Genomic DNA, 56,809 nt, shown 5'->3' with positions numbered 1-56,809 from the left:
GACTGGAAGAGATAGCGGACCGTCACCCCGCAGCCGGGCCTCGCCTGCGGCGTGCCGCACTTGAGCACCTCTCGGGCGCGAGCCTCGAAACGGTCGGTGTCGGCGATCACCGCGGGGACGAGCTTCTCCAGCCCTGCCTCGGTCAGGGCCGCGCGCGTGGCGGCGATGTCGCCCTTCCAGCCCACGCGGGCGCCAAGGCCCCGCGCCGCCGCGCCCTGGGGCGTGACCATCAGCTCGATGTACCAGGTGTTCTGCCGGGCCAGGGTCTCCATGGCCTCGGCCAGGGCGTCGCCCGCACGCTTCGGCGTCGTGGCCCTGCGGCTGAAGGCGGTGAAGAACTGGTCGTGGCCCGAGCGGTCGCGGAAGCCGGGATGGCGGGTGGTCAGGCTGTCGGTGAGAGCCGAGCGCAGCGCCTCGTCGGCCACGACCTCCGCCGCCGGCTTCATGTTCTCGCCCGCACAGGTGTGCCGGATGGCAAGCTCGGTCATGTCGATGCAGAGCCCGTCCTCGACGGCCCAGTCGATCAGGTCCTCGGTCGGCGTGCTGCCGCCCAGGTGGTTGTGCAGTTCCCCGCCCTTGGGGAACGGCTTCAGGAAGGCCGTGAGTTCGGCGGCGCCCATCTTCGAGAGGTCGGGCGCGGCGGCGGCGGGCGTCGCGATGGCGAGCGCGGCGGCGAGGCTTGCGAGGATTCGTCCCATGCCCGCAGCCCGCCGCACCCGGCGGCTCCGGTCAAGCTCGGGGTGGCGGAACATCGCGGATCGGACTTCACTGCGCCCATGACCGCCGAGCAGATGATCGCGACCCTGGGCCTCGAACCACACCCGGAGGGTGGCTGGTATCGCGAGACCTGGCGCGCGGCCGCGAGCCTGCCCGACGGCCGGGCGACGGCGACGGCGATCCTCTTCCTGCTGGAGGCGGGCGGCCGTTCGCACTGGCACCGCGTCGACGCCGAGGAGGTGTGGATCTTCCAGGCCGGCGCGCCGCTCACGCTCCGGACCGGCTTCGAGGGCGGACCGATCAGCACGACCCGGCTGGGGATCGTCGATGGGAGCCCGCAGCACGTCGTCAGGGCCCATGAGTGGCAATCGGCGGAGGCGGACGGCGGCGGCTGGACGCTGGTGGCCTGCACGGTCTCGCCAGGCTTCCGCTTCGAGGGGTTCGAACTGGCCCCGCCGGGCTGGTCGCCTAACTGAACGCCGCGACGGCGAACGGCGCGATGAAGGTGAGGAAGCTGGCCACGAGACCGGCCAGCAGGATGCGATAGGCGTATCCGAGGTAGCGGTACTTCTTGAACGCGAGCACCCGGCCGTTCTGGTAGATGTCGTGGGCGAAGGCCTCGTAGATCGCCCGCTGGTCCGCCGCCACGCCCGTCAGCATGTTCACGAACTCGGCCTCCGGAAGCTGGGTGAAGGATCCGAAGAACAGCACGTTGGCCGGGCCGCCGGCGCGGGGCGGCGTCTTCACGGAGGGCAGGACGGCCAGGATCGCCAGCAGCGCCGCCATGAACGCCGCGCCGCCGAGGATCAGCAGCGGGGCCGCCATGGCGCTGCCCTCGCGCACCTGGGCGACGGTGATGGTGAAGATCACGAATGTCGCGGCCAGCACCATGTTGGCCTTCTGATCGGCCATCTGGCTCAGCTGGTACTGGACTGTCATCGCGGTGCGCAGCAAGTGAACGCCATCGGGCGTGCTCGCCGGCTTCGTCTCGGCCACGATATCCTTCGCCATTGCCCCTGCCCCTGACGCCAGCCCCGGCGCAGCCCCCCACAGGCCACGAGCTTCGCCAACACCTGGAAGCGAAGCAATGGACAGGATAACGCCGGCCAGCGCCTGTGCACGAACGATTTGCGACAGCCCCCCGCCGGAGGATTTACGGATCGCTCGGATCGGGGTCCCAGTCCGGCGCGCCATGCGGCTTCAAGCCGGCGTCCAGCAGGCATTGCCAGACCTGTTCGGCGGTTTCGGCGAAGCGGAAATACTCCAGGTCCGACCTCGCGATCATGCCGTGCTCGATCAGCGCTTCGAAGTTGATGATCGAGCGCCAGTAGGCCTCGTCGAACAGCACGATGGGTATCGGCGGCGACTTGTCGGTCTGGCGCAGGGTCAGCAGCTCGAACAGCTCGTCCAGCGTCCCGAAGCCACCCGGGAACACCACCAGCGCATAGGCTCGCATCGCCAGATGCATCTTGCGCATGGCGAAGTAGTGAAAGCGGAAGGTCAGCTCCGGCGTCGAATAGCTGTTGGGGAACTGCTCGTGCGGCAGGGTGATGTTGAGGCCGATCGACGGCGCGCCAACATCGAAGGCGCCGCGGTTGGCGGCCTCCATGATGCCTGGCCCGCCACCCGTGCAGATCACGTTGTGCCGCTCATGGCTGGCCGAGAGATAGGCTCCGCCCTCCTTCGAGGCGAGAGCGCCGAAGGCCCGCGCGGCCGCATACCACCGCGGATGCGGGTCGGGGCCATCCTCGCGGATGCGGGCGCTGCCGAACACCACGATGGTCGAGCGCACGCCCCAGGCGCGCAGAGCCTCGTCGGCCTTGGCGAACTCCAGCAGGAAGCGGACGCCCCGCATGGAGTGTCCGAGAATGAAGTCGTGATCGAGCGAGGCCAGCCGGTAGGTCGGTGACGCCAACTGGCGGGCGCTGGGATGGGATTGATCGTCCATCCCATCCTTGTAGGCCCGTTCGCGCCCCTACGTCAGCGGCGCCAGCGCACCCGCCGCATCCAGCATCGGCGTCAGGCGGGACCGGGCGTCGGCCGGCAACTCCGCAAACGCCTTCCGGAGATTTTCAAGGCACCGGGCCTGATACCTAAACGCGCCTTGCGTGTACGGCCGGCCCAGCAGGTTCACGGTGAAGGTCTCGGCGCCCGCCGCCACCGCCTTGGCGTTGGCCTCCAGGAACGGGAAGTAGACCTCGCCGGCGAAGGCCAGCAGGCGCTCGACCGCCGGGGCCAGCGGCTGGCCGGACGTGCGCCATTCCCCTTCGACGCCCGAAGCGTCGTCCAGGTGCATGAGCCACCGGACGGTAAAGGGGGCGATCTCGCGCATCAGGTCGTTCGGTGTGGGGTCGACGATGAGCTGCGAGAACTGGCCGTACCAGCCGAACTCCGCCAGCGAGGGCCGCGAGCCGAAGAAGTAGAACCGGTCCAGGACATGGTCTTCGAAGATGGCCGCAAGGGTGCGCGTGGTGTCTTCGATGATCGGGGCGTTCTCGGGCGTGCAGCCCACCAGAGCCATGCGTCCCACCTGACGATCCCGGAAGGCGTCGGCGAACCGCTTCACTCCCGCATAGCCGCCGCCCTGCGCGCGGTCGAAGGCCAGCCACTCGCTCATCCGCACCTGATCCCGCTCGCGGAACCAGCGGTAGTGGAACATCAGCTTGGTGCCCCACTCGTCGGCCATATCTTCCAGCAGGTAGGCCAGGAAGGCGTCACCGGCGTCGGGGGGCACGATGCTCCGCATGCCGGGATGGCGCGCCTCCAGCTCGTAGAGCATCGGGGTGGAGTCGTTGTGGTAGGTCCCGTCCGGGTACTGGATCACCGGGATCACCGGGACCTTCACGTTGGCTCGTTCGGCGTCGTGTTGCGGCGTGATCTGGATCCAGGTGTAGGGCAGCCGGCGATACCGCAGGATCGCCCGCATCTTCATCGAATAGGGCGACCCCAGGCCGCCCAAAATCCGGTAGTGCTCGGTCATCTGGCTTCCCCCGCTTTTCGTTGGGCCCGAGCCTAGCGCGGACGACGGGGTGAAGCCCAGCCTCAGCCCACCAGCGCCTTGGTGACAACCGCCTTGAAGGCCTCCGCCACCGGCGGGACCAGGGCCGGAGACACGCAGCGCAGGTCGTCGCTACGGGCGTGGTGGAACCGGTGGGCGCCGAAGATGCCCATGGCAGGGTCGTAACCGGCGCTCACGATGCTGGCGAGTTCACCGGCCACCTGCTTCGGATCGACCGGATAGGCCTGCTCCAGGCCCGGCTGGCCGGCGAAGGCGGTCCGGCAGGCCTGCACGAGCGGCGAACTGGCCAGCAGAAAGCGCTGCGGATCCGCGCTGGGCAGCGGCGCCAGGGACTGGCCGCGTTCGTGCCAGTCGCGCGCAGCGACGTTGGCGCCGAGATGGACCCACAGCGCCGTTTGAGCCGGCTTTGGGGCAAGGTGGGCGATGAAGTGCTCGCCGCCCGCATACTCGTATTCATGGCCGCTGGTCGCGACGACCGCCACATCGACCGGCAGCTTCGCCTTGGCCGCCCAGGCCACCAGCATGCGCCAGGCGGCGAGGCCCGACCCGCGCTCGCCGGCGCAGCCGAACCAGCCCGAGCGCGGGGTGGAGATCACCAGCCAACGGCCGGCGCCGCGATCGAGCCTCGCCGTCACGTTGAAGGCCGGGCGTCGGAACGACCGACCGGTCATCCGGAACGTCGCCATGGCGCCCCTGCCCGCGCCCTCCACGAAGGGTCGGGAGTCGCGCGGCGCCAGGACCGCGGCCGGCAGGTCGAACAGCGGCTTGTCCACCGGCGTATTGAGCGCGAGGGCCTCGCCCGTCGGACCCGTCGTGACAAGGATCGCCGCCTTGGCGCCGGCCTCAGCCGCCGCCCGGACGCGCCGCTCCACCTCGCCCTTGGCGGTGGACCAGCGCGCATGGGGCAGGACGATCAGCGCGAGGTCGCCCTCGCCGCGGCCCGGAACATACAGCCTGCCTGCAAGGCCGGCGGCCGGCGTCGGCTGGACGATCGCCTGCGGAATGAGCGTCGCGGCGGCGCCCTCCATCGAGAGCGTCGGCGCCTCGCCCTCATAGGCGGGAACGTCGAACGGTTGCCGGGCGCAGGCGTAGCCGAGGCCCTTCAACTCGCCCTCCAGCCACTCGCCGCAGGCGATGTCGCCCCGTCCGCCCGAGGCCTTGTCGCCGAAGGCCTGGTAGCGCTCGAGGATGGCCTGCGCCTCTGCCTCGGCGGACGCCGCCGGTGCGGCCACGGCGAGCGAGGGGCCCGCCGCCATGGCGGCGCCGAGCCCCAAGACGGTTCTGCGGGAGGCTGAAAGGTGTCGGGACATGGCTGGAACGCTACCGCAGGCCGTCCACCGGCGCGATGGGCGTCGGCGGGCCGCAACGGGGCGCCTTCACATAGGCGTCGCCGTCAGGATCGATGCGCGTAGGCAGGCTGCAGAGGGCCTGAAGCGCCGCCGGGTCGTTGCCGAGATAAGCCTTCCAGAAGCGGACGGTCTCGGCCTTGATGATCTCCATCTGCGCCGGATCGCCCGGCTTCAGTCGGCCCATCAGGGCGCGGCGCCCCCCGAAGACGCCATGGTCGGCGCCGTCCAGAACGACCAGGTACTGATCGGCGCCCTGGATCGCCTGATAAGGCGTCGTCCGCTCGAAGGCGTTCTTCTCAAGGTCGAACGGGGTTACGTCCTCCGTTCCGGTGAAGTGCAGCATCGGCGTCCTGACCCGGGCGAAGGCGAGCCTCGCATCGTCGCCCCGCGGCTTGTTCGGACTGTAGGCGATGGCCGCCTTGATGCGCGGCTCGGCGAACCCGGTGTAGTCCGGCATGGCCGGCAGGCGCTGACCCACAGCCGTCAGGGTCGACAGGGCGCCGTAGGAGTGGCCCGACATGCCGACGCGGCCGAGGTCGACCTTGTCCCTCAGCGTCGGGTCCCTCGCGATCTGATCCAGGGCGAACGGCACGTCGCCATAGCGGCCGCGGGCCGCGTCGCTGGTCATGCCGGCTCGCCCCGCGGCCACCACCGCCGCTTCGTCCACCGAGGGGCCGGCGCCCCGGAGCAGGCCGGTGTCCGAGCCGGCGTGCTGGAGCGCCACGACGACGAAGCCAGCCTCGGCCACCGCCTGGAGGATGTAGGTCGAGGCTTCGCGATTGCCGCCCAGGCCGTGCGAGTGGATCACCACCGGGAAAGGCCCCGGGCCGGTCGGCATGTAGAGCTTGTAGGGCGTGACCCGGCCGCCGCGGGCCGGGTCGGTCCACGCGCCGTAGCGCACCTCCACGCCCTGGGCGGCCGCAGCGGCCGGCTGCGCCAGAGCAGGCGCCGCGGTCGCCAGGAGAAGGAAGACGGCGAGCGCGACGAGGCGGTGCGATGCGGATCGACGGATCATGGGTTCACCAGGCGTAGCGGATCTGGGCGCCGTAGGTGCGCGGGATGTTCCAGCGCCGCGTGGTCGGCGCATCGAACACGATGTAGGACTCGTCGCCGACGTTGTTCGAGTAGACGGACAGCTCCAGTCCCCCCTTCCGCACGCCCGCGCGGACGTCCAGGAGCTGGTAGTCATAGAGCTCCGGCGTCTGGGCGATCTCCTGCACGCCTCCCCAGCGGCCGTTGCCCTTGAGGTTGAAGAAGCCGTCCCACTCGTCAGTGATCGGCCGCAGGTAGTTGAGCGAGAACGTGGCGGTCCAGTCGGGACGCTGCGGTCCCTTCTTGCCCTTGTCCGGGCCGGACTTGATTTCGCCGCCCTGGCGCGAACCGCCCAGGGTGACCCGCGCCGTGCCGCCCAGGAGTTCGGCCACCGCGTTCAGCTCGGCCTCAAAGCCCCACAGCTCGGCCTTGCCCGCGTTGAAGACGAAGGCCGTCGCCTGAACCGGGCACTGGGGCAGGCCCACGCGGCAGCCGTTGTCGGTCTGGACCAGGAGGTCGTCGACATCGGTCCTGTAGGCGGCAAGGCTCAGGAAGACCCGCGGGACGATGGCGCCCTTCAGCCCCACCTCGTACGAGGTCGCCTTCTCGTCGTTGAACGTCGGCGGGATGGGGGTCGGCTGGCGCGGATCGCCAAGGGCCAGGTTGAACCCGCCGGCGCGATAGGCTGCGCCGACCTTGCCGTAGGCGAGCCAGCCGTCGACCTTGTAGGAGGCCGTGACGTTGTACGAGAAGTCGTCTGTCTCGCGGCCGGTGTCGATATTGAACCCCGTACCCGTCGACCGCCCCGTGCCGAAGTCCAGGCGCGTGGAGATCAGATCCTTGTCGTCGCGGGTGTAGCGACCCTCCGCCGTGACGTTGAACGTCTCGGTGAAATCGTAACCGATGGAGCCGTAGGCGGCCCAGGACACGAAATCGAGACGGCTCACGCCCACCGTTCCGAACGACCGGCCGTTCGCCGCGGTCGGCGGGCCGGCCAGGGTGTTCTGGTACTTGTCGTTGAGGTCGTAGTACTCGAAGCCCGCCAGCCAGCTCAGGCCCCCGACCTTCTCGCCGACGATGTGGACGTCCTGGAAGAGGATGCGAGCGTAGTCGTTCTGCGAGCCGCCCAGATCGGGGCTGCCCTGCACGGCGCCGGGCGCGACCAGGCCGGCCGCGGCCGTCCGCGCCAGGAACTCGGCCGAAGTCGCGTCGCGGTCGTAGGCGTTCTGTGACCGCCGCTCCCGCAGCGAGGTGGTCGAGGTCAGGGCGGCGAATCCAAGGTCGTACTCAAGGACCAGCTCGGCGTAGTTCACCTGCTGCTTGGCCGACGACGGGTGGTTCCACTCGACGCGATACTTGTCCTGGAAGACGCCCCGCGGATAGGTCGCGTTCGTGCCCGCCGGGATCATGAGCTGGTACATCAGGCCGGGAAGCTGGTCGCGCCCATGCTCCAGCAGGAGATTGGCGCTGAACGGCCCGTTCTCGTAGCGGACCTGGGCGCGATAGACCTCGCTCTCCTGACGATCGAAATACTCGTCGCGGATCGGGTTGTAGTAGAAGCCCTCGCTCTGCTTCATCAGGTTGGCGCCCAGGCGGATCGCCCAGTTCTCGTTGATCGGCTGGTTGACCACCAGCTGGCCTTCAAAGCGCTTGTTGTTGGCGGCCTCGACGAGCGCGAAGCCCTCCTGACGCTGGCTCGGACGCGCCGACACCACATTGACCGCCCCGCCCACGGCGTTGCGCCCGTTCAGCGCGCCCTGCACGCCCCGCAGCACCTCGATCCGGCCAACGTCGAAGAAGTCGGGCTTGGAGAAGGTGCGCCCGCCCACATAGCCGCCGCCGATGTAGACGCCGTTCCGGTAGAGGCCCACCGCCGCGTCGGCCGCCGTCGCGCGGCTGGTGCCCGAACCCCGGATCGACACTTCCGACGTCACTGGGTTCGAGGTGTTGGCGAAGTTCACCGCCGGTACGTTCGACAGCAGCGCCTGGGTGTTGGCGATGCCGCCCATGGCCTGGATCTGCTCTGCGCCCAGCGCCGTGCCGGCGGCGGGAATCTCGCGGAGGCTCTCCTCGCGCTTGCGGGCGGTGACCAGCACCTCTTCCAGTTCGGGCGCCGCCTGTGCGGCGGCGGGGCCGGCGATGGCGCAGCACAGCGCCGCCAGCGATACGTCTCTCAAGGTCCTGCGCGCGTTCATGATCCCCCTCGCGGTCATTCGCCAATCCATGGGCGCCGCTTAATTCCTATTTTGCCGATCGACTAATTAGGATTCTGCGGCGTCGTGTTCAGAAATGCTGAAGGCCGCCGACAAGGCGTCCCCTCTCCCGTCCCGCCTCTTGCATGCCGTTACTGGGCGGTAACAGTGATGGCCAAGCTACCGCAGGGCGAGCGGTGTTCGCCAATGCCCCGGGGGACTGGAGCCATAGCGCGCTGTCCCCTTGACGCCCGACGGAGGCGGCCGGAGCGTGGACGAATGAACACTGTCGACCGCCGGCGCTGGCTTTCCGGGGCCGCCGCGTCCCTGCTGCTGCCCGCGGCCGCGCGCGCCAGGGGGACGCCCATGTACGACTACCTGTTCCTGGACCTGGACGCAGTCCCTGCGGGACCGGCGCTGACAGCGCGGCTCAAGGCTGAGGCCGCCGCCATCGCGGCGGGAGGCGGCGAGGTGCTGGGCGCGTTCACATCCCAACTCGGCTGGCATGCCCGCCAGGCGGCGATCCTGCTGCGCTGGTCAGGCGCGACCAGTGCGCGGGAGTCCGTGGTCGCCGCGCTCGGCGGGCAGCGTGACCGCCTGACGCCGACCGCCCGCCCCGGCGCCAGCGATCGTCCTCGCCCCGGCGGGATCTACGTCCACCGCTGGTTCGTCATCGACACGCCGGCGCTGGACGAATTCGTCGCCCTCTCGACCGAGGGCTGGAAGGATTTCGAGGCGCGTTTCGACACCAACATCTTCGGCCTGTTCACGGCCGCACAGACCGAGGCCGATCTGAAGGCGGGACAGACCCGACTGCTGCTGCTGACGCGGTATGGCGATCACGGGGTCTGGGAGACCTCGCGCGATCCCTCGACCGCCGCGATGGCCGCGTTCATGCGCCGCCAGAAGCTGACCCGCGACACCTGGGCCGCCAGCACCCTGCTGGCGCCCCCGCCCTGAACGTCAGGGCGCGAAGCTCGACCGCCCCTGGATGCCCCACCGGCCGTCCTGGCGGGTCACGATGTAGATGGAATCGAAGCCGCCGATGACGCTGCCGTCCTTGCGGTAGCGGGCGAAGCGCGTGTCGATGTGCACCTTGTCGGCCCCGGCATGGATCACGTCCCGCCGCTGCCAGGCCGAATGGTCCCAGTCGCTCAGCGCGCCCGTCGTGAACATCTCGGGCTTGTGGAAGCCAGGATTGATCACCGTGACCTTGCCCGACGCAAAACGCACGTGCGGGAAGTTGAAGGTCGCCTCATAGGCGGCGATGTCCCGCGCGTTGAACGCCGTCATGAAGGCGTCGAGGCACGCCTGGGCGGCGGCGATCTCAGCGGCGTACTTCGCATGCTCCGGCTTGACCGCCGGCGCGGCGACGGACTGCCCGAGGGCGGGCCCCGCGGCCATGGCGGCCCCGGCGGCGATGAGGGTCTGACGGCGGCTGACCATGGGTTTCCTTCCTTCGTTGTCCTCGCTCACGGCAGCAGGCCTTCGGTGTCGAAGGGCCATTCCTGTTCGGGCGAGTCGAGATTGAGCAGTTCGGCGGCGTTGTGCCGCCAGGCGCGGATCATCTGGCCGCACCAGCGGACGAAGAGCTCGTCCCTGGCCGGATCACCCTTCTCCACCCAGTAGGCCAGGGCGTCGTTGCAGAACGAGATCATGGGCTCCAGGGAGAGCTCCAGCAGGGGGGGACGTTCGGCCTCCGGGGGCGGCTTGTCGGGGTACCAGAGCAGCGAGCGCAGGCGCATACCCGTCCGCCGGCGCAACTGCGCATGCGATGCGCGATAGGCCGGGTGCTGATCGCCGTGGCGGACCAGCAGGATGAAGCCGTCCTCGAACGAGCGCGCGGCCGCCAGGGCCCCTCGCATTCCGCCGCCATAGCCGCGCCAGGGCCGGGCGTCCTGGGCCTTCATCCGCCGGATCGCCTCGGCGAAGATCGCCAGGATCAGGGCGTCCTTCGAGGGGAACCGCCGGTAGAGCACCACCTTGGTCACGCCGGCCGCGGCGGCGACCTGCTCCATCGTGGCGCCAGCCAGGCCGTGCTCGCGGAACACGCCGGCGGCGACGCGCATGAACGCCTCGCGCCGCTCGGCCTCGCGGGCGCTGGGGACTTGCTCATCGTTCGCGGCGGCCAGGGCCTTGGGCATCGGACATCCGGGGTCTGGAGAGGCGGAACCCTCGCACGGCGGCGCGCCGGCGGCCACGCCATCGCCGGATAGCCGCCGGCTATGCGGGGTCAGTCGTAGATCTTGAGGAGCTGGCCATCCTGACGCTTCACCGACTGACGCATGCTGGTCCACTGCGGCGGGACGTTGGCCTTGTCCCACTGTTCGATGCGGACCTTCAGGGACTGCACGATGCCGGGATTGGCGGCGGCCACATTGGTCGTCTCCTGGGGATCCTTCGACAGGTCGTAGAGCATCACATGCTGGCCGAGCGGCGAGACCGTAGCATGGGTTCCGTCGGGCGTGATCGTGGCGGCGCTGGAAGCGGCTTCCGACGGGTCGGCCTTGTTGGCGATCCACATCTTCCAGGGGCCGCCGCGGATGGCGAAGTTGGGCCCGGCGCGCCAGTAGAGGTTCGGATTGGGCGTGCGCTGATTGCCCCCGGCCAGGTAGGGCATCAGGTCCACGCCGTCGCCGCCCTTCGGCAGCTTCGCGCCGGCCAGCGCCGCGGCCGTCGGCGCGATGTCCAGGCTGGAGACGAGACGCCCGTCGACGCGTCCCGCCGGGATGCGGCCAGGCCAGGCGACGATGAACGGCACCCGCACGCCGCCCTCCAGGTGCGTCCCCTTGTGGCCGGAGAGCGGCGCGTTCGAGCAGGCGCCGCCGACATAGGCCGCGCAGCCGTTGTCGGAGAGGAAGACGATGAGGGTGTTGTTCTCCAGGCCCTCGGCCCTCAGCTTGGCGCGGATCGCGCCCACGCTGTCGTCCAGCGACGAGACCATGGCGGCATAGACGCGCTGGCCCTTGTCCGGGATGTGGCTGTAGCGGTCGACGTACTTCTTGGTCGCCTGCAACGGCGTATGTGGCGCGGTGTGGGCCACGTAGAGAAAGAAGGGGCGGTCCTTGTTGGCGCCGATGAACCGCACCGCCTCGTCGGTGAAGGCGTCGGTCAGGTACTCCTTCACCTGCACCACCTGCCGGCCCCGACGCACCGGCGCACGCTCGCGGACATAGGCCATCCGGTCCTGTTCGGTGGCGGTGGGCGGCAGCGGGTCGTTGACCGTCGTCCGGTACGAGCCCTCCGACCCGCGCGGCGTATGCATCTCGTCGCCCGGCTGAGCGTCGACGATGAAGGCCGTGGCGCCGGCGGTGACGCCGAAGAATTCGTCGAAGCCGCGGTCCAGAGGCTGGTAGCCGGCCGCCTCGCCCAGGTGCCACTTGCCCACCATGCCGGTCCGGTAGCCCGCGCTCTTCATGACATCGCCGATGAAGGTCTCCGTCCGGGCGACGCCGCCCGTCCGATCGCGGCCGACGGGATTGAACTCCCAGCCGAACCGCTGCTGGTAGCGGCCGGTCAGAATCGCGGCCCGCGAGGGCGCGCAGACCGGATGGGTCACGTAGCCCTGGGTGAAGCGCACGCCGTCCGCGGCGAGGGCGTCGATGTTCGGCGTCTTCACGATCGTGCTGCCGTAAACGCCCGTGTCGCCATAGCCCAGGTCGTCGGCGAGGATGACGATGACGTTCGGGCGCCGCGTCGGCACGCGGTCGGCGCCCACGGAACTCAGCGGCGTCAGGGCCAGGCCGACGAGGACGGCGGCCGTCAGGATCTTGCGCTTCATCTCGCCTCCCCGGTTTCGGGCGACCCTAGCCGCAACGGGCGCGGCGATCTGCACAATCCGGATTCGCGATGCTATAGCCTGGGGGCATGGAGCTTCGGCATCTCGAACAGATCCTGGAAATCTGCCGCGCGGGCGGCTTCTCCGGCGCGGCGCGCAAGCTGCAGATCTCGCAGCCGACGCTGTCGAAGAGCATCGCGCGGCTGGAAGACCAGCTCTCGCTGAAGCTGTTCGAGCGCAGCAATGGCGCCGCCCGGCCGACCGCCTATGGAACCTTCGTCGCCCAGCGGGCCGAGACGCTCCTGCAGGGTGTCGCCGCCCTCACCCGCGACCTGGAGCAGCTGGCCCGCGGCGAGGAGGGGCGCGTGCGGATCGCGGTCGGACCCGCATCCCGCCTGAAGCCGCTGCCGGAGTTGATGCGACGCGTCGCGGCGCGCTTTCCGAGGCTGCACGTGGAGACCCTCCAGGAGACCGGGCCGGGGGTGATGACCGCGCTCCAGGAGGGCCGTGTCGACATGGCCTTCGGCTACGCCGAGCACGCCGCCCGCTATGGCGACCTGATCCGCAAGAAACTGTTCGAGGACCAGATCATCGCCGTCGCGCGTCCGGGCCATCCGGCCCTGGAGTTGCGTGACGCCGGGCCGCGGGAGCTGCTGCAGCATGCCATCGCCCTCCCCAACGTGGTCCCCGGCGTCGCCCGTTGGGCCGGCGATCTGACCCGGGAGGAGGCGGACAACCTCCGCGCCTTCGTGAGCGACGACTACGGCCTGATCGTCCAGCGGGCGCTTGAGACGGATACCGTGGCGCTGGGCGCCTCGTTCATTTTCGCCGAGCATCTGGCCGCCGGCCGGCTCGTCCAGGTCTCCACGACCCTCGACGTGCCCTACGACTGCTGGATGCTCACCACGGCCGAGCGATGGCGGTCGCCGCTCATCAAGGCCATGGCGGAGCTTTCCAAGGCCGCTGTCACCGAACGCGCCGCCTGCGCCGCGGCCTGATAGCCCCCAGCTATGGCGCCGGAGGGACGCCTACTCGGCGGCGTAGGCCATGGCCCCGGCGCGACACCACAGGTGCGAGCGATAGGCCTCGAAGCACTGCTCGCCGCACATCAGCCGCATGACGGCGCCCTCGGCGATGTGGCGGGCGCAGGCCGGATCGGCCTCCACGAGCGGCACGAGCGCCTCGGCGTTCCAGGCCCGGGAATGCTCGATGTCGAGCTGGGCGTGGAGGACGAAATACTTGCGCGCCTCGGTGGGGCAGCCCAGGCGTTTCAGCCCGTCGGCGACCAGCCCCACGCGCGTGGGGGCGGTCAGTTCCACCACGCCCAGGGCGCCGATCGACTGGTAGACATAGCGCCGCGTGGTGGCGAGCGCGGTCATGGTGTTGGCCAGGCACAGCGACTGCCAGAGCGTGCCGTCGATCGTCGGCTTGAGGTCGAGAGCGATGACCGCGCGGTCCAGCATCGGCCCGTGCATCCCGCCCATGTTCCCGCGGCCCATCTCGTCCCAGTAGTTCCGGGCCAGCTCCAGCTTCGGCCGCGCGGGGAGCTTGACCTGGGTGTAGGCCACGAGATCGTCGAAGCCGGCCTCGCCCGCGGCTTCCTGGGTCAGGAACCACTTCAGGTCGTCCAGGCTCGCATCGGCCGCCAGCCACGGGAACAGCGGGTCCCATTGGCCGGGACCACTGTCCTTCAGCCCTTCGAACCACGCCACGAATGCCGCCGGGTCGCCGGGAACCTCGGCCACGAGCGGCGCCACACGGGCGCGGAACGCCTCGATGAACGCGCCCTCCAGCCGCAGCATGCGGAAATCGGCATTGAGGTCGCCCAGCCAGTCGCCACCGGGGGTTTGCACGGCCAGCCGCCGGTGGTTCCAGTGCGCAAGCGCGCGGTGGAAGGCCTCGGGGTCTCGGCTTCCGGCGGCGATGGGCGTCAGGCTGGCCAGGGTCTCGTCGGTGCGCACGTCTGTCTCCTCGTCGAGGCGGCAGAGCGTTCGGGACGGGGCATTGGTTCCTAAGGCCGAGCCTGCCCCCTAGAGCCTTTCCCGTTCAAACGGAATCGTTTGAACGGGATGAAAAGGCTCTAAATCAAAGGTTTGAGCGCGTTCTGACCGCAAAACCGGTTCCCACTTTTGCGGAACGCGCTCTAGCCGAGTTCAGCCTTGAGGACGCGACGGAGAAGCTTGCCCGTATCGTTGTAGGGAAGCTCCTCGCGGAAGACCCAGGTCTCGGGCGTCTTGGTGGACCGCAGCTTCGCCCTGACCCAGTCGGCCAGCTCGGCTTCCGGCGGCGCGGCGCCGCGCGGCACCACGACCGCCGCGACCCGCTCGCCCCACTGCTCGTCTGGTGCGCCGACCACAGCCACGTCGGCCACCGCCGGATGGGTGCGGAGCACGTCCTCGATCTCGCCGGGAGAGATGTTCTCGCCCCCGCGCACGATCACATCGTCGAGGCGGCCTTCCAGGAAAAGGTAGCCCTCCGCGTCGATCCAGCCGGAGTCCTTGGTGGCGAACCAGCCGTCGTCGTCGGTGACCTTCCGACCCAGGTACTCGCCCGAGACCTGCTCGCCACGAACGTAGACCTCGCCGGCCTCGCCGGGCCCCAGCACCTCGCCCGCCGGACCACGGATCTGGATCTCGACGCTGGGCAGCGGCCGCCCCACCGATCCCAGGCGCGCCTGCACCTGCGGATCATCCATGGTGATCGCCAGCCGGTGGTCGTCAGGTCCCAGCACCGAGATTGTCGAGCTGGTCTCGGTCAGGCCGTAGGCGTTGACGAAGTCCACATGCGGCAGCAGGTCGAGCGCGCGCCGGATCACCGTCACCGGCATCCGCCCGCCGCCATAGGACAGGGCCCGTAGCGCCGGCAGCCGCTCGCCCGTGGCCTCCAGCACGTCCAGCACCCGGCCCAGCATCGTCGGGACCAGCATGGCGTGGGTGATCTCCTCCGCCGCCGCGGCCTCGACCCAGGCTTCGGGCGTGAAGGCCTCCAGGTGCACGATCCGCCGGCCGCCATAGATGCCGGTGAGCACCGCCGAGACGCCGGCGATGTGATAGGGCGGCACGCTGACCAGCGCCGCCTCGCCCTCCTCCGCGCCCATGAACTCCACGGTCGAGATCACATAGGAGGCGAGGTTGGCGTGGCGGAGCACCGCCGCCTTCGGCTCCCCCGTCGTGCCGCTCGTGAAGAGCAGCACCGCCACGTCGGGATCGAGCGGATCGTGGGCGGCGTCGCGCAGGGCGGGATCGCGGCAGGCGGCCTCGAAAGCGCTGCGAGCGACCAGCGCCACCCCGTCCACGCCCTCGACGCGCCCCAGCATGTCGTCGTCGACGACGGCCACGGACGGCGCCGTTCGGGCCAGCAGGCGCCGCAGGTCCGCATCCGGCAGGCGGTAGTTCAGCGGCGCGAACGGCCGCGCCAGCAGGCCGGCGGCGAACACGGCCGTCGGCAGCGCCGGCCCGTTCAGGCCCAGGAATACGATGCTGCCGTCGCCCTGCGCGGCCAGGAACGCCGCGCCGGCCCGCGCCCGCGCCGACAGTTCCTCGAAGGTGATCCCCTCGGCCCGCGGGCCCAGCGCCAGGCGATCGGGAAAGGCGCCGGCGGCCATCTCAAGCAAGAGTGCGGTGTGCATTGTGTTCTTATGTGACCTCCCAGGGTCGCGGACCATACTCAGGTTTCAGACCTGTGTCGGCCCCTCTCGCGCCCCGTCGCGGGCTGGGATAACAGCGCGGCATGAGCGAGCGGTTCGAGGTGCAGACGTCGCTGGGGCCGGTGTGGCTTCTGGGCCGAGACACCGGCCGGCCGATCCTGCTCGTGATCACCGGGGCCTTCGCCGCCGCCGACCTGTTCTGGCGGATGCAGGACCACTTCCCGGACGCCGACGTCCTGCGGGTCCATCTCCCCGGGAACCACTGCCCCGAGCTGGCGGAAACCTCGATCCGAGCGTTCGCCGCCGCCGTGGATGAGGCCCTGGCCTTGCGCTGGCCTGACCGTCCGGCGATGGCGGTCGGCCTGTCGGTCGGCGGCCTTGTCGCCCTGGGCCTTCGAAACCCGCTCGTTCGGCGGCTGGTCGTCGTCGAGCCGGTGCTGCTGACCGAGGGCGTCTGGCCGCTCGAGCTCTTCAGGACCCAGGCGCCGGCGGGCGCCCAGACTTTCGTCCGCAACATGTTCGGCATAGGGCCGGACGCGACCGAGGCGGTGGACCACGCGTGGGTGCTAGATGGCCTCATGGTTCCTGCGCTCGTGCTCATTGGCGACGATCCGCTCGGCGCGCCGCGCAGTTTCGAGCGCATGCCGACCCTGGTGAGCGCCCAGGCGATCGCGCGGCTGTCCGAGCATCCCCTGGTCGAGATCGAGCGAGTCCCCGGCGCGGGCCACAACATCCCGCGAGACGCCGGCGCGCAGCTTCACCGCGCGATCGTCCGGTCCTGGCAGGCAGCGTTTCCCGACGGTTCGTAGGCGTCGGCCACCGCGGCCTTGTCACCCTGGCGACGCATCGGCCATACAGCCTGACCACACCTGCAACGCCCTGCAGCCACCGGTAGGTCATGACCGAATCCCTCGCGAAATTCATCGACCTGCCCGTGGTCCACGATCTGCGCGGAAACCTCTGCGTCGCCGAATCCAACCGGGACGTGCCGTTCGCGATCGAGCGGGTCTACTACCTCTACGACGTGCCCAGCCAGTCGGCCCGCGCCGGGCACGCCCACCGGGCGCTCCATCAGATCCTGATCGCCGTTTCGGGCAGTTTCGATGTCCGCCTGCACGATGGCCGGACCGAGGAGCGGGTGACGCTGAACCGACCCAATCGCGGCCTGCATATCGGCCCGATGTTCTGGCGCGACATCGACAACTTCTCGTCCGGCTCCGTCTGTCTCGTGCTCGCCTCCGCCCACTACGACGAAGCGGACTACATCCGCGACTTCGACGACTTCCTGGCCAGCGTCTCGTGAAATTCTTCGACCTCGGCCTCGGCGAGCCGAAGCGGCGGGCCGAGCTGGAAGCCGCCTTCCGGCGGGTGCTCGACAGCGGCTGGATGATCCTCGGTCCCGAGCTCGAAGCGTTCGAATCCGAGTTCGCCGCCTATTGCGGCGTGCCTCACGCCATCGGCGTCGGCAACGGCCTCGACGCCCTCACCCTCGCCCTGCGCGCGGCGGGCGTGGGACCGGGCGACGAGGTGATCGTCCCGGCGCATACGTTCGCGGCGACCTGGATGGCCGTCGACGCGGTCGGCGCGCGCCCCGTGGCCATCGAGTGCGACCCGGCCACCTTTACCGTCGACGCTGCGTCGGTGGGCGCCGCGATCACGCCGCGGACCAAGGCGGTGATCCCGGTCTCCCTCTACGGGCACCCGGTCGACATGGCGCCGATCATGTCGCTGGCCGAGCGCCACGGCCTGTTCGTGCTGGAAGATGCGGCCCAGAGCCATGGCGCCCTGGACCACGGCCGGCGGACGGGCAGCCTGGCGCACGCGACCGCGTTCAGCTTCTATCCGACCAAGAACCTGGGCGCCCTCGGCGACGCCGGCGCCGTGACGACCGCGGACCCGGCGTTGGCGGAGCGTCTCCGGATGCTGCGGAATTATGGATCGCGGGAGAAATACGTTCACGAAGAACCCGGCGTGAACTCCAGACTCGACGAACTCCAGGCCGCGTTCCTGCGGGTCGGCCTGGCGGGTCTTGACGCCGCCACCGAGGCGCGGCGGGAACGGGCCGATCGCTATCGCCGTGGCCTCGAGGGCGTCCCGTCGGTCCGGGTTCCGGGCGAGGCCGAGTGGGCGCGTCACGTCTACCACCTGTACGTGGTCCGCGCGGCCGAACGCGACGACCTCCAGGCCCGGCTCCAGGCCGCGGGCGTTCCCACGCTCATCCACTACCCGAACCCCTGCCACCTCCAGCCGGCGTTCGCGCGTCATGGCTACCGGGCCGGCCAACTGCCCGTAGCCGAGCGCCTGGCCCAAGAAGTCCTGTCTCTTCCCCTGTGGCCCACGATGCCGCTGACCGATATCGACAGGGTCATCGAAGCGGTTCGCAGCGCCTGAGTCGCCGCGACCAAGGGAGAGCTTCTTGCATCTCGACCATCAGACGCCCGAGATCGAGCAGGCCCTGGCCCGCGCCCGCACGCCGGAGCAGCTCGAGGAGGCCCTGCTGCAGATCAGCCGCATGGTGCCAAGCCTCATGGCGCCCGAGGTCCGGGGACACAGGCTGTTCTGCTCAGGTCTCGACAAGGCGGTCTCGGAACTGCCGCGGCGCCTGGGCCTGCACGAGACGCCGCTGACGAAGGGGCAGGACAACGTCGTCATCCTCGCCACCCAGCTCTTCGCGACCGGCGGACACAGCAAAGTCGCGACGGATATCACCCAGATACTTGGCGCCGAGAAGGTGACCATCATCTGCACCGACATCTACAGAAAGATGCGGTACAAGTTCCTGATCAATCACATCAACCCGACGGCGTATCCACTCAAGCGGCGCGCCGACGTGATCCTCAGCGCGCCCACGCTCGTGGAGAAGGTCGTCGAGCTCTACTGCATCCTGTCGGCGATCCGGCCAAGCCGGATCTTCCTGATGAACAACCACATGGACGCGGTCGCCGTGGCCGGCGCCTGGCCGTTCCGGAACGTCGTCGACTATGTGCACCACGCCAACTTCATGCCGGCCATCGGATCGAGCCTGAAGTTCTCGGCGCATGCGGACCTGACCTATCCCTGCCACCTCGCCTGCCGCGACGCCGGGCTGGACCCTGTCTATGCGGCGATGATGGCCAATGCCGAATCCGTCGCCCCCGCCGCCATTGCGGCGGCGGACAAGACCCGGCTGCGGATCGCCACCTGCGGCAGCCAGCACAAGTACCGTCATCCGGCCCGCCATCGGTGGGCGGACTTCGTGGTCGCGGCGCTGTCGGCCGCCGACGCCGAGATCGTGCACATCGGCGCGTACGACGACGACTTCGCGGCCGAGATGGTCGAGGCGCTGACCGCGGCCGGCCTGAACCCCGACCGCTATCGCTTCGTCGGCCGATGCGACAACCTCATGGTCGAACTGGCTCGCCAGCAGGCGGACATCTATCTCGCCAGCTATCCGGAGGGCGGAGGACGCGCCGCCGTCGAGGCGGTCGCGGCCGGACTGCCGCTGATCATCCCCGAGGAGACCGGACATGGGCCCCTGATGGCGGATCACTGGCCCCTGCCGCAGGCGCAGGCGGTCACGACGCCCGAGGAACTGGCGGCGGCCATCCGGGACCGCGATCGGCTCATCGCGGCCGCCAAGGATCCGGCCAACATCGCCAGAGTTCGCGACCTGATGGGCCGGTTCACGAGCTATGTCTCAGGGGTTCCCATACCCGCTGTGGATCCCGACGTCCGCTTCGCGGAGTTCGGCGCCTGAACTCGCCACCTGCTCCTCGAATCGTCTTCATCCTGGCGTATGGGCGGATTAAGAAGCGCGTTCCGCGCGGAACCGGTTCGAATTGATGGCGACGATCTACGTAGGCGGCGCCGGAGGCGCGCCCGCAAACAACTTCATCAGTTCCCTGCGCGCGAGCGACCGCGGCTACGACGTCATCGGCGGATGCTCGAGCCCCACCGACCTGTTCCTGGCCGACGTGTCGCGGGGCCACCTGCTGCCCGGCGCCCGGGCCCCGGGCTATGCCGAGCGCCTGCTCAAGATCCTGCGCGATGAGCGCCCGGACTTCCTGCACGTGCAGCACGACTACGAGGTCCTCGCCATCTCGGAGCTTCGGGACGAGATCCATGCCCTGGGCGTGAAGACCTTTCTCCCGGCGCCGCAGACCGTCCGCGACTGCGTGGACAAGTTCGCGTCCTACGCCATCTGGGAGAAGGCGGGGGTGCCGGTTCCGCGGACAATCCGCGTCGATGACGAGTCCGACCTGGTCAGCGCCTTCGCCGAACTCGGTCCCAGCCTCTGGCTCCGGGCCACGACCGGAGGCGGCGGCCGCGGCGCCGTGCCGACCGACGACATCGATTTCGCGCGGATGTGGATCAGCCGGTTCGACGGCTGGGGCGCGTTCACGGCCGCCGAGCAGCTGACGGCGGACACGGTGACCTGGTCATCGCTCTGGCTGGACGGGGACCTCGTGGTGGCGCAGACCCGTCGTCGGCGAAGCTGGAGCTTCGGGGACCGGACGCTCTCGGGCGTCACCGGCGTCACGGCCGTCGGCGAGACCGACGCCGATCCGAGGGTGGACGAGACCGCCCTCGCGGCCATCCGCGCGATCGACCCCCGTCCGAACGGCATCTTCAGCGTGGACATGACGCTCGATCGGGACGGCTTGCCGCGACCGACCGAAATCAACATCGCGCGCTTCTTCACGACCATCGGCTTCTTCACCGCCGCCGGCCTGAACATGCCCGAGATCTACTGCGAGCTCGGACTGCAGGGCCGCTCGATCTGGACCGGCGCGACGATCAATCCGCTGCCGAAGGGGCTGGTCTGGATCCGCGGCATGGACGTGCCGCCGCAGCTCCACCGGCGAGAGGAACTCGACGAGCTGGTGCGCACAGGAATGCTCAGGAGGGCGCCATGACCACGGAAACCGCGCGCGTGGAACAGTCCGCGACCTGGTACACGACGAAGCAGCTCGACTTCGACCGGCGGCTTGTGGGCTTCCGCTTCCGCGCGATGCTGCCGCACGTCACGGCTCGCCACGTCCTGGAGTTGGGCAGCGGCGACGGGGTCATGACCGCCATGCTCGCGGACCACTTCGAGCATGTGACGGTCGTCGAGGGCTCGCGCCATCTGCTCGACGCGATCCCGGATCGGCCGAACCTGACCAAGGTGCACAGCCTGTTCGAGGAGTTCCAGCCGGGACGCCCGTTCGACGCGATCATCATGGAGCACGTGCTCGAACACGTGGAGGATCCCGTCGGAATCCTGCGCCTCGCGACGCCCTGGCTGGCGCCCGAGGGCGTGATCGTCGTCGGCGTCCCCAATGCGCACTCGTTCCACCGGCTCGCCGCGGTCAAGATGGGCCTGCTGCCGGACGTCCATGCGCTGAACGAACGCGATCACGAGGTGGGCCACCGTCGGGTCTACGACTGGGACAGTCTACGCGCCGACGTCGAGGCCGCGGGTCTGGAGATCGCCTGCATGGAGGGCGTGTTCTTCAAGCCACTCTCCAATGGCCAGATCGACCAGCATTGGTCCGAGGAAATGATCGAAGGCTTCTTCGAACTCGGAAAGGATTTTCCGAGGAACGCGGCGGAGATCACCGCCATCTGCCGCCGACCCTGACGCCTTGGCTGGCGGTCGCGTCATCGTCGATCTGGACGGCACGCTGCTCGATACGCGCCGGCGCCACCACGCCGTCTACTCCGAGGCCGTCGGCGCTCTTGGGCAGGCGCCCCTGCCCCTGCGCGACCTCTGGCGCGCCAAGCGGCGGGGCGTTGGCTGGGACCTCCTGCTGGGCGATCCACGCCAGCTCGGCGCGTTTTTCGAAGTTTGGAAGCGGCGCATCGAGGCGCCCGACATGCTGGCCCTGGACCAGCTTCACCCGGGGGCCGCGCGAGCGCTTCGGCGCCTTCGTGATCATGGCGTGCAGGCCGTGCTGCTGACGGCCCGACGCGACCCGGCCGCGCTGGAGGATCAACTGCGCGACCTCGGCGTTCGCGACAGCCTTTCAGAGGTCGTCGCCGTGGGATCCGGATCAAAGGCGCCGCCCCCTGGTCCGCCGATCCTCCGCTGGATCGGTGACACCGAAGCCGACATCGAGGGCGCCCGCGCCGCCGGCGTTCCCGTGACGGCGGTGACCAACGGCATCCGCACGCCCGGCCTGTTGGCGAAGGCGCATCCTGACGATCTCGCGCCGTCGTTCAGCGCGGCGGTGACGCGGATGCTGTCGCCCCCGGGACCTGGCCCAACCTAACTCTCGGCCACTGTCGCCAGGAACCGCTCGGCGCTCTCCCAGACGACGACCTGCGCTTCGCGGGCCTGCACCTGAGCCCAGTCGATGGACTTGGACCAGACCATGATCACCTCAGCGAAAAGCTCGCCGAGCGCGAAGGCGACGCCCATGTCGTGGGCGTAGCTGTCGCCGAAGATCATGACCCGCCGCGGATCGGGGGCGTCGGGGTTCCGCAGGCCGAAGCTGGCGCCGGTGTTGCGCCCCGGCTCAGGTCCGGCGGACGCGAAGAATGGCGCCTCGCGGGCCTCGAGCAGACCGACGGCTTCTTCCGGAGCGGGATCGAAGAGGTGAACGGTCAGGTCGTGGGCGACGTCACGGACCCGGTACGAGAACCGGATGTCATCCCAGTCGACCTGGAGACCCAGGCGCTCGGCCAGCGCCTCCATCGCAAGGCAGCAGCCCGTCGCTGTCCAATGGGAGTTGTGGCGGAAGAAGACGGCGAGGTCGTGCTTTCGCGCGATGAGGGCATCGGCCGCGTACAGGAGGTTCACCTCCGGGCCCAACCGAGGGATCAACTGCATCAGCGGCCGCTCCGCCCCGCTCACGTCCCCGGCCGGCCATCGCATCTCGGGCAGCACGGCCTGCTTCTCGGGGATCACGAGGTTCCACAGAGTGACGCCCAGGGCCGCGGCGATGGTGGCGCGGGCGCCCAGGACCCGGGTCCAGCTCTCGAACCAAGCGTCCGGAATCTTCAGGTCGCCGCGAAACTGCTGCTCCCAGCGGCTCGCGCCGTCGGCGACGAACAGGCGCCCGTCCTGACCGGTGATCGTCACCTTGTTCGGCGACACGACGCCAGGCCTCAGCCGGCTCACCACATGGCCGGCGCTTTCCGCGTCCAGGGCCAGGTCCTCGGCGAAGATCTCTCGCGCCGTGAGGCGTCTGGCGTCCCGACGGGACGGCGCGAGGGGCTCGTCGCTCACTGGTCGAGGGTCCGGATTTCGAAGCTGATGAAGCGGGCGTAGACGCGTCCGTTCAAGGTTCCGCTCCCAGGGGTTCAGTGTCCCGGTATCCGGCGCCCAGGCCCACGCCGCAAGGGCGGTCGCCTCACCGAGATCACCGGCGCGCTTGATCTCGGACAATCCAAAACGGAGGGGCGTGGGTTAGAGCCTCGGCATGTCCATCGCACCTGTCCTTGCGGGCGACCCGCCTTCGGCGTCGTCCGTCGCTTCCGTCCGCGTGCTGTTCTTCGGGAAGGTGTCCGATCGCCTCGGCCGCGAGCTGACCCTTGGGATTCCGGCCGCCGGCTGCCCGCTGTCGAGGCTCCGCGCCGAACTCTGCGCCCGCCTTCCCGGAGCCGCCGAAGCCCTGGCCGAGCCCGGCGTTCGCGCCGCGGTGGCCCAGCAGATGGTCGTGGGCGACACGGCCTGGGTCCGGCCCGGCGACGAGGTCGCCTTCTTCTCCCCGTTTTCAGGAGGCTGATCATGCAGATCGCCACGACCGACCGGCCCGCCTCGAAGGCCCGGATCGACCCCAACCTGCCCTTCTACCCTTTGCGCATAGCCGTGCTGACCGTGTCGGACACGCGGACGATGGAGACGGATACGTCCGGCGGACTGCTGGCCGATCGCGTGGCGGCCGCGGGGCATGAGTTGGCCGGCCGCGCGATCGTGACCGACGATGTCGAGGCGATCCAGGCCCAGGTGAAGGCCTGGGCGGACAATCCGGCCGTCGACGTGATCGTCGCCACCGGCGGCACGGGATTCGCCCCCCGCGATGTGACGCCCGAGGCGGTGCGACCTCTGTTGCGGCGGGAGATGGATGGCTTCGCGGTCGTTTTCCACCAGGCCAGCTACGGGACGGTCGGCGTCTCGACGCTGCAGTCGCGCGCCCTGGCCGGCCAGATCGGCGACACCTTCGTCTTCTGCGTGCCCGGCTCCACCGGCGCCTGCCGCGACGCCTGGGATCTCGTCCTGGCCGAAGAGTTCGACAGCCGATTCAAGCCCTGTTCCCTCGTCGGCCAAATACCCCGCTACCGCGGCGTCTGCTCCTGACGGCCCGCGCTCTGCCGATGAAGTGACGCCGGCGGCGGGCTTGCGGCCTGCCGCCGGCGTGGCGTCCGGTGTCTCACCGAGCGCGCCGAGACTTCCCCTCCGGCGCGGCTCCCGGGCGCCTTAGTCGAGGAAGTGCTGGAACAGCACTTCGTTCTCGAGCCGCATATGTTCGGTCAGGTCCACGTCCAGCTTGCGGCAGGCCCGGACAAGCGCCTGCCAGGTGTGGCACGCGCCCGGCGGCGCCGCGTGGTCGTGGGTCAGGGCCCTGAGCCGGGCCAGTTGATCCTCCACGTCACGGTGCTCGGCCATCATCCGCCCGATCGGCATACCGATCATCGGCGAGCCGCCGCGCAGCATCATCGGGAACAGGACCAGTTCCTCGCGCTGCTGATGGCCTTCGAGGTCGTCCGCCATGAAAGCCAGGTGATCCGCCAGGCCCCGTGGGCATTCCGCCTCGGCCGCGTGCACAGCCTCGACCTTCCTCGCGAGGCGGATCGCTTCGGGAAATTCCCGCCGATGGGTCTCGTGAAATCGGGTGAGGATGAGCTCTATCAGGCCGGGCACGTCCAGGGACCGGTCGTTGGCCGCCGCCAGCGACAAGGCCTCCGGGTGGCATGGCGCTGCGTGCGCCACGTGGACGTCTTCGAGCATGGCAAATCTCCTTTGCGGCAAGCCTAGGAGACGCGCGTCGGCCCTGCATTGAAGCCGGGCGGGACCGACCTTGATCTTCGACAAGGCGCTGCGCGGCCGCTCCTGCGACCTCTGGCAGGCGAGGAATCGGTCAGCGTTACGCCCCCGATTTCTTCAAGGAGTGACGGCCATGGCGTTCGACAACCCGCTGGCGAGCGAGATCTGGTCCAGCAAGTATCGGTTCCGGACCGACGACGACGCCGGCGACGCGACGATCGAGGCCACCTGGGACCGCGTGGCGACCGCCCTCGCCGAGGCCGAGGCGCCGGAGCGCCGCGCCGAGATGCGGGCGCGGTTCATGGACGCTCTGCGCGACTTCCGCTTCCTGCCCGCCGGCCGGATCCTCGCCGGGGCGGGTACGGCGCGCCGGGTCACGCTGTTCAACTGCTTCGTCATGGGGCGCATCCCCGACGACCTGGGCGGCATCTTCGAGCACGTGCGCGAGGCGGCCGTCACGCTCCAGCAGGGCGGCGGCGTGGGCATGGATTTCTCGTCCATCCGACCGGCCGGCGCGGCGGTCAGAGGTGTCGCCGCCGACGCCTCGGGCCCGCTGAGCTTCATGGACGTCTGGGACTCCATGTGCCGCACCATCCTGTCGGCGGGCCAGCGGCGCGGGGCGATGATGGGATGCCTGCGCATCGATCATCCGGACATCGAGGCGTTCATCGACGCCAAGCGCGAACCGGGCCGGCTCCGGAACTTCAACCTCTCGGTCCTGGTCACCGACGCCTTCATGGCGGCGCTGGAGGCCGGGGCCGACTGGCCGCTGGTGTTCGAGGGCCAGGTCTTCCGCACCGTTCCCGCGGCCGACCTCTGGGGGCGGCTCATGCAGGCGACCTACGACGCGGCCGAGCCGGGCGTGATCTTCATCGACCGCGTCAATGCGAGGAACAACCTCGGCTATTGCGAGACCATCCTGGCCAGCAATCCCTGCGGCGAGCAGATGCTGCCGGCCTACGGCGCCTGCCTGCTGGGCTCCATCAACCTGGCGCGCCTCGTCCCCGAGCCCTTCCAGCGCGACGCCCGGCTGGACGAGGCCGAACTGGCCAAGCTGACGCACACCGCCGTGCGGATGCTGGACAATGTCATCGACCTCTCGCGCTATCCGCTGGAAGCGCAGGAGGCGGAGGCCAAGAGCAAGCGGCGGATCGGCCTGGGGGTCACGGGCCTTGCCGACGCCCTGGTCTTCTGCGGCGTGCCGTACGGCAGCGATCGCGCCGTCGAACTGACCGGACAGTGGCTGTCCGTCATCCAGCGGGAGGCCTATCGCGCCTCGGCCGAGCTGGCCGCCGAGAGGGGTCCGTTCCCGCTCTATGACCCCGCGATCCTCGACCGCCCCAACCTGCTGGCGCTGGACGACGACACGCGGGCGCTGGTGGCGCGCCACGGCCTGCGCAACGGCTGCCTGACCTCCATCGCGCCCACGGGGACGACCTCGCTGCTGGCCGGCAACGTCTCCTCCGGCGTCGAGCCGGTGTTCGCCTACGCCTACACCCGCAAGGTCCGCCAGCCCGATGGCTCCACCCACGAGGAGCCGGTCGAAGACTACGCTCTCGCCGTCTGGAAGCGCCTGCACGGAGAGACGCCGCCGCCGGCCGACGTCTTCGTCAGCGCCCAGACCCTGACACCCGCCGAGCACGTGCGCATGCAGGCCGCCGCCCAGGCCCATGTGGACAGCTCGATCTCCAAGACCATCAACTGCCCGGAGGACATCCCGTTCGAGGCGTTCCAGAACGTCTACCGCGACGGCTATGCCCAGGGCTGCAAGGGCCTGACCACCTACCGACCCAACCCGATCACCGGCTCGGTGCTGTCGGTCGGCCCCTCGCCCGAACCCGAGCCTAAGCTCCTACCCCGTCCAGAGGCCCTGGAGGGCGCCACCTACAAGATCGCGTGGCCCGAGAGCGCCCACGCCGTCTACGTGACCCTCAACGACCTGAACGAGGGGGGCGTGCGGCGGCCGTTCGAGATCTTCATCAACTCCAAGAACATGGAGCACTACGCCTGGACGGTCGGGCTGACCCGGATGATCTCGGCGGTGTTCCGCCGCGGCGGCGACGTGAGCTTCGTGGCCGAGGAGCTGAAGGCGGTGTTCGACCCGCGCGGCGGGGCCTGGCTGGGCGGCCGCTACTTGCCCTCGCTGCTGGCCGCGATCGGCGGCGTCATCGAGCGGCACCTCGGCGCGAGCCCGGCGCCCACGGAACCCGCGGCGCAGGCGCTGCCCACCCGCCCGTTCGCCGGCGTCGCCTGCCCCCGCTGCGGCGGCTTCGACCTGCAGCGAAAGGAAGGCTGCGACACCTGCCTCTCCTGCGGATACTCGAAATGCGGCTAGCCCCTGGTTGATGGCCATCAAGCGACGCGCGACCAAGGTGGCGTAGAAGGCGGGCATGCCTACCGCAGCCGCCCGCCGCGCCTATCAGGGACCGGCCCTGTTCAGCTTCGGCTTCCGGCCGTTCTTCCTGTTCGGCGCCGTCTGGAGCGCGCTCGTGGTCCCGCTCTGGGTCTGGAGCTACCTCGGGAGCGGCGCCCTCGATCGCGATTGGCACGTCCACGAGATGCTGTTCGGCTTCCTGGCGGCGGTCGTGGCCGGCTTCCTCACCACCGCCATCCCGAACTGGACCGGCCGGATGCCGGTGATCGGCGCGCCGCTGGGGGGCCTCGTCGGCCTCTGGGTGGCCGGCCGCCTGGCCATGCTGTTCGAGACCACGCTGGGACTGGCCGCCGCGGCCATCGACTCCCTATTCCTGGTCGCCTTCGCCACGGTTGTCTGGCGCGAGGTGCTCGCCGGGCGGAACTGGCGAAACCTGCCTGTCTGCGGCCTGGTGACCATGCTCGCCGCCGGCAACATCGCCTTCCACCTTGACCCCGCCCTGGCCTATTCGGGCGTCGGCGAGCGGCTGGCCCTCGGGGCGATGATCGTGCTGATCGCGCTCATCGGCGGGCGCATCACGCCCAGCTTCACCCGCAACTGGATGCGCCAGCGCCGCCTGACGCCTGAGCCCGCGGTCGCCTCGCGCCTCGACAATACAGTGCTCGCCATCACCGCCCTCGCCGCCCTCGCCTGGGTGGCCGGACCGCAGGAGCCGCTGACCGGGATCGTGCTGGGCACGGCGGGCTGCGCCAACGTCATCCGCCTTGCGCGCTGGCGCGGCTGGGCGGCCGCGTCCGAACCGCTCGTGTGGATCCTGCACCTGGGGTACGCCTGGCTCGCCACAGGCCTGCTGCTCCTGGGCGCCACGCGCCTCGATCCCACCATCCCCGCCACCGCCGGCGTGCATGCCCTGACGGCGGGCGCCGTGGGCGTCATGACCCTGGCCGTGATGACCCGCGCCAGCCGCGGCCATACGGGCCGCCCGCTCGCCGCCGACAGCGCCACCCTGGCGATCTATGTCGCCGTCAACCTCGCCGCCGCCATCCGCACGGCCGCGCCACTCTGGCCCCAGGCGCAGCCGGCCCTGCTGATGCTCTCGGCGGGCCTGTGGGTCATGGCGTTCGGAGGCTACGCCGTGGCCTACGGCCGCATGCTGCTGCTGCCCCGGCCGGCCGCCGCTTGACGTCCATCAAGCGCCCCCAGGGGCGGCGTCATGGCGCGGAGGCGAGCCGATCCGTACGGTGAACTCATCTGCTCCGAGCGGTCCTGCCTAAAGCGCCTTCCCGCGCCACGGCGTGTCCGCCGCGCCGGCCCACCCGGCAAGGGTCGCGGGGGAAACCCCGCCGCCTCCCGCGCTTGGAAAGGAGCCCGCGTTGGGACGTCTCGTCGACGGCTTCGGCCGCCGTTTCCGCTATCTGCGGCTCTCGCTCACCGAGGTCTGCAACTTCCGCTGCACCTACTGCCTGCCGGACGGCTTCCGGAAGACAGGACCGCTCGACTTCATCTCGCCGCTGGAGGCCGAGCGCGTCGTGCGCGCGTTCGCCGATATGGGCGTGGGGAAGGTCCGGCTGACCGGCGGCGAGCCCAGCGTCCGCCGCGACCTGACGCACATCATCGCGCGGACCAGCGCCGTGCCCGGCGTGGACAAGGTCTGCATCACCACGAATGGCTGGAACCTCCAACGCCAGATCGACGGGTGGCATGAGGCGGGCCTCACCAACCTGAACGTCAGCATCGACTCGCTCGACCCGGAGGGCTTCCGCCGGATCACCGGTCATGATCGGCTGGGCTCGGTGATCGCAGGTCTCGACCGCGCGCTGGAGCGCGGCATGCCGGCGGTGAAGGTCAACGGCGTGCTGCTGCGCGACACCGCCGCGTCCGGGTTCGACGCCTTCGCCGAGTTCGTCCGCGAGCGGCCGGTGGCGGTGCGGTTCATCGAGCTGATGCGGACCGGCGACAATGCCGAGTTCTTCGCCGACCAGCACGTGCCCGGCGCCGTGCTCACCGACTGGTTGGCGACCCGGGGATGGACCCGGCGCGAGCGGGAGCTGGACGACGGACCGGCCGTGGAGTTCGTGCATCCGGACTACGCCGGCCGTATCGGCCTCATCGCGCCCTACGCGCCCGGCTTCTGCGACAGCTGCAACCGGCTACGGGTGACCGCGCGCGGCCAGCTCCGCCTTTGCCTGTTCGGCGAGCTGGGCGTGAACCTGAAGGACCTGCTGGAGAAGGACGAGCCGGAGGCGCTGCGCGCCCGGATCGTGGCCGCGCTCGCGGGAAAGCCGGCCGGTCACCGCCTGCACGAGGCCAACAGCGGCGACACCCGCCAGCTTGCCCAGTTCGGAGGCTGAGGGTCAGGCCACCTTGGAGGAGGCGGGGCGCGGCCAGCGTTCGCGTTGCGCCTTGCCCGTCGGGCCGCCGCTCACCGGCTGGTGGTTGTCGATCAGCGGATCCGGCTTGGCGAGACGCTCGAGCACCACCGGACGGGCAATGGTCACCTGCGGCCCATTCACCTCCACCCCGTAGTCGGCAAGGGTCGCGAAGGCGCGCGAGAGGTTCTCGGGTGTCATGCCCAGGAGCGAGGCCAGCACCCGCTTTTCATGCGGCAGGGTGAAGGTTGGATCCCCGCCAAGCCGGAGCCGCTGGGTGATGAGGTAGTTGGCCAGCCGCTCGAGGCCGCCGCGCAGCTTCTGGTTCTTCAGGGTGCGTACGAGGCCGCGGTAGCAGCCGGCAAGCTCCTGGGCGACGGCGATACCGAACGAGGCGTCCTCACGCATCGCGCGGCGGATCGCCTCGCCCGACAGCATGAGGATGTCGGACCGCTCGATCGTCCGGGCGCTCATCAGCCCGTCGGCGTCCAGCACCACGGCCGCGAGGATGAAGGTGGAGACCGGCCGGAGGACGGAGAGCGTGGTCTCCTTGTCGTTCCAGGTGCCCTCGAGTTCCACGAGGCCATCCAGCAGCACGTAGAGGAAATCGACCTGGTCGCCCTCGAGCAGCAGGGTGGTGCCGGCGGGGAAGCGCTGCAGGAAGGCGCCTCCCGTGACGTTGCGAAACGTCTCGTCCGAACACTCGGCGAACAGCGGCAGCGCCCGAACCCGCTCCAGTTCAGTGTCTCGCATCGGCATCCGGCGGGACCCTCCCAATCTGGCCAACTCGTGGTGTGTGCCCCGACCGACCGCATCCATCCTTGATTTTCGTCAATCAGGCCCGCTGCGGGTGGATTTCCCACTTGCTTTTCATCAAGCCGCGAAATGACGTCGATCTATTATCAATCGTTACTTGAGCAAGCTTGACTTGAACAAATGACATTTCAGAGTCAATTCTTGCACTTGCCGACCAATCGATTGATGTCGGTCAAATCTAGTGACGCGTCTCTGCTGCAAACGAACCAGCGACAGCGGGGGCAAAGGGCCCTCGCAGGACTTCGAGGGTCATCGTGACCGCCAAAGCCGCACCATCCCCGCCAGGCGCCGGCATTGCGCTCGGCATGAGCACCTTCGCCTTCACCGCGTGCTTTGCGGTGTGGACGATCTTCTCGATCATCGGCGTGCAGATCAAACAGGAGCTGGGGCTCAGCGAGTTCCAGTTCGGACTGCTGGTCGGCACCCCGATCCTGACGGGCTCGCTGATCCGGGTGGTCCTGGGGGTCTGGACCGACCAGTACGGTGGCCGCCTGGTGAACCTGGTGGTCATGCTGTCGGCTGCGGCTGCGACCTATGCCTTGTCCTATGCCGAGACCTACCTCCAGTTCCTGATCGCCGCCCTGGGCGTCGGTATCGCCGGCGGCTCGTTCGCGGTCGGCGTCGCCTACGTCTCGAAGTTCTTCCCGAAGGAGAGGCAGGGCACCGCGCTCGGCATCTTCGGCGCGGGGAACGTCGGCTCGGCGGTCACCAAGTTCGGCGCGCCGTTCGTGATGGTGGCGTTCGGCTGGGAGACAGTCGCCCAGGTCTGGGCCGGTCTGCTGGCGCTCATCGCCGTGATCAGTTTCCTGGTCACCCGGGACGATCCTGACCTCATCCGCCGGCGCGCAACGGGGGAGAAGGCCGAGGCCACGTGGCTCCAGCTCTCGCCGCTGAAGAAGCTGCAGGTCTGGCGCTTCTCGCTCTACTACTTCTTCGTCTTCGGAGCCTTCGTGGCGCTGGCGCTCTGGCTGCCGCGCTACCTGGTCGGGGTCTACGGCCTCGACATCAAGACCGCCGGCATGATCGCCGCAGCCTACTCGATCCCCGGCTCGCTGTTCCGCGTGTTCGGCGGCTGGCTGTCGGACAAGATCGGCGCGCGGAAGGTCATGTACGTCACCTTCAGCGTCAGCCTGGTCTGCACCTTCCTGCTCTCGTACCCGGCCACCAGCTACGTGGTCGACGGCATCCGCGGACCAATCGAGTTCCGCCTGGCCACCGACCTCGTCACCTTCACCGTCATCGCCTTCGTCCTCGGGTTCGCCATGAGCCTCGGCAAGGCGGCGGTGTTCAAGCACATCCCCGTCTACTACCCGGCCCACATCGGCTCGGTCGGCGGCCTGGTCGGCATGATCGGCGGCCTGGGCGGCTTCATCCTGCCCATCGCCTTCGGCGCCCTGAACGACCTGACCGGCGTCTGGACCAGCTGCTTCATGCTGCTGTTCGTCCTCGTCGCGACCGCGCTTGCCTGGATGCACTTCGCGATCCGCCGGATGGAGCGCCGCGCCGCGCCGCAGCTCGGGACCCTGCCCGAGCTGCCGGAGATGGCCGGCATGCCGACGCAACCCAACCCGCCGCAACCTGCGCGCCCCGCCGTCGGCGGCGGCTTGCAGCCGGCCGAATGACAAGAGGCACGACTCAGATGTCCGCAGAACGGTCCGGCCGCCACGTCCTCACCGACTGGCGCCCCGAGGATCCCGGGTTCTGGCAGGCCAGCGGCAAGCGCGTGGCCACCCGCAACCTCTGGATCAGCGTCCCCAACCTGACCCTGGCCTTCGCCATCTGGATGGTGTGGTCGATGGTCGTGGCGAAGCTGAAGCTGATCGGCTTCAAGTTCACCACCGAGCAGCTCTTCTGGCTGACGGCCCTGCCCGCGCTGTCCGGCGCGACGCTGCGGATCTTCTACAGCTTCCTGGTGCCGATCCTGGGCGGGCGGCTCTGGACCCTGGTCTCGACGCTGTCGCTGCTGATCCCGGCCATCGGCATCGGCATCGCCGTCCAGAACCCCGCCACGCCCTACTGGGTGTTCGTGGCCCTGGCCCTGGCCTGCGGCCTCGGCGGAGGGAACTTCGCCTCGTCGATGTCGAACATCTCGTTCTTCTATCCGAAGGCCGAGAAGGGCAACGCGCTGGCGGTCAACGCCGGCTTCGGGAACCTGGGTGTCAGCCTGATGCAGTTCCTGGTGCCGGTCGTCATCACCCTGGGCGCGTTCGCCCCGGTGGTCGGCGCGCCGCAGATCGCCGTCGAGAAGGGCGTCGAGAGCCAGGTCTGGCTGCAGAACGCCGGCTTCGTCTGGGTCCCGTTCATCGTCGCCGCGGCGGTCGCCGCGTGGGTCGGCATGAACGATATCGCCTCGGCCAAGGCCTCCTTCGCGGCCCAGTCCGTGGTCTTCAAGCGCACCCACAACTGGGTCATGTGCTACCTCTACCTCGGCACATTCGGCTCGTTCATCGGCTTCTCGGCGGCCTTCCCGCTGCTGACCAAGACGCTGTTCCCGGACGTGAACGCCCTGCAGTTCGCCTTCCTGGGGCCGTTGGTGGGGGCCGCCTCGCGCGCGCTGACTGGCTGGGTCTCGGACAAGTTCGGCGGCGAGTACGTCACCACCTGGGTGTTCCTGGCCATGTCGCTGGGCGTGGGCGCGGTGCTCTACAGCGTCGGCGCCACCGGCGCGGCGCCGTCCTTCGCCTTCTTCTTCGCCGCCTTCATCTGGCTGTTCTTCTGGACGGGCGTCGGCAACGCCTCGACCTTCCAGATGATCCCCGCGATCATGCGCTCGGACATGCCGCGGCTGATGCCGGCGGCCGATCCGGCCACCCGCCTCAAGGCCGCCGAGATGGAATCGGCCGCCATCGTCGGCTTCTCGTCGGCCATCGGCGCCTTCGGCGGCTTCTTCATCCCCAAGGCGTTCGGGGACTCCCTGAAGGCCACCGGCGGCCCTGAGACCGCCCTCCTCGTCTTCCTCGGCTTCTACCTGAGCTGCGTCGTCGTGAACTGGGCCTTCTACGCCCGGCGGAACTCGATGCTCCACGCGCCCCAGCAGCCCGCGATCAAGGTCCCCGCATAATGAGCCACACCCTCGACCGCCTCGCGTTCTTCACGCGCAAGACCGAGCTGTTCTCCAACGGCCACGGTGTCACCAACGACGAGGACCGCGCCTGGGAGGAGGCCTATAGGTCCCGCTGGCGCCACGACAAGATCGTGCGCTCCACCCACGGTGTGAACTGCACCGGCTCGTGCTCCTGGAAGATCTACGTCAAGGGCGGGATCGTCACCTGGGAGACCCAGCAGACCGACTATCCGCGCACCCGGCCCGAACTGCCCAACCATGAGCCGCGCGGCTGCGCCCGGGGCGCCAGCTATAGCTGGTACCTCTACTCGGCCAATCGGGTGAAATACCCGCTGGTCCGCTCCCGCCTGCTGAAGCTGTGGCGCGAGGCGCGGGCCAGCCGCTCGCCGGTGGCCGCCTGGGCCTCGATCCAGAACGATCCGGCGAAGCGCAAGTCCTACACCTCGATGCGCGGGTCGGGTGGTTTCGTCCGCGCGACGTGGGACGAGGTCACCGAGATCGTCGCCGCGGCCAACGCCTACACCGTGAAGCAGTGGGGCCCCGACCGGGTGTTCGGCTTCTCGCCGATCCCCGCCATGTCGATGGTCTCGTACGCCGCCGGCGCACGTTACCTGCAGCTGCTCGGCGGCGTCTGCGGCTCGTTCTACGACTGGTACTGCGACCTGCCCCCGGCTTCCCCCCAGACCTGGGGCGAGCAGACCGACGTGGCCGAGAGCGCCGACTGGTACAATTCGGGCTTCCTGATGCTGTGGGGCTCCAACGTCCCCCAGACCCGCACGCCCGACGCCCACTTCTACACCGAGGCCCGCTACCGCGGCGCCAAGTCGGTGGTGATCTGCCCCGACTACTCCGAGGCCTCGAAGTTCTCGGACCTGTGGCTGCCCGTGAAGCAGGGCACGGACGCGGCGCTGGCCATGGCGTTCGGCCACGTGATCCTCAAGGAATTCCACGTCGACCGGCAGGTCCCCTACTTCCGCGACTACGTCCGCAAGTATTCGGACCTGCCCATGCTGGTCCGGCTGGTCCCGCAGGAGGGCGGCTACGTTTCCGAGCGCCTGCTGCGCGCCTCGGACTTCGTCGGCGACCTCGACCAGGCGAACAATCCGGAATGGAAGACCGTCTCCGTTGACGACGCGACAGGCCAGATCGTCGTGCCCAACGGCTCCATCGGCTTCCGCTGGGGCGAGGACGGGAAGTGGAACCTGGAGGAGAAGGACGCGGCCGGTCAGGACACGGTCCTGCGCCTGGGCCTGAAGGGCGTCCACGATGAGGTGGCCGGGGTCCGCTTCCCCTACTTCGCCAATACGGCGTCGAACGGTTTCGCCTCGACCGAGCACCCGGACGTCCTGGTCCGCAACGTGCCGGTCAAGCGCCTGCAGCTGAAGGACGGCGAGACCCTAGTCGCCTCGGTCTACGACCTGTTCCTCGCCAACTACGGCGTCGACCAGGGCTTCGGCGGCGAGCACATGCCCGACAGCTTCGAGAGCCTGGAGCCCTATTCGCCGGGCTGGGCCGAGGCGATCACAACGGTGCCTGCCGAGCAGATCATCGCCGTGGCCCGCGGCTTCGCCACCAATGCCGAAAAGACCAACGGCAGGTCGATGGTGATCATCGGCGCGGCGATGAACCACTGGTTCCACATGGACATGAACTACCGCGGCGTCATCAACATGCTGGTGATGTGCGGGTGCGTCGGCCAGTCGGGCGGCGGCTGGAGCCACTACGTCGGGCAGGAGAAGCTGCGCCCGCAGACCGGCTGGGCCCCCCTGGCCTTCGCCCTCGACTGGGCGCGGCCGCCGCGGCAGCAGAACTCCACCTCGTTCTTCTATGCCCACACCGACCAGTTCCGGTACGAGACGGTCAGCGCCTCCGAGATCCTGTCGCCGACGGCGCCGCAGGGGCCGTGGGACGCCTCGCTGATCGACTTCAACGCCCGCGCCGAGCGCATGGGCTGGCTGCCGTCGGCCCCGGCCCTGAAGACCAACCCGCTGGACGTCGCCCGCGCGGCGGACGCGGAAGGCGTCGATCCCAAGGTCTATGCCGTGCGCGAGCTGAAGGCCAAGAGCCTCGAGCTCTCCTGCATGGACCCGGACGACCCGGCCAATTGGCCGCGCAACATGTTCGTCTGGCGCTCGAACCTGCTGGGCTCGTCGGGCAAGGGCCACGAGTACTTCCTGAAGCACCTGCTGGGCGCCGCCCACGGCGTGCAGGGCAAGGACCTCGGCGAGGACGGCCGGCAGAAGCCGCGGGACGTGGCCTGGCATGACCAGGCGCCGGAAGGAAAGCTGGACCTGCTGGTCACCCTCGACTTCCGGATGTCGACCACGGCGGTCTACTCCGACATCGTCCTGCCGACGGCCACCTGGTACGAGAAGAACGACCTCAACACCTCCGACATGCACCCCTTCATCCACCCGCTCAGCGCGGCCGTGGACCCGGCGTGGGAGTCGAAGTCGGACTGGGAGATCTTCAAGGCCATCGCCCGGAAGTTCTCGGACGTGGCGCCCGAGGTGCTGGGCGTCGAGAAGGACGTCGTACTAACCCCGATCCAGCACGACAGCGCCGCCGAGCTGGCCCAGCCCTTCGACGTGAAGGACTGGTACCTCGGCGAATGCGAGGCGATCCCGGGCAAGACCATGCCCCAGATCACCGTGGTCGAGCGGGACTACCCCAACCTCTACAAGCGCTTCACTTCCCTCGGCCCGCTGATGACCAAGGTCGGCAACGGCGGCAAGGGCCTGGCCTGGAACACCGAGCACGAGGTCGCCCTGCTGGGCGCCCTGAACGGCGAGGTCACCGAGCCGGGCGCGACCCAGGGTCTGCCCCGGATCGAGACCGACATCGACGCCTGCGAGACGGTGCTGATGCTGGCGCCGGAGACCAATGGCGAGGTCGCGGTCAAGGCCTGGGCGGCGCTGGAGAAGCAGACGGGGCGCGAGCACACGCACCTGGCGATCCCCAAGGAGGACGAGAAGATCCGCTTCCGGGACCTGCTCGCCCAGCCGCGGAAGATCATCTCCTCGCCGATCTGGTCGGGGCTGGAGAGCGAGAAGGTCTGCTACAACGCCGGCTACACCAACGTCCACGAGCTGATCCCGTGGCGGACCCTCACCGGCCGCCAGCAGCTCTACCAGGACCACCTGTGGATGCGGGCGTTCGGCGAAGCGCTGTGCGTCTACAAGCCGCCGATCGACCTCAAGACGACCCACGTCCAGGGCCAGAAGCCCAACGGCGAGAAGGAGATCGTCCTCAACTTCATCACCCCGCACCAGAAGTGGGGCATCCACTCCACCTACTCCGACAACCTCCTGATGCTGACGCTGAACCGCGGCGGCCCGGTGGTGTGGATTTCCGAGGACGACGCCCGCGCCGCGGGGATCGAGGACAACGACTGGATCGAGGTCTTCAACGCCAACGGTGCGCTCACCGCCCGCGCGGTGGTGTCCCAGCGCATCCGGCCGGGCACCACCTTCATGTACCACGCGCAGGAAAAGATCGTGAACACGCCCGGATCCGAGATCACCGGCCAGCGGGGTGGGATCCACAACTCGGTCACCCGCGCGGTGCTCAAGCCCACGCACATGATCGGCGGCTACGCCCAGCTCGCCTACGGCTTCAACTACTACGGAACCGTGGGCTCGAACCGGGACGAGTTCGTCGTCCTCCGCAAGATGAAGAAGGTCGATTGGCTCGAGCAGCCGCGTTCGACCGTGGAGCCCGCATAATGAAAGTCCGCGCCCAGATCGGCATGGTGCTGAACCTCGACAAGTGCATCGGGTGTCACACCTGCTCCGTGACCTGCAAGAACGTGTGGACCAACCGCCAGGGCGTCGAATACGCCTGGTTCAACAACGTCGAGACCAAGCCCGGCGTCGGCTATCCCAAGGAGTGGGAGAACCAGAAGCGCTGGAACGGCGGCTGGGTCCGCAAGCCCAACGGCAAGATCGAGCCCAAGATGGGGGCCAAGTGGCGGATCCTCGCCAAGATCTTCGCGAACCCCGACCTGCCCGAGATCGACGACTACTACGAGCCTTTCGACTTCGACTACGGCCACCTGCAGACCGCGCCGGAGATGAAGGCGTTCCCCACCGCCCGGCCGCGCTCCAAGATCAGCGGGGAGCGGATGGAGAAGATCGAGTGGGGGCCGAACTGGGAGGAGATCCTGGGCGGCGAGTTCGCCAAACGGCGGGCCGACTACAACTTCGAGGGCGTCGAGGCCGACATCTACGGCCAGTTCGAGAACACCTTCATGATGTACCTGCCGAGGCTGTGCGAGCACTGCCTCAACCCCGCGTGCGTGGCCGCCTGCCCGTCGGGCGCGATCTACAAGCGCGAGGAGGACGGCATCGTCCTGATCGACCAGGACAAGTGCCGCGGCTGGCGGATGTGCGTCTCGGCCTGCCCCTACAAGAAGATCTACTACAACTGGGAGAGCGGTAAGTCCGAGAAGTGCACTTTCTGCTTCCCGCGCATCGAGGTGGGCCAGCCGACGGTCTGCTCCGAGACCTGCGTGGGCCGGATCCGCTACCTCGGCGTCCTGCTCTATGACGCCGACCGGATCGAGGCGGCGGCCGCCGAGCCCGACGAGAAGAACCTCTACCAGGCCCAGCTCGACGTCTTCCTCGACCCCTTCGACCCGAAGGTGATCGCTCAGGCCCGCGCCGACGGCGTGCCGGAGGCCTGGCTCGAGGCGGCGCGTCACAGCCCCGTCTACAAGATGGCCATCGACTGGAAGGTCGCCTTCCCGCTGCACCCGGAATACCGGACCCTGCCGATGGTCTGGTACGTGCCGCCGCTGTCGCCGATCCAGTCGGCCGCCTCGGCCGGCGCGCTGGAGATGGACGGCGAGATGCCCGACGTGAAGTCGCTGCGCATCCCGGTGAAGTACCTCGCCAACCTGCTCACGGCCGGCAACGAGCCGCCCGTCGTCCAGGCGCTGGAGCGGATGCTGGCCATGCGCAGCTACATGCGGGCCAAGACCGTGGACGGGCGCATCGACCACCGCATCTGCGAGCGCGTCGGGCTCTCCGCCGCGCAGGTCGACGACATGTACCGGTACATGGCCATCGCCAACTACGAGGACCGCTTCGTCATCCCGACGACGCACCGCGAGGTGGTCGAGGACGCCTACGACATGCGCGGCTCCTGCGGCTTCACCTTCGGCAACGGCTGCTCCGGCGGCCGCACGGAACTGGGCCTGTTCGGTCCCAAGAAGCGCTCGCGCGCCGACACCCCGATGGAGGCGTAAGACCATGTCGCTCAGCTACCGGGCGCTCGCCCTCTTGCTCACCTATCCGACCGAGGCCACCCGCGCGCTGCTGCCCGCCGCCGCGGCCGTGCTGGAGGATGACGCGCGCATTCCAGCGCCGATCCGCCGCTCGCTGGTCAAGCTGGCCGAGGACATCGGCGCCGCCGACCTCTACGAGACCCAGGAACGCTATGTCTGGCTCTTCGACCGGACGCGGTCCCTGTCCCTGAACCTCTACGAGCACGTCCACGGCGAAAGCCGCGACCGCGGCCAGGCCATGGTGGCCCTGCTGGAGCTCTATCGCTCCAAGGGCCTGGAGCTGTCGGCCAACGAGCTGCCGGACCACCTGCCGGTGTTCCTGGAGTTCCTGTCGACCCTGCCCGACGACGAGGCCGCCTCCCTGCTCGGCGAAGGCGCGCACGTGCTCCACGCCATCGGCGAGCGGCTGCACAAGCGCCAGAGTCCCTACCGGGCCGTGTTCGGCGCCCTCACCGCGCTGGCCGTCGATGCGGCCGACGCCGAGGCCCTGGCCTCGCTGATGGCCGAACCCGACGACAACCCCGACGACCTCGAGGCCATGGACAAGCTGTGGGCCGAGACCGCCGTCTCCTTCGGGCCGTCCGACGTGGGCTGCCCCAAGGCCGAGGCCCTCGTCACGGCCATGAACGCCAACCCGCGACCCGCGCGCCCCCGCGCCGGCGCGACCGCCTGAGGAACGCTGCCATGGACCTCAACCAGATCGTCTTCGGCGTCTATCCCTACATCGCCCTCGCCACCCTGGCCCTGGGCTCGGTGATCCGCTTCGACCGCGAGCCCTACACCTGGCGCACCGGCTCGTCCCAGCTCCTGCGGCGCAAGCAGCTCATGGCCGGCTCGGTGCTTTTCCACCTGGGCGTGCTAATGATCTTCGCCGGCCACTTCGTCGGCCTGCTGACGCCGATCGCCGTATGGGACGCGCTGGGCGTCAGCCACGGGGCCAAGCAGATGCTGGCCATCGTCGCCGGCGGGATCGCGGGCGTGTTCGCCCTGGCCGGCGGCGCGCTCCTGTTGCACCGGCGCCTGTTCGACCCGCGCATCCGCGCGAACTCCAGCTTCGGCGACACCGCGATCCTGATCATCCTGGTGACCCAGCTCATCCTGGGCCTCGCCACCATCCCGGTCTCGCTGCAGCACCGCGACGGCGAGGAAATGGTCAAGTTCATGAACTGGGCGCAGGGGATCTTCACCTTCCGCGCCGGCGCCGCGGACTACGTCGCCGACGTGCCCTGGGTATTCAAGGCGCATCTGGCGCTGGGCCTGACCATCCTGCTGGTGTTCCCCTTCACCCGCCTCGTCCACATGCTCTCCGCGCCGGTCTGGTATCTGAACCGCCGGGGCTGGCAGCTCGTGCGCACCCGGCGCGTCCTGCCCCGCCGGCCGGAGCCTGCCGCGCCGGTCTACCCCAACACGCCCGCCGTCCGGCCCAGCACGCCGGCCCAGCAGCTCAAGGCGGCGGAATAGCCATGCGCACAGTCGTCTTCGACGGGGTGGAAGTCCCCGAAGCGCTCCTCGCCCGCGAGGTGCAGAACCATCCGGGCGCCTCGGCCGCCGACGCCCGCGCCGCGGCCGGCCACGCCCTGGCGATCCGCGCGCTCCTGCTCAACCGCGCCCTGGAACTGGGTCTCGAGCCCCAGCCCGAGATCGACGATCAGGGGCGGGAGGAGACCGCCGAGGAGGCCCTCGTCCGCGCCGTGCTGGACGTGGAGGTCGAGGTCCGCACGCCCACCGAGGCCGAGTGCCGCCGGGTCTATGACGCCGAGCGTGCGCGCTTCCGCACACCGCCGTTGATCGAGGCCTCGCACATTCTCATCGAGCCGCGCGGCGACAGCCAGACGGACGTCGCCACGGCCCGGGCAGCGGCTCTCTGTCTCGCCGAAACCCTGGCGTCCGGGACCTGCACCTTCGGCGAGCTCGCCAAGGACCACTCCGACTGTTCCTCGGGCGCCGTCGGCGGCTCCCTGGGCCAGCTTCGCCCCGGGGATCTCGTTCCCGAGGTGGAGGCCGTCCTGGCCGCCCTCCAGCCGGGCGAGATCTCGGAGCCCATGCAGTCCCGCTTCGGCTGGCACCTCCTGCGCCTCGACCGCCGCGTCGAGGGCCGCGAGCTGCCGTTCGAGATGGTCGAGGCCCGCATCGCCCTGCACCTCGAGAGCCGCGCCTGGACGGCCGCCGCCGCCCACTACGTGGCCGACCTCGCCGCCGACGCCCGCAGCCGAGGCGTCGCCCTGACCCTCACCGAGGAGGGCGGCGTACGCGAGGGCTCGGCCACCCTCGGCGACTTTCTCAGCGACGCCGGGGCCGCGCGCCGTCTCCAGCCCTGGCTGGAAGCCGTCGATCCTGCCCTGCACCAGCGCCTGACCGCGGCGGCCGAGGCGGCGGGCGAGCCGGTGGCCGACTTCGTCCAGGCCGCCATGGCCGACTTCGTGACCGAAGCCGACGACGAGCGGTGGACCAACCTGATCTCCGCCGCCCGCGACGCCGAAGACCCGGCGCTGGCCTGTCTCGCCGCCGTCCTGCGCTCGAAGCTGGTCCCGGCCAAGCAGACCTTCACCCTCATCCGTAGAGTTTCAGCGTGAGCTCACTTCGCCAGCGCCTGGCCTGTGGCGCCTTCCTCTCGGTCCTCGCCGCGCCGGCGGCCGCGCTGGCCCAGGCCCTGCCCGGCGACATCATCCTCGACATGCGCCTGCGCTACGAGACCGTCGACCAGGACGGCTTCGGCGAGGACGCCCAGGCCCTCACCCTGCGCACCCGCTTCGGCTACGAGACCCCGGCCTGGCACGGCTTCAAGGCGCTGGTGGAAGGCGAGAACGTCACCGCCCTGGTCGACGACTACAACAGCTCTACCAACGGCAAGGCCCGCTACCCCCTGGTGACCGATCCGGAGGACACCGAACTCAACCGCGCCCAGGTCTCCTGGACCGGCAAGCAGGGCGAGGCGGTCGTCGGCCGCCAGCGCCTGGTCCTCGGCAATGCGCGGTTCGTCGGCAACGTGGGCTTCCGCCAGAACGAGCAGACGATGGACGCGGCCAAGGCCGTTTTCCGTCCCTCCAAGGACCTGGCCGTCACCTATGCCTACGTCGACCGCGTGCACCGCATCTTCGGCGACGACCATCCGCAGGGTGAGTGGGACAGCGATACGCATCTCGTGCAGGCCGACCTGAAGACGCCGGCGGGCCAGCTCACCGGCTACGGCTACTTCATGGCGTTCGAGAACGCGCCGACCCAGTCCAACGCCACGTGGGGGGTGCGCTTCACCGGCGCAAAGCCGCTGCGCCCCGGCCTGTCGCTGACCTACGAGGCCGAGTACGCCCAACAGGTCGACTATCGGAACAGCCCCCGCGATTTCGACCTGGGCTATCTGGCCATGAGCGCCGGGCTGAAAGGGCCGCGGCACTGGGCGAGCCTCAATGTCGAGCGGCTGGACGGCGACGGCCGGCGCGGCTTTGCGACCCCGCTGGCGACGATGCACGCTTTCCAGGGCTGGGCTGACGTCTTCCTGAACACGCCGGCCGCCGGTGTCCGCGACATCAACCTCAAGGCCGGCACGACCATGAAGCTGGGACCGGGCGGCAAGCCGCTCCGCCTGATGGCCGTCGCCCACGAATTCACCGACGACGACGGCTCACGCCGCTATGGCCGCGAACTGGACCTGCTGGTCGCCGCGCCGATCACCAGCATGGTGACCGCCGAGGCCAAGGCCGCCCTGTTCGACGGCGCCCGCCCCGGCTTTGCCGACCGCACCAAGGTCTGGTTGACGCTGGAGCTCAAGTACTGACCCGAGGGCCATAGGAGGCCCGCCATGGCCGAACCCCGCACCACCGAAATCGAGGACATGCCGACCGAGCTCATGACCGAGCCGCTCGACTGGTTCTTTGCGGAACACTACCGGCACCGGCAGTTCTGCCGGCTGGTGAACGAGGTGGCGCTGGCGCATGTCTTCGACGGCGAGCGGGTGAGCCTGCTGGTCAACTTCCTGCGCTACGATCTTCCGCTCCACATCATCGACGAGGAGCAGGACCTGTTCCCCCTGCTGCGCCGGCGCGCCCTGCCGGAGGACGATGTCGAGAACGTGCTCGGCCTGCTGTCGGCGGAGCACAAGGCCGACGCCATCCAGGCCGCCGAGGTGCGCCGCATTCTCGAGGCGTCGCTCGAGCAGCAGACCGCGCCTGGCATGGAGCCCGCCGCGCGCAAGGCGCTGCAGGCGTTCGCCGCCCAGGAGCTCCGCCACCTCGCGCTCGAGAATGCGGTGGTGCTGCCGATCGCGCGCCTGCGCCTGACCGCCAAGGATCTCACCGGCATGAGCCGGCGCCTCGCCGCCCGCCGCGGCCTGGTGCTTGAGACGGCGACGGCATGATCGACGATCTGCTGGACAACAACATCCGGTGGGCGGCCTCGCGGGCGCGCGTCGATCCGGAATACTTCCGGCGGCTCGCCAGCCAGCAGTCGCCCGAGTACCTTTGGATCGGCTGTTCCGACAGCCGCGTGCCGGCCAACGAGATCGTCGGCCTCGACCCGGGCGAACTGTTCGTCCACCGCAATGTGGCGAACCTCGCGCCGCCTCAGGACGCCAACTTCCTGTCGGTGCTGCAGTTCGCGGTGGAGGTGCTGAAGGTCCGCCACGTCATCGTTTGCGGCCACTATGGCTGCGGCGGGGTCAGGGCCGCCCTGTCAGGCGCACGCCTCGGCCTCATCGACCACTGGCTGCAGCCTGTGCGCACGCTGTGCTGCCAGCATGCGGAGTCCCTGGACACGATCGCCGACTTCGACGCGCGGGTGAACGAGGTCTGCGAGCGGAATGTGCGGGCTCAGGTGACCAGCGTGGCCCAGAACCCCTTTGTCCGCGACGCCTGGCGCCGGGGGCAGTCCCTGGCGATCCACGGCTGGATCTACTCCATAGAGGACGGCCTGTTGAGGGATCTGGAGACCAGCGTCACCTCGCCGGCCGCCGCCGACGCCCTCCTGATGGAACGGCCGGTTCATCGCCCGGCGCCGCCGCCCCGCTACAAGGGCCGGCCGGGGCCCCGCCGCCGGTAGAGGGCAGCCGTCGCGCCAGGCCCGACAGCGCTCGCATATCCCCCAAAAGGAACGGCCCCGCAGGTTGAGGCGGGGCCGAGTGGGAGGGGGCATATGTCAACAGACCGTGGTTCACCTCCTTTGGGTGCTACAGCCTCCCCAGCACCTGGGGAGTCGTCCGCCTGAAGAGCCGTCCCGAGGGGATAGGCGCGGGCGCGTCTCAACGGACGCAGACATCCTGGCCCCGGCCGACCCGGGGGAGAATGATGGCCGCCGGACCGTGGCTTGACCGTGGTCAACCCCGCGGCGGCGGCGTCTGTGGCGGATCAGCGAAGGGTGAGAAGGTAGGCGACCACCTCCCGCCGCGTCTCGGGATCGCGGATGCCCGCGAAGGGCATGCGGGTCCCGGGAACCGCCTTCTGCGGAGAGGTCAGCCAACGGTCGAGCGTGGCTTCGTTCCAGGTCAGCCCGGACGCCTTCAGCGCGTCGCTATAGCTGAAGTCGGCCAGAGAGCCGGCCTTGCGCCCGGCGACACCGGCCAGGCTGGGCCCGAAGATGTGCTTGCCGGGCTCCGTGGCGTGGCACGCCCGGCACTGGGCGAACGTGGACGGAGGCTCGGCGGCCGCACCGTGGCCCGGGATCGTCAGGGCGATCAGGGCGAGCAGCATGGCGGCCCCCGCCGCCCGTGGGAACTTGGTCATTGTGATCCTGACCCCATCGAACAAGGCGGCGGATGGCAGGGCAGCGTCGCCGCCGCCCTGCCGGCGCGAGGGTCAGCTACGGTCCAGTTCCATGACCTTCGTCCACGCGGCGACGAAGTCCTTCACGAACTTCTCCTTCGCGTCGTCGGCGGCATAGACCTCGGACACGGCGCGCAGCTCGGAGTTGGAGCCGAAGACCAGGTCGACAGGCGTCGCGGTCCACTTGAGCTGGCCGCTCTTGCGGTCATGGCCCTCGTAGAGGCCCTCCGACTTGGCCGACTTGCTCCACTTGGTCGACATGTCGAGCAAGTTGACGAAGAAGTCGTTGCTCAACGTGCCGGGCCGGTCGGTGAACACGCCGTGCGCCGCCTGGCCGGTGTTGGCGTTGAGCGCGCGCATGCCGCCGACCAGGACGGTCATCTCGGGCACCGTCAGGTTCAGCTGGCCAGCGCGGTCCACCAGCATCTCGGCCGGCGAGAGCCGGCTGTTGGCCCCGTAGTAGTTGCGGAAGCCGTCCGCCGTCGGCTCCAGGACCGCAAATGACTTGGCGTCGGTCTGGGCCTGGGAAGCGTCCATGCGGCCCGGCGTGAAGGGAACCTGGACCGGATAGCCGCCCTTCCGCGCGGCGTCCTCGATGGCCGCGGCGCCGCCGAGCACGATCAGGTCGGCCATGGAGATCTTCTTCCCGCCGGTCTGGGCGCGGTTGAAGTCCTTCTGGACGGCCTCGAGGCGCTTCAGGACCTTGGCGATCTCGGCCGGATTGTTCACCGCCCAGTCCTTCTGCGGATCGAGACGCAGGCGTCCGCCGTTGGCGCCGCCACGGCTATCCGCCGCCCGATAGCTCCCCGCGGCGGCCCAGGCCGTCCGCACCAGTTCCGGACCGGTAAGGCCGCTGGCGAGGATGCGGGTCTTGAGCTGGGAGACGTCGTCAGGGCTGACCAGGGCGTGGTCGACGGCGGGGATCGGGTCCTGCCAGATCAGCTCTTCCTTCGGCGCGTCAGCGCCCAGGTAGCGGGCGCGCGGGCCCATGTCGCGGTGGGTCAGCTTGAACCAGGCGCGAGCGAAGGCGTCGGCATAGGCGTCCGGATTGTCCCGGAACCGCTCGGCGATCTTGCGGTACGCGGGATCCATCTTCAGCGACAGGTCGGTGGTGAACATGATCGGCGCGTGACGCGTGCCGGCCACGTGCGCGTCGGGGACCATGCTGGCCGCGCTCTTGTCGCTGGGAACCCACTGGATCGCGCCCGCCGGGCTGCGCGTCTGCACCCAGTCGAAGGCGAACAGGTTGTCCAGGTACTGGGTGGTCCAGGCGATCGGGTTGGCCGACCAGGCGCCTTCCAGGCCGCTGGTGATGGTGTCCTCGGCGTTGCCCTTGCCGCACTTGTTGGTCCAGCCCAGGCCCTGCTGCTCCACAGGCGCGCCGGCCGGATCGGCGCCGAGACAGTCGTCGGGCTTGTGGGCGCCGTGCGCCTTGCCGAAGGTGTGGCCGCCGGCGATCAGCGCGACCGTCTCCTCATCGTTCATCGCCATGCGGCCGAACGTGTCGCGGATATCCTTGGCGGCCAGCAGCGGATCGGGGTTGCCGTTCGGGCCTTCCGGATTGACGTAGATGAGGCCCATCTGGACCGCGGCCAGCGGGTTCTGGAGCTGTCGGTCGCCGTGATAGCGCGCGTCGGCGAGCCACTTGTTCTCGGGACCCCAGTAGACCATGTCGGCCTCCCAGTCGTCCTGGCGGCCGCCCGCGAATCCGAAGGTCTTGAAGCCCATGGATTCCAGCGCGACGTTGCCCGTCAGGACCATCAGGTCGGCCCAGGAGATCTTCGAGCCGTACTTCTGCTTGATCGGCCACAAAAGGCGGCGCGCCTTGTCGAGGCTGACGTTGTCCGGCCAGCTGTTGAGCGGCTCGAACCGCTGCTGCCCGCCAGCGGCGCCGCCGCGTCCGTCCTGCGTCCGATAGGTCCCCGCGCTGTGCCAGGCCATGCGGATGAAGAAGGGGCCATAGTGCCCGTAGTCGGCCGGCCACCAGTCCTGAGACGTGGTCATCAGGGCGCGGATGTCCTTCTTCACCGCCTCGATGTCGAGCGACTGGAACTCCTTGGCATAGTTGTAGCCGGCGCCCATGGGGCTCGACTCCACGCCGTGCTGGCGCAGCGGCCGCAGGTCCAGGCGCTCTGGCCACCAGTCCTGGTTCGACATGACCTTGGCGGGCGCCGCAGCCGGAGCGGCGGCAGGATTGGCTGACGCGGGGGTTGCGATCGTGACCGCCGAACCGGCCGCCGCCATGAGCGCGATGAGTGAAACGGTGGACCAACGCATGGACGCCTCCCTGTTGTGTGAGAACACGCTGAACTCGACTGAGGCGCTAGATCGCAGCGCGGTGGCGCTTTAGTCCAATCGATTGAAATGATCAGTGAGATAGAGATTTCCTCTAGCCCATGGGGCTTCGGCCCCGAGCCGCGGTCGTCATCCTCCGCCGCGCATTCCAAATCTGTCGCATGCGCGAGGTAGGTCTTCATCCAGGCCTGGGACGCCGGATTCCCGTCGCGGCGGCGTGGCCGCCTGGACCGCGACAGGCGCCGGTGGCATCACGGGGGCCCGACCTGAGAGAGAACGATGTCCGAGCGCTCACCGATGCCAAGGCCTCTTCCCCGGGCACGGATCGTTGATCACGCCCCGGTCGACAATGCGCTCGCCCGGATTCGGGCGCTGCTCGACGCCTTGGCGCCCGGCGCCCGGCGGATCGCGGACTATGTGCTGGAGCGGCCGGAAGACGTTCTCAAGATGTCCGTGACCGAATTGTCGGAAGCGACCCAGGCTTCGGAGGGCAGCGTCATCAACTTCTGTCAGCGGCTGGGCCTGTCAGGCTTCCAGCAGCTGAAGCTGAGCCTCGCGCAGGACATCGTCCGGCCTGTCCAGTTCATCCACGAAGACCTCGACATCAGCGACGACGCCGCCACCACCTGTCGCAAGATCTTCCACTCGGGCATCCAGGCGCTGCAGGACACGCTGTCGGTGCTGGACCCGGCCGCCCTCACCGAGGCGGTGGAGACGCTGCGCTCGGCGCGGCGGATCGAAGTCTACGGGATCGGCTCGTCAGCTCCGATCGCGGACGATGCCCACTATCGGATGCTGCGCATCGGCCTCGACGCCAAGGCCGTCACCGACAGCCACATCCAGGCGATCAGCGCCTCGCGCACGGACCCCGGCGTGGCGGTGCTCACCATCTCCCACTCGGGCTCGACGCACGAGACGGTGATGTCCACGAAGCTCGCGAAGGCGGCGGGCGCGAAGACCGTGGTCATCACCAACTATGCGCGTTCGCCGATCCAGGCCCACGCCGACGTGGTGCTCTTCACCATGGCCCGCGAGACCCGGTTCAGGACCGAGGCCATGACCAGCCGGATCGCCCAGCTCTGCGTGCTCGACGCCCTTATCGCGGCCCTTGCGCTGGCCGATCACGATCGCGCGGTCGAGACGCTGCGCAGCACCTTCGACACCCTGTCCAGCAAGCGATTCTGACCTCAGGCGACGAGGTCGCTCAGAGTCAGGCCACCCGGACCGTCCACGAGGATGCAGCGCAGTCCGAGCGGCGCGGCGCCGGCGACGTCGGTGTCGGGATTGTCGCCGATCATGACGGCCTCATGCGGCGCGACGCCCAGGACCTCGCACGCCCGGCGGAACAGGGTCGGATGCGGTTTTCCGACGACTTCCAGATGGACTGGGACGGGCTCCACACAGGTCAGGAGCGCCGAAAGCAACGCCCCGGTCTCCGGCATGACGCGCCCCTCCGTCGATGGATGGGTGCGGTCGGGATTGCCCACCAGCAAACGCACCCCCCGGCGCAGGGCGTTCGCGGCCTGAGTCAACTTCGCATAGGAGAACCGGGTGTCACGGAGCAGCACGACGAGATCCGGATCGTCAGGGCCCAGTTCCAGGCCCATGCGGCGCGCGGCCTCCTCCATCCGGGGCGAGGCCAGCAACAGGGTGCGGCGCGGCGCGAGGTGACGCGCCCGGCGAAGGGTCTCGACACCCGCCAGGATCACCCGCTCGGGCTCCACCAAGATTCCACCGGTCCGCAGCCGGTCGGTGAAGAAGCCGCGGCCATGGCTGGTGTTGTTGGAGACGATGGCGAAGGCGTCCGGGCGCGCGGACATGAGCGCGAGGGCGGCAGGCTCCGGTCGGTCGGCGATGGCTGCGCAGCCGTCCCAGTCGAACAGCAGCGCCTTGGCTTCGGCGATGGCCTGACGGGCTTCAGCGGCGTCCTCGATGGCGCGCGCGACCAGCGGCGCCCGAATATCATGTCGGTTCAAATGCAGACTCCGCGCGCCATCTGGCCGGCTGGCGCAGGTTGGGTGAGATCGCCCGGAGCGGCTCCGGGTTCAGGAATGTCCGCCGCGCGCCGCGGCCCTGCGGAGGGGACGCAGGGCCAGAGCTGACGCGCGGCGGCTCCCGGCCGTCAGAAGCGGGCCGTGAAGGTGCCGTAGAAGGCGCGCGGCTTGCCTTCGAACGGATAGCCGAAGAAGTACCTCGGATCGCGGTTGGTATATTCGCCGCGGTTGAAAGCTGACCCGTACAGCTGGTTTCCGAAGCCGTAGCGCTCGGCGTACTTCTCGTTGAACACGTTCACGACGCGGAACTGCAGCTGGTACTGCATATCGTCGCCGAGGAAGTAGTTCACGGTGGCGTTCGTCACCGTGTACTTGCCGAAGTTCTTCCGGATCTGCGGCCGACCGTTGATGCTCAGGCCGCCACTGGCGAATTCCGAACCCTGGACGCGCGGCATGACCGCCACGTTCAGCCGCCGGTCGGGCGAGGTCCATTCCAGCATGCCGCTGATGAACCAGGCGGGCGTCTCGTTGATCTGCTCGCCCTTGAACGCGCCGGTCTTGGCGGCCGCGTCCTGGGCCGTATAGCCGAGGTTCAGCCGCCAGCTTTCGCCGACATTGAGGTTCACGTCGGCGGTGACGCCCACGATGCGGGTTACGGCGGGGTCATTGTAGTAGGTGTTGCGGGCCGGGAAGCCGTTGCCGGCCGGGACCGGGAAGTCGGTGGTCGTGCGGATCCGGTTGGTGATCTCGGTCTTGAAGCCGCCCACCTCGGCCGAGACCGCGAAGCCGTCGAAGCGGCGTTCGTAGCCGATGGCGCCGTTGTAGGTCTCGGTCTCCTCAGTCTGCAGGTTCGGGTTCCCGACGACGGTCGAGGTGTCGTTCCGCAGTTCGGTGATCCGGGGCAGGCTGTATGAGGTGCCACCGTTGGCCCGGGCATAGAAGCCGTAGGGCAGCGGCTGGCGCACGCCGAACTTCCAGACCGTGCGCTTCTCCGAACCCGGCAGGAAGTCGGTCCGCACGGCCAGCGAGATGGCCGTGTCCGGGCTGAAGGGGAGCCTCGGGCGGGCGTCGATGAACACGCCCGTGGTGGTCGCCGGGTCGTTGTCGACCGGGTACTCGGCCGCCGAGTCGTCCTGATAACGGACCACCTGACCGCCGACCACGAACTCCAGGTACTCGTGCAGATTGACCGTGTTGCGGACGGTCAGGCCGTATTCCTTGAAGCCGGCCCTGCGCTGGTTGGTGGAGCCGAAGCCGCGGTTGGCGCCGTTGGCAAAGACCTTGCCCGACCAGGCGCCGAACGGCACGCGGGCGTTGGTGGCCGGGTTGATGCAGCCCGCCTGGTCCTTGCAGATGTCAGGATAGAGCTCGGTGTTCCAGAGCTTGGGGTTGCTGTAGTAGCCGTTGACCTCGGTCAGCAGCATCGGCGACCAGCGCTTGTGGAACGAGCCGTCGACGATCGGGTAGCGGACGGTGTTGGGCGAGTGCACCTCCCGGTCCGGGAAGGCGTCCTGGAAGGTTGACTCGGTGTATTCGGCGTTCAGCCGCAGCTCGGACGTGTCGTCGATCTTCCAGAGGTACTTCACGCCCACTTCGTTGCGGTTCAGCGGGTATTCCTGGACGCCGCCGGCGGCCCGTATGTTGTCCACGAAATCGTCGGGGTTGAAGATGCGCGGACCGTCCGTGGCCTGCATCGAGCCGTAGAACATGACGCTGTGCGCGCCGTCCTCATCGAGCGGGAACGAGTAGTTGCCCCAGAGCTCGCGGGATTCGAACGAGCCGTAGCTGACGCCGAGTTCGCCCTTGCGCGTGCCGTCGGGCTTCTTGGTGACGAGGCTGACGACGCCGATGCCGCCGTTGCTGCCGAAGAACAGGCTGTTGCCACCCCGGAACACCTCGACGCGCTCGATCATGTGCGGGTCGATGGTCGTGGTGCCCCAGATGTCTTCCAGGGCCGGACCCCGGTCATAGAGAGGCACGCCGTCGCGCACGACGAGGGTGTCCCGATCGCCGCCGCCATCGAGACGGATCGTGTATTCGCCTTCGTCCGGCGAGTAGCCGACGTTCACGCCCTTCACCAGGAACTGCGCCAGTTCGGCGAAGTTGAGCGCGCCGGTCTTCGCCACGTCCGCGGCGGTGATCACCTGGACGGCGTTCCCGTATTCGACGGCCTCGACGGCCTGGACCGAACCCATATCCGCGCGCTTGCCCTTGACCTGGACCTCGCTGACGCTCGGGCCTGCGGAGTCCGCATCGGTCTCAGCGGCCCAGGCCAGCGCCGGCAGCGCGCTGCCCGCCATGAGCGCGGCGACGAAGGCCGCCGCCGTCCTGTGTCTGTTCATCATGACAACCCATCCCCCGGGTATGCGAGCGCGGCTCGCGTTCGGCGCGGAAGGCCCGTACGGCCGCCCGTCGCGGCGGATGAGTAGGCCCGGCTCGTGACGGTGAAATGAATATTTCTCAGTCTTCAGGAGTCATACTGGTGAATTTTCCGCACAGCGCGGCGACTGTTCCGCCAAGCGCGTGCGTGCGCCCACGGCCACTCTCGCGGCCGTGGGTGAGGAATCCTCAATCAGTGCGATGCGGCCGTGGCGGCTCGCGTCAGGCTCCCATCGCCGGATCGCTGATCCCGTGGACGCCGGTCTCCATGCGGCCCGCGGCGCGGCGCGTCACGCCTGGCCCGGTTACGCTCACGTCGTACCAGTCGCCCGCGGCGGCGACGGACCAGCGGCGGGTCGAACGCCCCCGGGCGGGGATCTTCAGCTCGCCTCCGGAAAGCCCGTAGGCGTTGTGGCGGATATCCACCGTCTGCGGCTCGCCGGACCCGTTGCGGATCTCCAGCTCGACCTCGCGGGTCTGCGGACGGTAACGGATGTCCATCTCCAGCCCGCGGCCGGCCTCGCCCTGGAAGTCCCGCCGGAAGCCGTTGTGGCTGAGGACCATCAGGTCGTATCGCCCCCCGTCGGCCTCGGTCGACCAGACGTCCGACAGCGTCTTGCCGGCCTCGACGGTATAGCGGCGGGGAATCCGGTCGAGGTGCAGGCGGTCATAGACGTGGAAGACCGCGCCCTGGCGGCCGTCGTTGCGGAACTCCAGCCTCACCTCGCCGGCCGTCGCGGCCGCCCGTGCGTTGATCACGTAGGGCAGCGCACGTGACGGGCGCGCGCCCATCTCGACCTTCACCGCCTGCGGCGTCTCGGGCGGCCGGATCCGGGGGCGCTGGATATGCTGCAGCACCACCGCCGAGGCGCCACTGACGTCCGGCAGGTCCGGGAACACCGGATCGTTCGGCCGGGCGAAATCGAAAGCCGAGGTCATGTCGCCGCAGACGGCGCGATGCCAGGAGCTGATCCCCGGGACGGTCACGCCGAAGCGGGTCTCGAGGAACTGGCCGACGGACGTGTGGTCGAAGGTCTGGGAATTCACCCAGCCGCCCTTGCTCCAGGGCGAGACCACATACATCGGCACCCGCGGCCCCAGGCCGAAGGGCCGGACCAGACCGCTCTGGGCGTCGCGCGGGTCGATGTGCTTGCGCTGTGGGTCCGAGAAGTAGTGGCCCTGGAGATCCAGGGTGGACTTGCCGGCGAGGCGCCCGTCGATGTCGTACGACGGCGGCGCGGGCGGCGGCAGGTGATCGAACTGGCCGTCGTTCTCGTCGAAGGTCAGGAAGAACACCGTCTTGCCCCAGACCTCCGGATTGGCGGTCAGGGCGTCCAGCACCTTGGCGGTGAACTCCGCGCCCTGCAGCGGGGTCGATTGGCCGGGATGTTCGGAGTATGGCGGCGAAGGCAGCACCCAACTCACGGCCGGCAGCGTCCCGTCCTGGACGTCGCGGGCGAGCTGCTCCAGCGACCAGTGGCTCATGCCCTTCTCGTAGAGGGGCGAGCCGGGCTTGCAGGTGCGGAAGCTCTCGAACGCCAGGCCGCCATGCATGGCGCCGGTCCAGTTGTTGTTGGGGTCCTGGTAGATCTTCCAGGAGACGCCGGCCTTCTCGAGGACATCGGGGATCGTGTCCCACTTCAGACTGTTGCCGGCATAGGTGTAGCCCGGCTCGGGCAGCGCGCCCTTGACCCAGCAGCGCCAGTTGTCGGGCTCGGAGTGGTCGTCGGTGCAGTTGACGCCCTTGGCCCGCAGCTCAGGGTCGGCGCTCGACCCCGACCAGAAGACGATGCGGTTCGGGTCCGTGCCCGCGGTGACCGAGCAGTGGTAGGCGTCGCAGATGGTGAACGCCTCGGCCAGGGCGAACTGGAACGGGATGTCCTCGCGCCGGTAGTAGCCCATGGAATACGGCGTCTTGAACCTGGGCCACTCCTCGATCTTGCCCTGTCCCCAGGCGGCCTGGGCGTCGGCGTAGGAGTGGGGCGTACCGGGCACCCGCAGCGCGTCGGTCTTGCTGGTGTCGAGATGGAAGGGCGGGATCTCGCGCTTGCCGTCGGACTGGCGCCACACATCCCGGCCGCCGACCAGCGGAATGGGATGCCGGTCGCCGAATCCGCGCACGCCGCGCAGGGTGCCGAAGTAGTGGTCGAACGAGCGGTTCTCCTGCATCAGGATCACCACGTGCTTCACGTCCTGGATCGTGCCTGTCGCCTGGCGCGCCGGGAGCGCCAGCGCCCTCTGGATCGCCACAGGCATCGTCGCGACCGCCGCGCCGCCCGCCATGGCGCTGAGGAATGTCCGCCGGTCCGTCTCGTTCATCACCACCCCCACTTGCTCGGTTGGTGGCGATCCTCGCGTTCAGCCGTGACGTCCGCGTGTGCCCACCGTGACGGGACAATGAATATTCTTCATTCTATGCATGTTTTCAGGATGAATACAGCGCACCCGCCCCGCTAGAAGTGCGCCCGCCGCAACCGGGCGGAGACCTGGTCGATCAGGAACACCGCTGCGAACATGGCCACCAGGATCGTGCCGACGTGGTGGTAGTTGTACATGTCGAAGCGGCCTTTGAGCTCCTGGCCGATGCCGCCGGCGCCCACGAGCCCGACGACGGTGGCCATGCGGAAATTCCGGTCCAGGACGTAGAGCGTGTAGCCGATGTATTGCGGCAGCACCTGCGGCAGGATGGCGAAGCGCAGCACCTTGAGGCGGTTGGCTCCCGTGGCGGCCAGGGCCTCCTGCGGCTTCGGGTCGGCCGCTTCCACATCCTCGGCGTAGAACTTGCCGAGAAACCCCGCGCCGTGCAGCGCCAACGCCAGGACGCCGGCGATCGGCCCGAATCCATAGGCCACCACCAGGAACAGCGCGCTGACCAGCTCGGGCACGGCTCGCAGCAGGCTGACGACCGCGCGGGCTGCGCCATAGACGGCAGGGTGCGGCGTGAGGTTGCGGGCCGAGAGGAACGCGAGCGGGGCGCTCATGATCACCGCGAGCAGCGTGCCCCAGAAGGCGATCATCAAGGTCTCCCACAGCTTCACGCCCACGTGGGCGAGATAACCGAAGGGCTCGACCAGGTACTCGGTGCGCTCGACGACGGCGCGCATTTCCAGGGTCTCGGGATCGAGCCGTTCGGTGCGGGTCTCCGCCACCTCGACGTGCGAAAATGGCGGCAGATGGTTCCGGTTGAAGCCTTCGATCCGGGACACCTCCCGGCGCTCCGCGATCTGCAGGGGAACGAGCTGCCGGCCGATGGCGCCCAGGCCGTCCAGCACCTGGGAGTCGCCTCCGGCCACCAGCGCGGAGGCCGCCTCCCCCGTCATCCGCAGCATCCGGCCGGCCTCGACGCTGGGCGCCGACACCAGTACCGCCGCGAGAAGGAGCAGCCATGCTAACAGCGTGCGCGGCCGCATCGCCGTCGGAAAGCGCCAGCCGGCGGCCGCGCGCGCGGGTGCGTCGTCGCGTGCGAGGGTCATTGGGCGCTCTCCTTCACGGGACCGTAGATCGCCATCTCGGTCGCCGCATCGAACGCGTCCGTCGGGCCGTCGAACATGAGCCGACCGGCCCGTAGCGCGACGATGCGGTCGGCGAACCGCCGGGCCAGATCGAGCTGGTGCAGGCTGCAAAGGACCGTCACCCCGCGGGCCAGCGCCTCGCGGCGCATGAGGTCCAGCACCTCCTCGCTTGCGCGTGGATCGAGGCTGGCGACCGGCTCGTCGGCCACGAGGACCTCGGGATCCAGCATCAGGGCGCGGGCGATGCCGACGCGCTGGCGCTGGCCGCCCGAAAGCTCCGACACCCGGCGGGGCAGATGCTCGGGCGCCAGCCCCACCTCGGCCAGGAGCGCGCAGGCCTTCGCCTGGTGCGCGGCCGGATAGAGGCCCAGCAGCGCGCGCCACGTGGGGATCTCGGCGATCGCGCCGGCGATCATGTTCTCGGCCACGCTGGCACGGCTGACGAGCCCGAAGTCCTGGTGGACCATGCCGACCTTGCGGCGGATCCGCGGAAGACTGGCCGCGTCCACCCGCACGCCGTCGACCCGGACCTCGCCGCCGCTGAGCTGGGTCAGGCCGTTCACCGCGCGCAACAGGGTCGACTTGCCGCTGCCAGAGGGACCCACCAGCGCGCAGAATTGCCCGCGCGGGACATGGAAGGTGACATCGGCCAGGGCCTGCGCGCCCTCGGCGAACCGCTTGGAGGCCCCGACGAACGCCACGTGCGGATCGCCGCTCACCGGGCGGCCGCCTTCTTCAGGATCGCCGCCTTCAGGGGATCGTCCACCCGCGCCAGCATGGCGGCGGCGGCGGCGTAGTTCCGCTCAGGATAGGTCGTGTCGTAGCCGTCGACCCGCTTACCGCCATAGCCTCGGATCATGTCCGGCGTCACCCCGGGCGCGCGGGCGACGGTGGCGAAGGCGCGCTTGAGGCGGGTCTTCAGCGCCGGCGGCAGGCGCGTGCTCATGCCCAGCGGCGGGTTCGGGATCGGCGCGCTGCGGGCGACGACCGAGACCTCCCGGGGCGACACGACGCCCTGGTTCACGGCCTTTTCGAAGGAGTCGAACGACAGGGCCGCCGCGTCGGCCTGCCCCTGCACCAGGGCCGCCAGGCTGCTCGCATGGCTGCCGGTCAGCCGAACCGCGCCGAGGTCGCGGACGGGATCGATCCGCGCGTCCAGCAGCATCGCAGCCTGGGCGATGAAGGACGAGGCCGAATTCAGGTCGCCGAACGCCACCCGCCGCCCTTTGAGGTCGGCGATGCGGCGCACCGGCCCCTTGGTCCGCGCGAAGATCCCCGCGTAGTAGGTCGAGCGGCCATTCTCGACGGAGACGGCCAGCAGCTCAGCGCAGCCCCGCTTCCGGGCTTGGACATAGGCGACCGGCCCGAAGAAGGCGACGTCGGCCGAGCCGTTGCACATCGCCTCGACCACCGCGTTGTAGGATTGTCCCACGCGTAGGGTGAAATGCAGGCCCGACGTCCGGGTGATGGCGTTGAAGACGGGCTGGAAGTCAGCCCGGGTCCCGTCCTCGGTCCCGCCGTCCGCCGGAATCAGCACGACGCGCAGTGGGTTCTGCGCCGATCCAAGAGGCGCGGCGCTCCAGGCGCAGGTGGGAACGATCAGGGCGAGGCACAGGGTCAACAGGCGCAGCACGGGGTGTCCTCCGGTACGCTGGAGGCATTGGCGCATGGACATGACAGGGCAAAGACAGTCTCACCCACGAAACTGCGACGACTGAGAATTTCTCAGTCCGAGCCATGAGCGCTGCAGCGATTCCCGCCGCCTTCACTCGCCGCGAAGCAGCGCCTGGAGCCGATAGGCGGACCCGATGAGTTGACCGCGAGCCGCCACCAGTCCGCTGCGCGCCGCGAGGGATTCACGCTGGGCGTCGAGCAGGTCGAGCGTCGGCTTCTGCCCGACCCTGACTTCGTGCCGCACGCTCTCCAGCGCGCTGGAGGCCGCGGCGGCCTGGTCGGTCGCCGCCTGCAGGACCGCCCTGGCGGTCACCACATCGGCCCATGCGCCGATCACCGCCTCCCGCACGCCGGCTTCGGCGCCGCGTCGGCTCGCTTCCGCGGCCCGGGCCTCGGCGCGAGCCTCGGACACCCGCCCGCTGATCGCCCCGCTCGAAAACAGGGTCCAGCGTCCCTGCACCCCGACCATGACATCGTCGGCCCGGTAGCCCGGGAAGAACTTGTCGCGGACCGTGGACACGGTGGCCGTGGCGGCGATGGTGGGCAGCCGACCCGCCTGGGCCTCGCGGACGCCCGCCCTCGCGGCGCGCTCGGCCGCCTCGGCAGCCCTTA

The 56,809-nt window shown here is 69.3% G+C and carries 50 protein-coding genes and 1 riboswitch (2 of these 51 only partly in view); of the genes, 26 read left to right on the top strand and 24 right to left on the bottom strand.

Going from position 1 to position 56,809, the window contains the following annotated elements; all coding sequences use genetic code 11:
- On the bottom strand, window positions 1-698 hold the beginning of the coding sequence (locus tag DJ019_RS08630) for an adenosine deaminase family protein (RefSeq protein ID WP_165843945.1). Its footprint begins 772 nt before the window's first position; the window shows 698 of its 1,470 coding nt (coding positions 1-698); its start codon is at window positions 696-698; the stop codon falls past the left edge of the window.
- Window positions 699-776: 78 nt separating this feature from the next.
- Here DJ019_RS08630 and DJ019_RS08625 point away from each other — a divergent pair, with 78 nt between their 5' ends.
- Window positions 777-1,193 carry a cupin domain-containing protein gene (locus DJ019_RS08625; RefSeq protein ID WP_111275616.1) on the top strand — a complete coding sequence of 139 codons (417 nt, stop codon included), beginning with the start codon at window positions 777-779 and terminating at the stop codon, window positions 1,191-1,193.
- Here DJ019_RS08625 and DJ019_RS08620 read toward each other — a convergent pair.
- The 6 genes from DJ019_RS08620 to DJ019_RS08595 form a co-directional block, all read right to left on the bottom strand.
- A complete protein-coding gene (locus DJ019_RS08620; RefSeq protein ID WP_111275615.1) occupies window positions 1,186-1,728 on the bottom strand; it encodes a Pycsar system effector family protein in 543 nt (180 codons plus the stop codon). The genes DJ019_RS08625 and DJ019_RS08620 overlap by 8 nt on opposite strands.
- Before the next feature lie 142 nt (window positions 1,729-1,870).
- A complete protein-coding gene (locus DJ019_RS08615; RefSeq protein ID WP_111275614.1) occupies window positions 1,871-2,665 on the bottom strand; it encodes an LOG family protein in 795 nt (264 codons plus the stop codon).
- Between the two features lie 27 nt (window positions 2,666-2,692).
- Window positions 2,693-3,697, bottom strand: coding sequence for a glutathione S-transferase family protein (locus DJ019_RS08610; RefSeq protein ID WP_111275613.1), 1,005 nt, complete (start codon window positions 3,695-3,697; stop codon window positions 2,693-2,695).
- A gap of 62 nt (window positions 3,698-3,759) precedes the next feature.
- Window positions 3,760-4,992 (bottom strand): hypothetical protein, encoded by a 1,233-nt coding sequence (locus DJ019_RS08605; RefSeq protein WP_111275612.1) that lies wholly within the window; start codon window positions 4,990-4,992, stop codon window positions 3,760-3,762.
- 64 nt (window positions 4,993-5,056) lie between these two features.
- Window positions 5,057-6,100 (bottom strand): alpha/beta hydrolase family protein, encoded by a 1,044-nt coding sequence (locus DJ019_RS08600; RefSeq protein ID WP_165843944.1) that lies wholly within the window; start codon window positions 6,098-6,100, stop codon window positions 5,057-5,059.
- Between the two features lie 4 nt (window positions 6,101-6,104).
- Complete coding sequence (locus tag DJ019_RS08595; protein ID WP_165843943.1) at window positions 6,105-8,312, bottom strand: TonB-dependent receptor; 2,208 nt, start codon at window positions 8,310-8,312, stop codon at window positions 6,105-6,107.
- A gap of 276 nt (window positions 8,313-8,588) precedes the next feature.
- On the opposite strand from DJ019_RS08595, the gene DJ019_RS08590 reads away from it, so the two are divergent.
- Complete coding sequence (locus DJ019_RS08590) at window positions 8,589-9,269, top strand: hypothetical protein (RefSeq protein WP_111275609.1); 681 nt, start codon at window positions 8,589-8,591, stop codon at window positions 9,267-9,269.
- Window positions 9,270-9,272: 3 nt separating this feature from the next.
- Here the strand turns inward: DJ019_RS08590 and DJ019_RS08585 are convergent, their stop codons facing one another.
- From DJ019_RS08585 to DJ019_RS08575, 3 genes are all read right to left on the bottom strand, one after another.
- Entirely contained in the window at window positions 9,273-9,755 is a 483-nt protein-coding gene (locus tag DJ019_RS08585) for a hypothetical protein (RefSeq protein ID WP_111275608.1), read from the bottom strand.
- 26 nt (window positions 9,756-9,781) lie between these two features.
- A complete protein-coding gene (locus DJ019_RS08580) occupies window positions 9,782-10,453 on the bottom strand; it encodes a TetR/AcrR family transcriptional regulator (RefSeq protein WP_111275607.1) in 672 nt (223 codons plus the stop codon).
- 89 nt (window positions 10,454-10,542) lie between these two features.
- A complete protein-coding gene (locus DJ019_RS08575; RefSeq protein WP_111275606.1) occupies window positions 10,543-12,090 on the bottom strand; it encodes a sulfatase-like hydrolase/transferase in 1,548 nt (515 codons plus the stop codon).
- Between the two features lie 86 nt (window positions 12,091-12,176).
- Between DJ019_RS08575 and DJ019_RS08570 the strand changes: the two genes are divergently transcribed.
- Window positions 12,177-13,085, top strand: a complete 909-nt coding sequence (locus DJ019_RS08570) for a LysR family transcriptional regulator (protein ID WP_111275605.1) — start codon at window positions 12,177-12,179, stop codon at window positions 13,083-13,085.
- 30 nt (window positions 13,086-13,115) lie between these two features.
- Here DJ019_RS08570 and DJ019_RS08565 read toward each other — a convergent pair whose 3' ends face one another.
- Together DJ019_RS08565 and DJ019_RS08560 are read right to left on the bottom strand one after the other, a co-directional pair.
- Window positions 13,116-14,048, bottom strand: coding sequence for an iron-containing redox enzyme family protein (locus DJ019_RS08565; protein ID WP_205854124.1), 933 nt, complete (start codon window positions 14,046-14,048; stop codon window positions 13,116-13,118).
- Window positions 14,049-14,230: 182 nt separating this feature from the next.
- Entirely contained in the window at window positions 14,231-15,715 is a 1,485-nt protein-coding gene (locus DJ019_RS08560; protein ID WP_111275604.1) for a class I adenylate-forming enzyme family protein, read from the bottom strand.
- 101 nt (window positions 15,716-15,816) lie between these two features.
- Here DJ019_RS08560 and DJ019_RS08555 point away from each other — a divergent pair, with 101 nt between their 5' ends.
- From DJ019_RS08555 to DJ019_RS08525, 7 genes are all read left to right on the top strand, one after another.
- Window positions 15,817-16,542 carry an alpha/beta fold hydrolase gene (locus DJ019_RS08555; RefSeq protein WP_111275603.1) on the top strand — a complete coding sequence of 242 codons (726 nt, stop codon included), beginning with the start codon at window positions 15,817-15,819 and terminating at the stop codon, window positions 16,540-16,542.
- Window positions 16,543-16,631: 89 nt separating this feature from the next.
- A complete protein-coding gene (locus DJ019_RS08550) occupies window positions 16,632-17,036 on the top strand; it encodes a sugar 3,4-ketoisomerase (protein WP_111275602.1) in 405 nt (134 codons plus the stop codon).
- Window positions 17,033-18,124 carry a DegT/DnrJ/EryC1/StrS family aminotransferase gene (locus DJ019_RS08545; RefSeq protein ID WP_276309995.1) on the top strand — a complete coding sequence of 364 codons (1,092 nt, stop codon included), beginning with the start codon at window positions 17,033-17,035 and terminating at the stop codon, window positions 18,122-18,124. Before DJ019_RS08550 ends, DJ019_RS08545 begins: the two co-directional genes overlap by 4 nt.
- Window positions 18,125-18,149: 25 nt before the next feature.
- A complete protein-coding gene (locus tag DJ019_RS08540; protein WP_111275601.1) occupies window positions 18,150-19,469 on the top strand; it encodes a glycosyltransferase in 1,320 nt (439 codons plus the stop codon).
- Window positions 19,470-19,554: 85 nt separating this feature from the next.
- Window positions 19,555-20,628 (top strand): ATP-grasp domain-containing protein, encoded by a 1,074-nt coding sequence (locus tag DJ019_RS08535; RefSeq protein WP_111275600.1) that lies wholly within the window; start codon window positions 19,555-19,557, stop codon window positions 20,626-20,628.
- Entirely contained in the window at window positions 20,625-21,335 is a 711-nt protein-coding gene (locus DJ019_RS08530) for a class I SAM-dependent methyltransferase (protein ID WP_205854123.1), read from the top strand. Before DJ019_RS08535 ends, DJ019_RS08530 begins: the two co-directional genes overlap by 4 nt.
- Window positions 21,336-21,339: 4 nt before the next feature.
- Window positions 21,340-21,966, top strand: a complete 627-nt coding sequence (locus DJ019_RS08525) for an HAD family hydrolase (RefSeq protein ID WP_111275599.1) — start codon at window positions 21,340-21,342, stop codon at window positions 21,964-21,966.
- Here the strand turns inward: DJ019_RS08525 and DJ019_RS08520 are convergent.
- Window positions 21,963-22,925, bottom strand: a complete 963-nt coding sequence (locus DJ019_RS08520) for an alginate O-acetyltransferase AlgX-related protein (RefSeq protein ID WP_111275598.1) — start codon at window positions 22,923-22,925, stop codon at window positions 21,963-21,965. The two genes, DJ019_RS08525 and DJ019_RS08520, sit on opposite strands and share 4 nt — an antisense overlap.
- 193 nt (window positions 22,926-23,118) lie before the next feature.
- Between DJ019_RS08520 and DJ019_RS08515 the strand changes: the two genes are divergently transcribed.
- Complete coding sequence (locus DJ019_RS08515; protein WP_111275597.1) at window positions 23,119-23,424, top strand: MoaD/ThiS family protein; 306 nt, start codon at window positions 23,119-23,121, stop codon at window positions 23,422-23,424.
- A gap of 2 nt (window positions 23,425-23,426) precedes the next feature.
- On the top strand, window positions 23,427-23,996 hold the full coding sequence (gene moaB / locus DJ019_RS08510) for a molybdenum cofactor biosynthesis protein B (RefSeq protein WP_111275596.1): 570 nt from the start codon (window positions 23,427-23,429) through the stop codon (window positions 23,994-23,996).
- Window positions 23,997-24,116: 120 nt separating this feature from the next.
- Here moaB and DJ019_RS08505 read toward each other — a convergent pair whose 3' ends face one another.
- A complete protein-coding gene (locus DJ019_RS08505) occupies window positions 24,117-24,647 on the bottom strand; it encodes a hemerythrin domain-containing protein (RefSeq protein ID WP_111275595.1) in 531 nt (176 codons plus the stop codon).
- 169 nt (window positions 24,648-24,816) lie between these two features.
- Here DJ019_RS08505 and DJ019_RS08500 point away from each other — a divergent pair, with 169 nt between their 5' ends.
- The 3 genes from DJ019_RS08500 (at window position 24,817) to moaA (ending at window position 29,408) form a co-directional block, all read left to right on the top strand.
- A complete protein-coding gene (locus DJ019_RS08500) occupies window positions 24,817-27,018 on the top strand; it encodes an adenosylcobalamin-dependent ribonucleoside-diphosphate reductase (RefSeq protein ID WP_111275594.1) in 2,202 nt (733 codons plus the stop codon).
- Between the two features lie 55 nt (window positions 27,019-27,073).
- Complete coding sequence (locus DJ019_RS08495; RefSeq protein ID WP_111275593.1) at window positions 27,074-28,240, top strand: NnrS family protein; 1,167 nt, start codon at window positions 27,074-27,076, stop codon at window positions 28,238-28,240.
- A gap of 61 nt (window positions 28,241-28,301) precedes the next feature.
- A riboswitch (molybdenum cofactor riboswitch) is annotated at window positions 28,302-28,440 on the top strand.
- Window positions 28,431-29,408: a GTP 3',8-cyclase MoaA gene (moaA, locus tag DJ019_RS08490; protein WP_111275592.1), complete on the top strand. Its 978-nt coding sequence runs from the start codon at window positions 28,431-28,433 to the stop codon at window positions 29,406-29,408. It overlaps the preceding riboswitch by 10 nt.
- Before the next feature lie 3 nt (window positions 29,409-29,411).
- On the opposite strand, the gene ftrB is transcribed toward moaA, so the two are convergent.
- Window positions 29,412-30,185 (bottom strand): transcriptional activator FtrB, encoded by a 774-nt coding sequence (ftrB, locus tag DJ019_RS08485; RefSeq protein WP_111275591.1) that lies wholly within the window; start codon window positions 30,183-30,185, stop codon window positions 29,412-29,414.
- Window positions 30,186-30,496: 311 nt separating this feature from the next.
- Between ftrB and DJ019_RS08480 the strand changes: the two genes are divergently transcribed.
- The 10 genes from DJ019_RS08480 to DJ019_RS08425 are packed head-to-tail and all read left to right on the top strand — an operon-like array spanning window position 30,497 to window position 43,624.
- Complete coding sequence (locus DJ019_RS08480) at window positions 30,497-31,864, top strand: MFS transporter (protein ID WP_240606419.1); 1,368 nt, start codon at window positions 30,497-30,499, stop codon at window positions 31,862-31,864.
- 17 nt (window positions 31,865-31,881) lie between these two features.
- Window positions 31,882-33,303: an MFS transporter gene (locus DJ019_RS08475; RefSeq protein WP_111275589.1), complete on the top strand. Its 1,422-nt coding sequence runs from the start codon at window positions 31,882-31,884 to the stop codon at window positions 33,301-33,303.
- A complete protein-coding gene (locus DJ019_RS08470) occupies window positions 33,303-37,031 on the top strand; it encodes a nitrate reductase subunit alpha (protein WP_111275588.1) in 3,729 nt (1,242 codons plus the stop codon). The genes DJ019_RS08475 and DJ019_RS08470 overlap by 1 nt, the downstream gene beginning before the upstream one ends.
- Complete coding sequence (narH, locus tag DJ019_RS08465; protein ID WP_111275587.1) at window positions 37,031-38,554, top strand: nitrate reductase subunit beta; 1,524 nt, start codon at window positions 37,031-37,033, stop codon at window positions 38,552-38,554. Before DJ019_RS08470 ends, narH begins: the two co-directional genes overlap by 1 nt.
- 4 nt (window positions 38,555-38,558) lie before the next feature.
- A complete protein-coding gene (narJ, locus tag DJ019_RS08460) occupies window positions 38,559-39,266 on the top strand; it encodes a nitrate reductase molybdenum cofactor assembly chaperone (protein ID WP_111275586.1) in 708 nt (235 codons plus the stop codon).
- Window positions 39,267-39,277: 11 nt separating this feature from the next.
- A complete protein-coding gene (narI, locus tag DJ019_RS08455) occupies window positions 39,278-40,054 on the top strand; it encodes a respiratory nitrate reductase subunit gamma (protein ID WP_111275585.1) in 777 nt (258 codons plus the stop codon).
- 2 nt (window positions 40,055-40,056) lie between these two features.
- Window positions 40,057-41,166, top strand: a complete 1,110-nt coding sequence (locus DJ019_RS08450; RefSeq protein ID WP_111275584.1) for a peptidylprolyl isomerase — start codon at window positions 40,057-40,059, stop codon at window positions 41,164-41,166.
- Window positions 41,163-42,365 (top strand): hypothetical protein, encoded by a 1,203-nt coding sequence (locus DJ019_RS20920; RefSeq protein WP_165843942.1) that lies wholly within the window; start codon window positions 41,163-41,165, stop codon window positions 42,363-42,365. Before DJ019_RS08450 ends, DJ019_RS20920 begins: the two co-directional genes overlap by 4 nt.
- Before the next feature lie 24 nt (window positions 42,366-42,389).
- On the top strand, window positions 42,390-42,944 hold the full coding sequence (locus DJ019_RS08430) for a hemerythrin domain-containing protein (protein WP_111275580.1): 555 nt from the start codon (window positions 42,390-42,392) through the stop codon (window positions 42,942-42,944).
- The gene (locus DJ019_RS08425) at window positions 42,941-43,624 is read left to right on the top strand and encodes a carbonic anhydrase (protein ID WP_111275579.1); all 684 of its coding nucleotides are present in this window, start codon (window positions 42,941-42,943) and stop codon (window positions 43,622-43,624) included. Before DJ019_RS08430 ends, DJ019_RS08425 begins: the two co-directional genes overlap by 4 nt.
- Before the next feature lie 305 nt (window positions 43,625-43,929).
- Here DJ019_RS08425 and DJ019_RS08420 read toward each other — a convergent pair whose 3' ends face one another.
- Window positions 43,930-44,304, bottom strand: coding sequence for a c-type cytochrome (locus DJ019_RS08420; protein WP_111275578.1), 375 nt, complete (start codon window positions 44,302-44,304; stop codon window positions 43,930-43,932).
- A 72-nt stretch (window positions 44,305-44,376) separates the two neighbouring features.
- Window positions 44,377-46,620, bottom strand: a complete 2,244-nt coding sequence (gene katG, locus DJ019_RS08415) for a catalase/peroxidase HPI (RefSeq protein ID WP_111275577.1) — start codon at window positions 46,618-46,620, stop codon at window positions 44,377-44,379.
- A 297-nt stretch (window positions 46,621-46,917) separates the two neighbouring features.
- Here katG and DJ019_RS08410 point away from each other — a divergent pair, with 297 nt between their 5' ends.
- Window positions 46,918-47,823, top strand: a complete 906-nt coding sequence (locus DJ019_RS08410; protein ID WP_111275576.1) for a MurR/RpiR family transcriptional regulator — start codon at window positions 46,918-46,920, stop codon at window positions 47,821-47,823.
- Between the two features lie 2 nt (window positions 47,824-47,825).
- Here DJ019_RS08410 and DJ019_RS08405 read toward each other — a convergent pair whose 3' ends face one another.
- The 7 genes from DJ019_RS08405 to DJ019_RS08375 form a co-directional block, all read right to left on the bottom strand.
- Window positions 47,826-48,614 (bottom strand): HAD-IIA family hydrolase, encoded by a 789-nt coding sequence (locus DJ019_RS08405; protein ID WP_165843941.1) that lies wholly within the window; start codon window positions 48,612-48,614, stop codon window positions 47,826-47,828.
- A gap of 146 nt (window positions 48,615-48,760) precedes the next feature.
- Window positions 48,761-50,977, bottom strand: coding sequence for a TonB-dependent receptor plug domain-containing protein (locus DJ019_RS08400; protein ID WP_205854122.1), 2,217 nt, complete (start codon window positions 50,975-50,977; stop codon window positions 48,761-48,763).
- Between the two features lie 256 nt (window positions 50,978-51,233).
- The gene (locus DJ019_RS08395) at window positions 51,234-53,330 is read right to left on the bottom strand and encodes a phosphocholine-specific phospholipase C (RefSeq protein ID WP_111275574.1); all 2,097 of its coding nucleotides are present in this window, start codon (window positions 53,328-53,330) and stop codon (window positions 51,234-51,236) included.
- Between the two features lie 134 nt (window positions 53,331-53,464).
- Entirely contained in the window at window positions 53,465-54,484 is a 1,020-nt protein-coding gene (phnE, locus tag DJ019_RS08390) for a phosphonate ABC transporter, permease protein PhnE (RefSeq protein ID WP_205854121.1), read from the bottom strand.
- Window positions 54,481-55,242, bottom strand: a complete 762-nt coding sequence (locus tag DJ019_RS08385; protein WP_205854120.1) for a phosphonate ABC transporter ATP-binding protein — start codon at window positions 55,240-55,242, stop codon at window positions 54,481-54,483. Before DJ019_RS08385 ends, phnE begins: the two co-directional genes overlap by 4 nt.
- Entirely contained in the window at window positions 55,239-56,156 is a 918-nt protein-coding gene (locus DJ019_RS08380; RefSeq protein ID WP_205854119.1) for a phosphate/phosphite/phosphonate ABC transporter substrate-binding protein, read from the bottom strand. The genes DJ019_RS08385 and DJ019_RS08380 overlap by 4 nt, the downstream gene beginning before the upstream one ends.
- A gap of 132 nt (window positions 56,157-56,288) precedes the next feature.
- Window positions 56,289-56,809, bottom strand: the 3' portion of a protein-coding gene (locus tag DJ019_RS08375) for a TolC family outer membrane protein (RefSeq protein WP_111275573.1). The gene runs 745 nt beyond the window's last position; only the last 521 of its 1,266 coding nucleotides appear in the window; its start codon lies beyond the right edge, outside the window; the stop codon is at window positions 56,289-56,291.

Origin of the sequence: Phenylobacterium kunshanense (genome assembly GCF_003254525.1) — a bacterium.
Taxonomy (GTDB): domain Bacteria; phylum Pseudomonadota; class Alphaproteobacteria; order Caulobacterales; family Caulobacteraceae; genus Phenylobacterium; species Phenylobacterium kunshanense.
The sequence above is the reverse complement of the archived record's forward strand: the minus strand, read 5'-3'. Positions and strand labels throughout refer to the sequence as shown.

Bases quoted from the DNA above. Each gene is read 5' to 3' on its own strand.
- DJ019_RS08625 (WP_111275616.1), top strand. From the start codon at position 777: ATGACCGCCGAGCAGATGATCGCGACCCTGGGCCTCGAACCACACCCG.
- DJ019_RS08620 (WP_111275615.1), bottom strand. From the start codon at position 1,728: ATGGCGAAGGATATCGTGGCCGAGACGAAGCCGGCGAGCACGCCCGAT.
- DJ019_RS08615 (WP_111275614.1), bottom strand. From the start codon at position 2,665: ATGGACGATCAATCCCATCCCAGCGCCCGCCAGTTGGCGTCACCGACC.
- DJ019_RS08610 (WP_111275613.1), bottom strand. From the start codon at position 3,697: ATGACCGAGCACTACCGGATTTTGGGCGGCCTGGGGTCGCCCTATTCG.
- DJ019_RS08605 (WP_111275612.1), bottom strand. From the start codon at position 4,992: ATGGCGGCGGGCCCCTCGCTCGCCGTGGCCGCACCGGCGGCGTCCGCC.
- DJ019_RS08600 (WP_165843944.1), bottom strand. From the start codon at position 6,100: ATGATCCGTCGATCCGCATCGCACCGCCTCGTCGCGCTCGCCGTCTTC.
- DJ019_RS08595 (WP_165843943.1), bottom strand. From the start codon at position 8,312: ATGAACGCGCGCAGGACCTTGAGAGACGTATCGCTGGCGGCGCTGTGC.
- DJ019_RS08590 (WP_111275609.1), top strand. From the start codon at position 8,589: ATGAACACTGTCGACCGCCGGCGCTGGCTTTCCGGGGCCGCCGCGTCC.
- DJ019_RS08585 (WP_111275608.1), bottom strand. From the start codon at position 9,755: ATGGTCAGCCGCCGTCAGACCCTCATCGCCGCCGGGGCCGCCATGGCC.
- DJ019_RS08580 (WP_111275607.1), bottom strand. From the start codon at position 10,453: ATGCCCAAGGCCCTGGCCGCCGCGAACGATGAGCAAGTCCCCAGCGCC.
- DJ019_RS08575 (WP_111275606.1), bottom strand. From the start codon at position 12,090: ATGAAGCGCAAGATCCTGACGGCCGCCGTCCTCGTCGGCCTGGCCCTG.
- DJ019_RS08570 (WP_111275605.1), top strand. From the start codon at position 12,177: ATGGAGCTTCGGCATCTCGAACAGATCCTGGAAATCTGCCGCGCGGGC.
- DJ019_RS08560 (WP_111275604.1), bottom strand. From the start codon at position 15,715: ATGCACACCGCACTCTTGCTTGAGATGGCCGCCGGCGCCTTTCCCGAT.
- DJ019_RS08555 (WP_111275603.1), top strand. From the start codon at position 15,817: ATGAGCGAGCGGTTCGAGGTGCAGACGTCGCTGGGGCCGGTGTGGCTT.
- DJ019_RS08550 (WP_111275602.1), top strand. From the start codon at position 16,632: ATGACCGAATCCCTCGCGAAATTCATCGACCTGCCCGTGGTCCACGAT.
- DJ019_RS08535 (WP_111275600.1), top strand. From the start codon at position 19,555: ATGGCGACGATCTACGTAGGCGGCGCCGGAGGCGCGCCCGCAAACAAC.
- DJ019_RS08530 (WP_205854123.1), top strand. From the start codon at position 20,625: ATGACCACGGAAACCGCGCGCGTGGAACAGTCCGCGACCTGGTACACG.
- DJ019_RS08515 (WP_111275597.1), top strand. From the start codon at position 23,119: ATGTCCATCGCACCTGTCCTTGCGGGCGACCCGCCTTCGGCGTCGTCC.
- moaB (WP_111275596.1), top strand. From the start codon at position 23,427: ATGCAGATCGCCACGACCGACCGGCCCGCCTCGAAGGCCCGGATCGAC.
- DJ019_RS08505 (WP_111275595.1), bottom strand. From the start codon at position 24,647: ATGCTCGAAGACGTCCACGTGGCGCACGCAGCGCCATGCCACCCGGAG.
- DJ019_RS08500 (WP_111275594.1), top strand. From the start codon at position 24,817: ATGGCGTTCGACAACCCGCTGGCGAGCGAGATCTGGTCCAGCAAGTAT.
- DJ019_RS08495 (WP_111275593.1), top strand. From the start codon at position 27,074: ATGCCTACCGCAGCCGCCCGCCGCGCCTATCAGGGACCGGCCCTGTTC.
- ftrB (WP_111275591.1), bottom strand. From the start codon at position 30,185: ATGCCGATGCGAGACACTGAACTGGAGCGGGTTCGGGCGCTGCCGCTG.
- DJ019_RS08475 (WP_111275589.1), top strand. From the start codon at position 31,882: ATGTCCGCAGAACGGTCCGGCCGCCACGTCCTCACCGACTGGCGCCCC.
- DJ019_RS08470 (WP_111275588.1), top strand. From the start codon at position 33,303: ATGAGCCACACCCTCGACCGCCTCGCGTTCTTCACGCGCAAGACCGAG.
- narH (WP_111275587.1), top strand. From the start codon at position 37,031: ATGAAAGTCCGCGCCCAGATCGGCATGGTGCTGAACCTCGACAAGTGC.
- narJ (WP_111275586.1), top strand. From the start codon at position 38,559: ATGTCGCTCAGCTACCGGGCGCTCGCCCTCTTGCTCACCTATCCGACC.
- narI (WP_111275585.1), top strand. From the start codon at position 39,278: ATGGACCTCAACCAGATCGTCTTCGGCGTCTATCCCTACATCGCCCTC.
- DJ019_RS08450 (WP_111275584.1), top strand. From the start codon at position 40,057: ATGCGCACAGTCGTCTTCGACGGGGTGGAAGTCCCCGAAGCGCTCCTC.
- DJ019_RS08430 (WP_111275580.1), top strand. From the start codon at position 42,390: ATGGCCGAACCCCGCACCACCGAAATCGAGGACATGCCGACCGAGCTC.
- DJ019_RS08425 (WP_111275579.1), top strand. From the start codon at position 42,941: ATGATCGACGATCTGCTGGACAACAACATCCGGTGGGCGGCCTCGCGG.
- DJ019_RS08420 (WP_111275578.1), bottom strand. From the start codon at position 44,304: ATGACCAAGTTCCCACGGGCGGCGGGGGCCGCCATGCTGCTCGCCCTG.
- katG (WP_111275577.1), bottom strand. From the start codon at position 46,620: ATGCGTTGGTCCACCGTTTCACTCATCGCGCTCATGGCGGCGGCCGGT.
- DJ019_RS08410 (WP_111275576.1), top strand. From the start codon at position 46,918: ATGTCCGAGCGCTCACCGATGCCAAGGCCTCTTCCCCGGGCACGGATC.
- DJ019_RS08400 (WP_205854122.1), bottom strand. From the start codon at position 50,977: ATGATGAACAGACACAGGACGGCGGCGGCCTTCGTCGCCGCGCTCATG.
- DJ019_RS08395 (WP_111275574.1), bottom strand. From the start codon at position 53,330: ATGAACGAGACGGACCGGCGGACATTCCTCAGCGCCATGGCGGGCGGC.
- phnE (WP_205854121.1), bottom strand. From the start codon at position 54,484: ATGACCCTCGCACGCGACGACGCACCCGCGCGCGCGGCCGCCGGCTGG.